Consider the following 57,671-nt stretch of genomic DNA (forward strand, 5'->3'; position numbering starts at 1 on the left):
CCCACCGGCGGCAGCTGCGCCACGGGGGCGTGGAACAGCGGCGCCGTCTACACCGGCGGCGACACCGTCTCGTACGGCGGCCACACCTGGAAGGCCAAGTGGTGGACTCAGAACGAGACGCCCGGCAGCACGGGTGAGTGGGGGGTCTGGCAGGACCTCGGAGCCTGCTGAACGCCGTCCTGGGCGGGCGGGGCCGGTGCGCGGGTGCGCGCCGGCCCCGCCCGGCACATCTCCCGGCGCCTGACCGGGATGTCACCCGCTTTGCTCTGCCGGACCGGCCTGCGGCTAGTTTGTGTCCAGGACAGATACGCAGGCCCGTGGCGGCAGAGGTGCCCGGGGGACGAGAGGTCGGGAAGAGTGTCGCTGCGCGCAGGCGATCCGGCGGAGATCGGTGGTTATCCGCTTGAGGCGCGGCTCGGGTCGGGAGGCATGGGCACCGTCTTCCTGGCCCGTACGAGTTCGGGGCGGCCCGTCGCGATCAAGCTGATCCACCAGCAGTTCGCCGGCGACAGCGAATTCCGCATCCGCTTCCGCCAGGAGGTCGCGGCGGCGAGGCGGGTGAGCGGGGCGTTCACCGCCGCCGTGGTCGACGCCGCCCCCGAGGCCGAGCAGCCGTGGATGGCGACGACCTACATCGAGGGACCGACGCTCGCGCAGCGCATCGCCGACGACGGCCCGCTGGGCGGAGCCGGGCTGCGGAACCTCGCCATCGGTCTCGCGGAGGCGCTGCGCGACATCCACCGGGTGGGCGTCGTCCACCGTGACCTCAAGCCCTCGAACGTCGTGCTGTCGGCCGAGGGGCCGCGCGTCATCGACTTCGGCATCTCGCGCGCCGCCGACCAGCAGACACTCACGATGACCGGACGCGTCATCGGCACCCCGCCCTTCATGTCGCCGGAGCAGTTGCAGGCGCCCAGGGGCGTCGGGCCGCGGTCCGACGTCTTCTCGCTGGCGACGCTGCTGGTCTACGCGGCGACGGGGCGCGGGCCCTTCGACGCCGACAGCCCGTACTTGACCGCGTACCAGGTGGTGCACGAGAAACCGTCGCTGGACGCCGTGCCGGCCGCGCTGCGTACCGTCGTCGAGCCGTGCCTGGGCAAGGAGCCCGAGGGCCGCCCCTCGGCGGACGAACTCCTCGAACTGCTGCGGGACCTGCCGGCCGAGCTGGGCGGGAGCGCGGCGGACGGGCCGGGGGCGGCTGTGAGCCGCACCCGCGACGTCCTCACCGAGCACCACCTCGCGACGCGCGACACTCCCGCACCGAACGGCCCCGCCACGGACGCGGCCGGTACCGGCAGCGCCGATGACGGCTCCGGAAGCTCCCGCACCGCGATCGGCCGGCGGCTGCGGGGCCGCTGGCGGCCCGTGCTCGCCGCCGCCGTCGCCGTGGCGGCGATCGGCGCGGGCGTCACCGCGCTGCAGGCGGGCGCCTTCGGCGGGAACGACACCGAGGACGGCGCCGCCGCCGCGGCGCCGGGGGCCGCGCTGCCGGACGGCTTCAAGCCCTGGAGCGAGACCGTGGCGGGCGGCCGCCCGGACATCCCCGACGAGCTGCGGTGCGTCACGCACGGCGACGCGGTGTTCTGCGGGGGCGGCGGGGTCGTCGCGGCCCGGATCAGCGCCGTGGACGGCTCCCGGGCGTGGACGGCTCTGAGCCCCGGCATCCCCGTCCAGGGCATGCACCTGGTGGGCGCCACCGACGACACGGTGCTCGGCTACCGCTTCGCCGCCCAGGACGCCCCGCAGGACCCGACCACCGAGGTGGTCGCCGTCGACGCGGACAGCGGGCGGGAGCTGTGGTCCGTGCCGGTCGGCGGCCAGTCGACCGCCATCACGGGCCGCACGCGGGACGCCGTGCTGCTGGGCAACGACGTGGTGTCCGTCGACCCCTCCGACTCCGCCCTCGAGTTCCGGGACGCGCACAGCGGCGACCTCGCCTGGACGACGTCCTTCCCCGCCGGCGAACAGTGTGCACCCGTCCCGGTGGGCGCGCGGCTCTACGCGATGTGCGTGACGGACGCGGAGCTGGCCGCCTCGTCCGTACGCCACCCCGCCCTGTACCCGGTCGACCGCACCACGGGAGCCTGGGGCGAGGCCATCGCGGTCGACGGCCCCGCCGTGCCGATGGGCGTCGCCGACGGCAGGCTCGTCCTCCTGCGGGAGCACTGGGAGGGTGCGGCACTGACCGGCTACGACGCGGTGGTGCGGGTCGACCCGGCCTCGGGGAAGGCCGCGTACTCCCGCCTGGCCACGACGTACGGCGGAACGCCCGGCATGGCGGACGGCACCGTGTACGTGAGCGGGCAGACCGGTCTCGTCACGGCGCTCGACCCCGCGACCGGCCGGAAGAAGTGGTCCCGGCAGACGAGCGTGGAGGGCGCGTCCGGCCCCGTGGCGGGAGAAGGGGTGCTGTACTTCAGCTCCGCCACCGGCCGGGTCGTCGCGCTGTCGCCGACCGACGGCACGTCCCTGTGGACGACCGGTCCGCAGGCCGACGGACTGACCGGCCAGCAGGGCGCGAGCCCGCGCGTCACCGTCGCGGGGCGTGCGGTGATCGTGGCGGCGGCTCGGAACACCGTCTTCGCCTTCGACGCGCAGAACCCGCCGAAGCCGGGCTGACGCGGGCGGGTACGTGACCGCGGGCGCCGGGCCCGATAATGAAGGCGTGATCAACAGGCGACTGCGCGTGGTCCTGGCCGAGGACTCCGTCGTCCTGCGCGACGGCATGGTCGAGCTGCTCGGCGCCCGTGGCTGCGAGGTTGCGGCCACCGCGGGGACCGCCCCCGAACTGCTCGCGGCGGTGGCCGAGCACCGGCCCGATGTGGCCGTGGTGGACATCCGGATGCCGCCCACACACACCGACGAGGGCATCCGCGCGGCCGTCGAGATCCGTGAGCGGACGCCCGGGACCGGCATCCTGGTCTTCTCCCAGCACATCGAGACCGCCCTGGCCGCCCGGCTGCTGGCCGGCGGCGCTGCGGGCATCGGATATCTGCTGAAGGAACGCGTCGCCCGGACCTCCGACCTCGTGGACGCCCTGCACCGGGTCGCCGGCGGAGGCACGGCCCTCGACTCGGAGGTGGTCACCGGGCTGATGCGAGGCGGGCAGCGCGACCGGGTGGACGCCCTCACAGCGCGCGAGCGCGACGTGCTGGAGCTGATGGCGCAAGGACACTCCAACCGCTCCATTGCCACCCGGCTCGTGGTGTCGGAACGCGCGGTGGAGAAGCACGTCGCCGCCGTCTTCACCAAGTTCGGACTGCGGGCCACGGCCACCGACAACCGGCGGGTGAAGGCCGTCCTGGCCTACCTGGGGCTGGGCGCGACCTGACCGCTGTCATACGCGCGTGGGCAGCTCGGCGGTGACCGTGGTGGGGCCGCCCGCCGGGCTGTCGGTCCGCAGCGTCCCGTCCACCGCCGAGAGCCGTTCGGCCAGCCCGGTCAGGCCGGTGCCCGCGCCGAGCGCCGCCCCGCCCCGGCCGTCGTCGCGTACGGTCAGCCGGATACGGCCGTTGGACGCGTGCGCCGTGAGTTCGGCCGAGCGGGCACCGCTGTGCTTGGCGACATTGGTCAACAGCTCGGCGGCGCAGAAGTAGACGGCCTGTTCGATCACCTGGTCCGGGCGCTCCCGCAGCTCCAGGCGGACGGTGACCGGCACCGACGAGGTGGCCGTGAGGGCGGGCAGCGCCTGGTCGAGACCCCCGTCCAGCGCCACGGGGTGGATGCCCCGGGTGAGCCGGCGCAGCTCGGTGATGGTCTCGTCGGTCTGGTCGCGGGCCCGGCGCAGCAGGGAGCGCAGCCGCCCGAGGTCCGGGCCGGTGGCGGGGGCGAGCGCGTCCTCCGTCAGGGAGAGCGTGATGGCCAGGGCGACCAGCCGGGCCTGGGTGCCGTCGTGCAGATCGCGCTCCAGACGGCGCAGCCGGTCACTGTTCCCCACCAGGAGGGTGGCGCGGGCGCTCTCCAGCTCCCTGACCCGCCGCTGGGCGCGGGCCGGGCCGAGCAACGACCGGGCGAGCCACCGGCTCGCCCCGCTCAGCGCCCGCAGCGCAGCGGGCACCGCGCACAGGAGCACCGGGCCCAGCACGGCCGCCACGGCATCCAGCCACACGGCGGGCCGCGCGCCCGGCTCCAGCAGGCGACCCCACAGCGGAAAACCGGTCAGCCAGACACAGCCCAACGGAAGCACCACGGCCACGACGAAGCCCGCCACACCCAGCGGCAGCCGCAGCACCAGATACAGCAGCGTCCGCCAGGCCACCGGGTCGGTCAGCACCGCGCGGCCCCGGGCGAGCGCCCCTTTCGGACGCGGCAAACGGCCTGGCGGCTCGACCGGCTCGTCGAGCAACCGCGCGGTCAGCCGCCTGTGCAGCGTGCCGATACCCCGCGCACCCACTAGCGCGGCGACCACGAACGGCAGGCCGAGCACCGTGAGCGAGAGCAGCACGCCCGCGTACAGCACGGCCAGCGCGTAGACACCGCCGATCAGGGCGAGCGGCAGCCCGGCGACGGCGAAGACCCACTCGCCGCCCCGGACGCGGAAGTACCGGCGCCGCTCAGCCATGCACGCCCCCGGGCGCCCCGGCCGCCGCGCCCTCGCCGCGCTCAGTCACGGGCACCGCCCGCCTGCTCCGCCGCGGGACCGTGCACCGCCCGCAGACCCGTGCCCAGGATCACCGGGGCGGTCAGTGCCGCCGCGCCCGCGACGAGCCACCCGGCACCACCCGGGACGGACGGCACCGCCGACCCGGTCACCGCGATGCTGAAGGCCGCCGACGCGGCGCCCGCGACCGCCGCGCCGAGCAGGACACCCACCGCGGCGGTCAGCACCGCTTCCACGGTCAGCATGCGCATCAGCTGCGACCAGGTGGCGCCGACCAGCCGCAGCAGGGCGAACTCGCGGCGCCGCTCGGCGGTCACGGCGACCAGGGTGTTGACCGTGGACACGGCCGCGAAACACACGAGCAGGGCGAGCTCGGCCTGCCGGAGCCAGACATCCGTGTCCGATGTGACGCTGCCGGTGGCCGCGCCCGTGGCGTGCTCGGCGGTGCTGGTCATGATCGTCATGGTGCCCGACAGGCCCACGAGCAGCGCGACCGGCACCACGGCCGACGAAAGACGCCGCGCGTATCCACGCAGGTTGGCGTCGGCCAGCCAGCCCGTACGGGGCGCCAGGGCCCGTACCGGCAGACCCAGCACGCCCGCCAGGACACGGCCCGCGAGCGGCCCCGCCAGGGCGGCCCCGATCAGCAGCACCAGCGAGCCCAGCAGCGCCGCCTGCCCCGCCTTGTCCAGCTCACCCGACGGCCGCGTCGCCGCCAGCCGCAGCAGGAACCCGCCGCCCACCAGCGCACCCGCTCCGGCGAGCAGCCGCACCACGCCCGTCCGCCCCTGCTCCGTCGAGTCCGCGGTGAGCGCGGCAGCTGGCGCGAGCCGGGTGACACGCCGCGCCGCGACGGCCGATGCCACCAGCGCGACGACGAACGCGGCGGCCGACGCGACCAGCATCGGCACAGGTGTCCACGGCACCCCGACACCCGGCGCCGCCATCCCGCGCCGTTGCAGCTCGGCGAGGAGGAGACGGGCCGCGACCGCGCCCCCGGCCCAGCCCGGCACCGTCACCAGCACGCAGACCACGACTACCTGGCCACGGACCAGCCGCCGCGCCTGCCGGGGCGTCGCCGCGACGGTACGCAGCAGCGCCAGCTCGCGGTGCTGCTGACGCAGCGCGGAGCCCAGCGCGTTGACCACTACGAAGAACGCGACGAGCACCGCGATCTCCCCGAAGGCACCGGCGATCACCATCAGACCGGGCCCGTGGACCGCGTTCCGGGCGGCCGTGGGCGTCGCGAGGCCGGTGGCGAACAGCGAACCGAACAGCGTCACCGTGGCGATGGCGAGGAGGAGCGCGACCGCTAGACCGGCAAAGGCCGCCGGCTGCCGTCGTATCCGCCCCAGAGCGAGCAGGACGATCACGGGCTCAGCCGTCCAGACGGCTCAGGCGCTCGCCGACCTGAGCGGCGGTCGGCCGTACCAGCTCGTCCACCAGCAGACCGTCGGCGAGCAGCAGCACCCGGTCCGCGTACGCGGCGGCCACCGGATCGTGGGTCACCATCACGCAGGTCTGCCCCTCCTGGTCCACCCCGGCGCGCAGCAGATCCAGGATCTCGCGCCCCGTGGCCCGGTCGAGCGCCCCGGTCGGCTCGTCCGCGAACAGCACCTCCGGGCGCGACACCAGCGCTCGGGCGACCGCCACCCGCTGCTGCTGTCCACCGGACAGCTGCCCCGGCCGGGACCGCTCGCGCCCGGCAAGCCCCACCCGGGCGAGCGCGTCCCGCACCCGGTCCCGTCCTGGCCGCTCACCGGCCAGCCGGCCGGGCAGCTCGACGTTCTGCTCGACCGTCATCGCCGGCATGAGGTTGAACGCCTGGAACACGAACCCGACGCGCCCGCGCCGCAACTCCGCCAGCCGCCGCTCGGGCAGCCGGGACACCTCCGTATCGCCCCACCGGACGGAGCCCCGCGTGGGCCGGTCCATCCCCGCCAGGCAGTGCAGCAAGGTGGTCTTGCCGGAGCCGGACGGCCCCATCACCGCGGTGAACGTACCCGGGGCGAGCTCCACCGATACTCCGCGCAGCGCCCGTACGGCGGCGGTGCCCCGCCCGTACTCGCGGTGCAGGTCCTGCGCCCGGACGGCGGCCTGGGTCCCGGTGTGTGTCGCTGTCTCAGCCATGTCCCCCATCCTGCGCGGGCGGGCCGCCCGGATCGATCATGCCTGCCCCCGGATCGGGGGTACGGGAAACCGAACCATGGCCGGGGCCGCGAGCCCCGCCCCCGCTCCGGGCAGCTCCCTGCCCCGTCTACAGTGGGCCACATGAACCGCTGGACCGAGCTGACCGGGGACACGTCGGGGGAGGACTACGCCGCCCGTTTCGCGGCCCTGGCCCGCAGCGGCAAGGACATGCACGGTGAGGCGCGGTTCTGCTCCGCACTCGTGCCCGCAGGAGCGCGCGTGCTGGACGCCGGCTGCGGCACCGGGCGGGTCACGATCCGGCTCGCCGAGCTCGGATACGACTGCGTCGGCGTGGACGTCGACCCGTCGATGCTGGCCGTGGCACGGAAGCAGGCACCGCAACTGCCCTGGTTCCGGGCCGATCTCGCCGCGTTCGACCCGGCCGCCCTCGGCATCGAGCCGGGCTTCGACCTCGTCGTCGCCGCGGGCAACGTCTTCGCGCTGCTCGCCCCCGGCAGCGAGGCCACCGTCGTCCGGCGCCTGTCGGCGGCCCTGCGCCCCGGCGGCCTGCTGGTCGCGGGGTTCGGCCTGGACGCCGCCCACCTGCCGGTGGAGCCCGGCCTCACGCTCGCGGAGTACGACGACTGCTGCGCCGCCTCCGGTCTCGTCCCGGCCGACCGCTTCGCGACGTGGGACGCCTCCCCGTACGACGGCGGCGGCTACGCCGTCAGCGTCCACCGCCGGCCGGACACTCCCTAGCGGGACAACGGCTCCAACGTCGCGCACAGCGCGGACGGGAAGGCGCGTTCCACCCGTTGTACGTCCCCGCAGCCGCCGGCCGTCGTCCGGGCGATCGGTTTCCAGCCCGACGTCTCCGCCCGGCAGAACCACCGGTCGCCCCGCCGGGACGAGCAGGCGGGGTCCGTCTGGCCGGCGCAGGCCGGTCCCATGCGCGACGACAGGTCCAGCACCAGCCACTTCCCGCCCCGCCCGATCGCATCGTGCTGATCCCCCGGTCGCACTGGCGTTCCTTCGCGGCAATATACGGCGGCGGTCGGACATCCGGAGCGGGCCGGGCACTGATCCATTCCAGGGTGTGTGCCGTATTGACTTGGACTAGGTCCATCGTAGGATCGGTTCCGGCCGAAGCCAGGGCAGGACGACACCAGGGCCGAGACGGGTCCGGCCGCTTCACCCTCCGCAGTCCCGGAGCGCCGTGATCCGCCCGTCCGGAAGGAAATCCATGACTGAGAACCACGACGCGATCGTCACCGACCCCAAGTCGGAGGAGGCCGGCGGCTGCCCCGTCGCGCACGGTCGCGCGCCGCACCCGACGCAGGGCGGCGGGAACCGCCAGTGGTGGCCGGAGCGGCTCAACGTGCGGATCCTCGCCAAGAACCCCGCCGTGGCCAACCCCCTCGGCGAGGACTTCGACTACGCCGAGTCCTTCAACGCCCTGGACCTGCCCGCCGTCAAGCGGGACATCGCCGAGGTGCTGACGACCTCGCAGGACTGGTGGCCCGCCGACTTCGGCAACTACGGCCCCTTCATGGTCCGGATGGCCTGGCACAGCGCCGGCACCTACCGCATCAGCGACGGCCGCGGCGGCGCCGGCTCCGGCCAGCAGCGCTTCGCCCCGCTCAACAGCTGGCCGGACAACGCGAGCCTGGACAAGGCCCGCCGCCTGCTGTGGCCGGTGAAGAAGAAGTACGGCAAGAACATCTCCTGGGCCGACCTCCTCGTCCTCACCGGCAACGTCGCCCTGGAGACCATGGGCTTCAAGACCTTCGGCTTCGGCGGCGGACGCGTGGACGCCTGGGAGCCCGACGAGGACGTGTACTGGGGCCCCGAGACCACCTGGCTCGGCGACGAGCGCTACACCGGCGACCGGGAGCTGGAGAACCCCCTCGGCGCGGTGCAGATGGGCCTCATCTACGTCAACCCCGAGGGCCCCAACGGCAATCCGGACCCGATCGCCGCGGCCCGCGACATCCGCGAGACGTTCCGCCGGATGGCGATGAACGACGAGGAGACCGTCGCCCTGATCGCCGGCGGCCACACCTTCGGCAAGACGCACGGCGCCGGTCCCGCCGACCACGTCGGCCCCGACCCCGAGGCCGCCCCGATGGAGCGCCAGGGCCTCGGCTGGGAGAGCACGTACGGCACCGGCAAGGGCGGCGACACCATCACCAGCGGCCTCGAAGGCATCTGGACGGACACCCCGACGACCTGGGACAACAGCTTCTTCAACATCCTGTTCGGCTACGAGTGGGAGCTGTTCAAGAGCCCTGCGGGCGCCCACCAGTGGCGGCCGAAGGACGGGGCCGGCGCCGGCACCGTGCCCGACGCGCACGACCCGTCGAAGAGCCACGCCCCGACCATGCTGACCACCGACCTCTCGCTCCGGTTCGACCCGGCGTACGAGCAGATCTCGCGGCGCTTCCACGAGAACCCGGACGCGTTCGCCGACGCCTTCGCCCGCGCCTGGTACAAGCTGACCCACCGCGACATGGGCCCGGTCGTCCGCTACCTCGGCCCCGAGGTCCCCGAGGAGACCCTGATCTGGCAGGACCCGCTGCCGGCCCGCACCCACGAGCTGATCGACGCCGCGGACATCGCGGCGCTCAAGGAGAAGGTCCTCGCCACGGACCTGTCGGTGTCCGAACTGGTCTCCACTGCCTGGGCCTCCGCCTCGTCCTTCCGGGGCAGCGACAAGCGCGGCGGCGCCAACGGCGCGCGCATCCGCCTCGAACCGCAGAACGGCTGGGAGGTCAACGACCCGGACCGCCTCGCCGGCGTCCTGCGCACTCTCCAGTCCGTCCAGGAGACCTTCAACTCCGAGCAGCGGGGCGGCAAGCAGGTCTCCCTCGCCGACCTGATCGTCCTCGCGGGCGCCGCCGGGATCGAGAAGGCGGCCGAGGCGGCCGGCACCGGCATCGAGGTCCCGTTCACCCCGGGCCGCGTCGACGCCTCGCAGGAGCAGACCGACGTGGAGTCCTTCGTCGAGCTGGAGCCGGTCGCGGACGGCTTCCGCAACTACCTCGGCAAGGGCAACCGGCTGCCCGCCGAGTACCTGCTGCTCGACCGGGCGAACCTGCTGAACCTGAGCGCGCCCGAGATGACGGTCCTCGTCGGCGGTCTGCGCGTCCTGGGCGCCAACCACCAGCAGACCTCGCACGGCGTGTTCACCGACGCCCCGGGGACCCTCACCAACGACTTCTTCGTCAACCTGCTCGACATGGGGACGACGTGGAAGTCGACCGCCGACGACCAGAGCGCCTTCGAGGGCCGCGACGCCACCGGTGAGGTCCGGTGGACCGGCACCCGCGCCGACCTGGTCTTCGGATCCAACTCCGAACTGCGCGCCGTCGCCGAGGTCTACGCGAGCGACGACGCGAAGGAGAAGTTCGTGAGCGACTTCGTCGCCGCCTGGGACAAGGTGATGAACCTGGACCGGTTCGACCTGGTCTGAGCACGGCGTACGGGCCGGCCCCACGCGGGGCCGGCCCGAACGGTTGCGGGGGGTGCGTCAGGCGGTGGCCACCGCGAAGACGTGGATGATCCCGCCCTCCGTGTTGCTCGGCAGCGTCACGCTCGCGAGCCGCTTGCCGGCCTGGAGCGTGATGGGCGCGGTGGCGAAGAGCTCGGTGCCCACCGGGTCCTTCCCGCCGCCCTGCACATCGCGGTATCCGGTGTGCACCGCGACCGTGTTGCCGAACGACGGCTGCTGCGTGCCGCCGCCCAGCGTCCAGTCGCTGAAGCCGATCTCCGCCTGCTGCGTGGTGCCGTCGGTGTACGTCAGCGTCACCGTCCCCGAAGCTTCGCCCTCGGCCGCGCTCCCCAGGAAGGCGATCTTCGTGTCGCCCTGCGCGGAGGGGACGTTCAGCACCTGCGGACCCGAGCCGACCACCTCGATGTTGTCCGGGTCACCGGCGTGCACCTGGGGCCAGGCGAAGTCGAAACCGCCCGATGAGACCGTGCCGCCCGGCTCCGCGCCCGCCGCGGCCAGTGCCTCGGCCGAGTAGCTCCAGCCCTCACCGTCGAAGTTAGCCTGCGGGTTCTCGTCGTCCGCCGAGATCCCGGTGCTGTTGCGGTTCCACAGCAGGCTGTCGCGCTCGGCGACCGTCACCGCAGCCGACGTCTTCGGCAGTTCCTGACCCGTCGATGACGTCAGCGTCACCGGGACCGTGTAGTAGCCCTCGGCGGTGTCCGCCCCGGCCGACACGGTGAGCTTCGCCTGCGCCGCACCGCGCGCCGGCACGGTGAAGTCGCCCTCGGACGGGGTGACGGTGACCCCGGCCGGCGGCTCGGCCGTCCAGTGCACGGTGGTCGCCTTCGTCTCCAGGCTCTGCACCTTGACGACCGTCCGCGTGCCCTCGGAACCCGGCTCGGCCTTCAGCTGGTCCGGGGAGGCACCCGTGAAGTACTTCAGCCCGCCGCCGGGGAAGGACGGCGGCGCGTCGGCCGGCGCGCCGCCCCAGGTGGTGTCGGCCGTCGTGCCGAGGGTGAAGTCCAGCCGGCCGCCCCGGGCGACGAGCGAGTCCGGGACCCACGGCTTCGTGGACGTACGGCCGTTGACCTTCAGGCCGTGGATGTACGTGTGGTCGGCCGAGGCGGCGGGCGCGTCGACCGTGATCGTCCTGCCGTGCCCGGTGTGGACCACCGCGTGCGGGAACAGCGGGGCGGTGAGCGTCAGATCGGCGCGGCTCGGGTTCTGCGGGTACATGCCCAGCGCCGAGAAGACGTACCAGGACGACATCGTCCCCGCGTCGTCGTTGCCCGGGATGCCGCCGGGACCGTCGGTCCACAGCTGGTCCAGCTCCGCCCGGACCGTCTCCTGCGTCTTGTACGGGGCCCCGAAGTAGTTGTACAGATAGGGCGCGTTGATGTCCGGCTCGTTCGTCGGGTCGTAGCGCGTGGCGTCCTTCGCCGAGAAGTCGAACTTTCCGCCCGGGGTGCGGAAGAACGCGTCGAGCCGCTCCGTCGCGCGTTCGTTGCCGCCCATCGCGCCCGCCAGACCGGCCACGTCCGAGTAGACCATCCAGGTGTACCGGGCGCTGGTGCCCTCGACGAAGCCGCTGCCGGTACCGGGTGTGAAGGTGCCCGCCCAACTGCCGTCGGACTTCCGGTCGCGTATGTAGCCGCCGTCCTCGGTGGCGTTGGCGTCGAAGACGTTGGTCCAGTTGCCCGACCGGTCCAGGAACTTCTTCGCGTCCGCCGTCCGGCCCAGCTGCCGGGACAGCTCCGACAGGCCGTAGTCGGCCGCCGCGTCCTCCAGCGTCTCGGCCGCGCCGCCCCAGCAGTGGCAGTTGTCCGCCGGTACGTAGCCCAGCTCAAGGTACTTGTCGAGGGCGGGACGCTGGCCCACGCACTCGACGTTGCAGCCCGCACTGTCCGAGTCGTTCGCGGTCGGCACGGTCGCCGCCCGGACCAGGGACTTCAGCGCGCCCCTGACGTCGAAGTCACGGCCCCCGAAGGCGTAGATCCCCGCGAGCGCCGCATCCGACGGGTCGCCGGACATCACGCTCGTCTTGCCGTTCTCCAGCAGCCAGCGGTCCCACTCGCCGTCGCGCTGGTTGGCGTAGTTGAAGAGGGACTGCGCGTAGTCGCTGCCCGCCTTCGGGTTGAGCAGCGCCATGAGCTGCACCTGCGCCCGGTACTGGTCCCAGCCGGAGAAGGTGCCGTACTGCGCCTTCTGCCCCTTGGCGAGCCGGTGGGGCTCGCGGTCGGCGCCGAGGTAGCGGCCGTCCACGTCACTGGTGAGGGTCGGCTCCAGCATGGAGTGGTAGAGCGCGGTGTAGAACGTGGTGCGTTGGGCTTCGGTGCCGCCGCCGATCTCGATCGACTTCAGCGCCTTGTTCCAGTTCGCGGTGGCCTGCCGCTTGACGGCGTCGAAGCTCCTGCCGGGCCCGTTCTCGGCGCGGAGGTTGGCCTCGGCGTTCTTCTGGCTGACGTAGGAGACGGCGACCTTGGCGCGGGCCTCGGTGGTCCCGTCCGCGAACGTGATGTACGCGCCGGAGCCCTTGCCCTCCACGGCGTTGCCGGAGGCGCTGTAGCCCGTACCGCCGGAGGCGGAGGTGGAGCCGGGGGAGAGCGTGCCGTCCTTCCAGGTGCCGACCTTCGCGAAGGGCTTGTCGAAGTGGGCGGTGAAGTACAGTGTGTAGAGGTCCTTGCGGTTGTTCGCGCTCTGCGGCCCGCAGAAGTTGCCCGCCGTGACCGAACCCGTCACGGTCCGCTCGGCCCGGTTGACGTGCACGGTGGCACCGGTGCTGCCGGTCTCCGAGTTGGAGGTGCGGAAGAGCATGCTGGCGGGCTTGCCGGCGGGGAAGCCGAACCGCCCCGACCCGGTCCGCGCGGTCGTGGTGAGCGCCGCCGACGCGCCACTGGCCAGGCCGACCTCGTAGTAGCCGGCCGATGCCGTCTCGTCGTCGTGCGAGAAGTCGCTCGCGTACTTCGCGTCGGCGGTGTCCGAGGTGGGGGAGGAGTCCACGTCGCCCACGTACGGCATGATCGGGATGTCGCCGTTGGCGCCGGAGCAGCCCACGCCGTTGAGGTGCGTGAGGCTGAAGCCGCGGATCTTCTTCGCGTCGTACTGGTAGCCGCCGGGAGCGGGCGTCGAGACCTGCTTGCCCTTCGAGTTCTGCGGACTCCACGCCAGCATGCCGAACGGCTGCACCGCGCCCGGGTAGGTGTTGCCGGCGTTGGACGTGCCGATGAGCGGATCGACGTACGCGACCGGGTTACGGACGGTGTTCTTGCCGGGTGACGCGGATGCGGGGGCGGCCGAGACCGCCAGCCCCAGTACGGCCATGGCGGCGGCCGTGACGGAGCCGACGGCCCGGACACCGGTGTGCGTTCGACGGTTGTGCGTCTGTGGCACCGTTCCTGCCCTTCGTATGTGACGGACGGTCAACGCGACGGGAGGCGTGCGCCGTGACCGCAGCGGAACGGCGTCGTCCCGACAACGTTGTCAACGACGTGAGGATGCTCCTCCTGCCGCTCCGGGGTGTCAAGGCTCCCCGGAATCCGTTCGTCCGGCCGGGCTGTCCCCATCCAACAGCCCGGCCCGCGGACATGGTTGCCCGCAAACGTCAGCGCAGCGACGCGGGCAGCGCCTCCCGGTGGACGATCCCCAGCCGTTGCGTGGCCCGCGTCAGCGCCACGTACAGGTCGCTGGTCCCGAACCGGCCGGGCTCCACGACCAGCACATGGTCGAATTCGAGGCCCTTGGCCTGCCGGGGGCCGAGCAGCACCACCGTGCGGGTCAGATCGGGCTCGGCACCGGCCGCGACCCCGTCCAGCGGGGCGGCGATCTCCTCGTGCAGCTCACGCGGCGCGATCACCGCGAGGCGCCCCTCCTCCGGTGTCAGCTCCGCGACCGCCCGCGCCACCGCACCCGCCAGGTCGTCCCCGGCGTCCCGGACCCAAGGCACCTCACCGGTGGACCGCACCGATCCGGGCGGCTCGAACGACGGGTCCTCGACCCGCAGCACCTTCGCCGCCAACTCCATGATCTCGGCGGGCGTACGGTAGTTGACCCCGAGCCGTACGTGCTCGAACCGGTCGCCCACGTACGGCTCCAGGATCTCCTTCCAGGAGCCGACCCCCGCCTCCTCCGAGGTCTGCGCCGGGTCGCCCACCAGCGTCATCGACCGGGTCGGGGAACGGCGCATCAGCAGCCGCCACGCCATCGGCGACAGCTCCTGCGCCTCGTCCACGATGATGTGCCCGAACGCCCACGTCCGGTCGGCGGCGGCACGCTCGGCCGCGCTGCGGTGGTCGGCCTCCTCCTGCCGCTCCGCCATCCTTTCGGCGTCGATGATGTCGTGGGCGGCGAGCAGCTCCGACTCCTCGTCCTCGAACTCGAAGGACTCCGAGCCCCTGGACAGTTCCAGCACCCCCTGGGCGTACGCGATCCGCTCCTGCCGCTCGGCCTCGGCGGCCGCCCGCTCGGCGCTGTCGTCCACGCCGAGGAGTTCAGCCGCCTCGTCCAGCAGCGGCACGTCCGCCGGTGTCCAGCCGCCCTCGCCGGGCGCGCGCCGGATGGCCTCGGCGTCCGCCTCCGGTACGTAGACCGGCTCGGCGAGGTAGTCGGCGAGGAAGCCCTCCGGGGTGAGGGGCGGCCACAGCTCGTCGATGGCGGCGTGCACCTCCCGGCTGACGGCGACGCCCTTGCCGAGCTGGGCGATGTCGTCGGGGCCGAGGAAGTTGGGACCGCCGTACGGGTCGGCGCCGATGCGTTCGGTGAGCTGCGCGGTCAGGGCGTCGATGATCCGGAAGGCGAAGTGCGGCCGGGCGAGGTTGTGCGGCAGCCGGGTGTCGCGCGCGGCCTGCCGGGCCTCGTAGGCGATCTCCCAGTCCAGGATCAGGTCGCCGTCGTCGTGCGGGACGATCACCGGCGCACCGGGCTCGGGCAGCTGCTGCCGGTCGCGCACGGCCAGGGCCAGCGCCTCGGCCATCGCCGCGCCGCCCTTCACCGCGGCGGCGCGGGGGGCGTCGGTGCCGCGGGCGTGGACCCCGGGGAAGAGCTCGGCCTGCGTGGCGAGCAACACGCCGGTCTCGCCGAGCGCGGGCAGCACCTCGCCGATGTAGCTGAGGAACGCCGGGTTGGGGCCCACGATCAGGACGGCGCGCTTGGCCAGCAGCTCACGGTGCTCGTACAGCAGGAACGCCGCCCGGTGCAGCGCCACCGCGGTCTTCCCGGTGCCGGGGCCGCCCTCGACCACGAGGACACCGCGGTGCGGGGCGCGGATGATGCGGTCCTGCTCCGCCTGGATGGTCCGCACGATGTCGGCCATGCGGCCGGTGCGCGCGGAGTTCACGGCGGCGAGCAGGACGGTGTCCCCGCTCGGGTCCTCGAAGCCGGTGCGCTCCCGGTCCCCCACATCGAGGATCTCGTCGTGCAACTCGGTGACCGCGCGGCCCTCGGTGGTGATGTGCCGGCGCCTGCGCAGACCCATCGGGGTGTGATTGGTGGCGAGGTAGAAGGGCCGGGCGACCGGGGCGCGCCAGTCGATCAGCATGGGCGTGTGCGCGGTGTCGTCCTCGCGGATTCCGATGCGGCCGATATGGTGCGCGACGCCGTCCGAGAGGTCGATGCGGCCGAAACACAGCGAACCGTCGACCGCGTTCAGAGCGGCGAGCAGACCTGAGCGCTCGGAGACGAGCACATCGCGTTCGAGCCGGGCCTGCTGCCCTGTGCCCACGGGCGTCAGGGCGTCCTGGACCCGCTGAGCGGCGACGCCGCGCAGCACGTCGACACGGTCGTAGAGCCGGTCGATGAATTCCTGCTCCTTCTGCAATTCGGCACTTTCCCGAGTTGACAAAATTGCTCCCTGACGGCTAAGGTGTTTTTTAGTGGCCCCTGGTGTGGGGCCTTTTCTGTGTGCGCACAGAATCCCTCAATATACTCGCGAGAATCCCCGGTCCGCAATTGCGGACCGGGGATTCTTCTTATGCGGGAGGACGCCTCGCAGCCGTGGTGGCGCGGGGCCCGCCTGACCGGAGCCGGGCGTGGAGGCGGCCGGTCAGGCGGAGGCGACGTCCGCCGCGTCGATCCGGGCGGCGAGGGCCGCCGGGGTGGACGCCTCGAACAGCGCGCCGACCGTCAGCTCAGCGCCGAACTCCTCCCGCACCCGCGCCACCAGCCGTACCGCGAGCAGCGAGGTCCCGCCCAGGTCGAAGAACGCGTCGTCCGGGCCGACCGCCGTCACCCCGAGCACGTCCGCGAACAGCGCGGTCAGCGCCTCCTCACGGAAGCCCGTCGCCGGCCGCGCACCGGCATCGGCGCGCCCGAGGTGTTCGAGCTCGCCCTCCTCGGTCCAGCGCGCCAGGTCGCCCGTGCGGTACATGCGTGCGCCGGGCGGGCCGAAGGGGTCGGCGACGAAGCGGGCGGCGGTGAGTTCCGGGCGGTTCAGGTAGCCGTCGGCCAGCTGCCGGCCGGCCAGGCACAGCTCTCCCGGCACCCCCGGCGGGCAGGGCCGCAGCGCGTCGTCCAGCACATACGGCCGGGTGTTCCACGCGGGCCGTCCGATCGGCACCGGACCGGCGCCGTCCGGGGCGCAGGTGTGGAAGGTGACACCGCAGGCGGCCTCCGCCGGCCCGTACACCTGGTGCAGGGCGGCGTGCGGCAGCGTGCGCCCGAAGGCGTGCGCCGTCTCCCGGGGCAGTGCCCCGCCGCCGCACAACACGTGACGCAGCCCCGCGCACCGGCCGGCATCCGCGTCGGCCAGGAAGGCCCGGAGCGCCGACGGCGTGACGTGGCAGGCGGTCACGGACTGCTCGCGGATCAGCCGGGCCAGGCGGCCGGGGTCCTCGTGCTCTCCGGGCCCGGCGACGACGAGCGCCGCGCCCGCGCGCAGCGGCCAGAAGAACTCCCACACGGACGCGTCGGACGAGGACGGCGTCTGCTGCAGCACCCGGTCGCCGGGGCCCAGGGGGCAGGCGTCCTGCATCCAGCGCAGCCGGTTGTCGATCGCCCGGTGAGCGACGACCACGCCCTCGGGGCGGCCCGTGGAGCCCGAGGGGTAGCGGACGCAGGCCGGGTGACCGGGCGTCAGCGGGCGCGGCGGATCGGTCCACAGGTGTCCGGAGACGTCCAGCCCCGCCAGAACCACCCGGGGCGTCCCCGTGCCCTCGGGCAGGCGGTCCGGGCGGTCGGTGACGGCACAGACCGGGGCCGCCTCCCGCAGCACGTATGCGATCCGCTCCGCCGGGTCCTGCGGGTCCAGCGGCAGATGGGCGGCCCCGGCCTTCAGCAAGGCGAGCAGCGAGACGACCAGCTCCACCGAGGGGGGCACCGCCACCGCCACCGTCGCCCCGGGCCGGGCGCCCAGGGTCCGCAGATGGCGGGCCAGCCGGTTGGCCCGGGTGTTCAGCTCCGCGTAGGTGAGACAGGCGTCCCCGCACACCAGCGCGGTCGCGTCCGGGGTGCGGTCGGCCTGCGCCTCGAACGGGCCGATCAGGGTCGTCGGCGGCAGCTCGCGGTCCGTGCGGACGAACCGGTCGGTGACCAGCTCCAGTTCGGCGGGCGTGGCGATGCCGTGCGCGGCGAGCGGGGTGCGGGGGCCCGCCTCGGCCAGCCGCTCCACGAGGTGCAGGAAGCGTTCCTGGTGCGCGGCGAGCGCGTCCTCGTCGTACAGGGCCGGATTGGCGTCGTGGTCGAAGGTCAGGCCGCGGCCGTCGGCGCGGTCGTGGATGTGGACCGTCAGGTCCTCGACCGGGCCGGCCGACAGGTTGCGGGCCCGGGCCGGCGCACCGGCGAAGTCCACGTCGTGGTCGAACGGCATCGCGTTGACGAGCGGGCCGACCAGAGCCCTGCTCCCGCCGGACAGCCCCAGAGCCCTGCTCCCGCCGGACAGCCGCAGATCGCGGCGGATGTCCTCGTAGCGGTAGCGCTGGTGGCGGCGGACCGTGCGGACCCCGAGCACCACCTCGCGCACCAGCTCACCGAAGGTCGCCTCCGGCTCGACGGCCACCCGCAGCGGCAGCACGTTCGCCACCATGCCCGGCACCCGCAGCGCCGCAGCCCCGACCCGTCCCGTCACCGCCAGCCCGAGGACCACGTCGCGGCGGCCCGTCGCCCGGGACACGTACAGCGCCTGCGCGGCGATCAGCACCTCGGACCGGCTGGCGCGCAACGCCGTCGCGAGGTCCCGCACCCGCCCGGTGGCCTCCGGGCCCAGACGGGCGGTGCGCCGCAGGAACGTACGGGAGGGCAGCGCGCCCCGGCCCGCGAGCCTCGGCACCTCGGGCCGGTCGGCGAAGGCGGCCGACCAGTGGGCCCGGTCCGCCTCGAACGCGTCCGATTCCCGGTGGGCGGTGTCCTGCGCGACGAGACCGGCGAGCGTGCCGAAGGGGCGTCGGGCTGGGTCGGTGCCCTTGGCGAGCGCCGAGTAGACCTCGGCGGTGCGCCGCACGAGGAGCGCGTGGCCGAAGGCGTCCATGACGAGGTGGTGGACGCGCTGGTACCAGAGCCAGCGCTCGTCCCCGACCCGGAACAGCGCGTGCCCGAACAGCGGGCCCGCCGCCAGGTCGCACGGCTTCGCGAGATCCGCCCGCATCCACGCCAGCGCCTGCCCCCGCGCGTCCGGCACCTCCCGCAGATCGCGCACGGTCAACGGCAGTCCGACCGAGGCGGCGACGTGCTGGAGCGGCCCGCCGGGCCCGTCCTCCACGCGCACGCGCAGCGCGTCCGTCTCGGCGACGACCCGGCGCAGCGCGGCGGCGAAGACCTCGGGATCGAGCGGCCCGTCGATCTCCAGGCACTCCGCGGTGTTCTGCGCCGGGCTCAGCGGGTCGAGCGCCTGCGCGAACCACACGCCGGCCTGGGCCGCCGTCAACGGGAGCACGGCCTGCGGCGCCCCCGGCGCGGCCGCCTGGCCGGCGAGCAGGACCGTCATGAGGCACCCACCCCCGGCAGCGGGCACCGTTCGGCGCGGTGCCGTGCGGCGACGTCCGCGCGGATTTGCTCCGGTGCGAGGGCCACGGCGCTCAGACCTCCTTCAGCAGCAGGTCGGTGGTGGTCACGACCGCGCAGCGGCCCGCCGCCCAGCGCAGTGCCATGTCGTGGTCCTCGCGCGAGAAGTCCGCGACGGCGTCGGCCACCACGAACGCCTGGATGTCCCGCATCCATGCGTCGGCCGCGCTCATCATCACCCCGATGTGCGCGTACACACCGGTGATCACCAGCTGGTCGCGGCCCCCCTCGCGGATCAGCGCCTCCAGATCGGTGCGGGCGAACGCGCTGTACTTCCACTTGGTCAGGACCGTGTCGCCGGGTGCGGGCGCGACTGCCTCCGGTGTCGCCAGGGCCTCGGGGTCGTCGGCCAGGCCGGGGCCCCAGAAGTCGAGCTGGAGCCCGCGTTCCTCGGCGGTCTGGCCGCCGCGCTGCGTCGAGTAGACGACCGGGATCCCGGCGCGGCGGTACGCCCCGAGGATGCGGGCCGTGTTCTCCAGCATGCCGGTCAGCGGCTGCACGCCGGGGCGGTAGGCGCTCAGGAAGTGGTTCTGCAGGTCGTGTACGAGCAGCACGGCGCGTGCCGGGTCGACGGTCCAGCCGACACGGTTCACGGGCAGTTCGTCCGCGCACGGCAGGGCGTAGGGAGCGATGGCGGGGAGTGCCATGGGAATGCCTTTCGGTCCGCTCGGGGCGGGCTCAGTGCTGTTCGGCGGAGGCGGAGGCGGCGGCGGACGCGGGGGCGGATTCGGAGCGGAGGCTTTTCTTGCTGACCTTGCCGATTCCGGTCTGCGGGAAGACGTCGACGAACTCGACCAGGTCGGGGACCTTGTACGCGGCGACCCCGCGCTCGCGCACATGCCGCTTCACGGCCGGCGCCCCGAGCGGTCCGGAGTCCTCGCGCAGGATCACGTAGGCGAGGGTGCGTTCGCCGAGATACGCGTCGGCCACCCCGACCACCGACACGTCGTGCACGGACGGGTGGGCGAGGATGATGTTCTCGATCTCCTCCGGCGCGACCTTCTCGCCGCCCCGGTTGATCTGGTCCTTCGCCCGTCCCTCGACCACGAGGTGGCCGCTGGGGGTGCGGCGCACGATGTCGCCCGTACGGTAGAAGCCGTCCTCGGTGAACGCCGACCTGTTGTGCTCGGGGGCACGCCAGTAGCCGCGGATCGTGTACGGACCCCGGGTCAGCAGGTGCCCGAAGCCGCCTTCGGCGACCTCCTGTCCGGCGTCGTCCACGATGAGGATCTCGTCGTCGTCGGAGATCGGCCGGCCCTGGGTGGTGACCACGGTCTCCTGGTCGTCGTCCAGCCGCGTGTAGTTGACCAGACCCTCGGCCATGCCGAAGACCTGCATCAGCCGGCAGCCGAGCGCCGGTTCCAGGCGGCGGGCCGCCGTCTCGCTGTACTTGGCGCCGCCGACCAGTATCAGCTCCAGGCTGGAGAGGTCCTGCTCCGCGCCGGGGGCGGCCTCGGTCCACAGCAGGGCGAGCGGCGGCACCATGCCGGTCATCGTGACGCGCTCTTGCTCGACGATCGGGAAGGCCGTCGCGGGGTCGGGGCGCGGGCACAGGACGACCGTGCCACCGGCGTACAGCGTGCCGAGCCAGCCGGGCGAGCTCATCGGGAAGTTGTGCGCGGCGGGCAGCACGACGAGGTAGCGGGTGTCCGCGTCGACGCCGCAGATCTCGTTGGAGCCGCGCAGCGAGTAGATGTAGTCGTCGTGCGTACGGGGGATGAGCTTGGGAACCCCGGTGGTGCCGCCGGACAGCTGGAGGAAGGCCAGGTCGTGCGGCTCCGGGCCGTCGTCCGGCGCCGAGGTCTCCTCGCACGGCACGTCGGACAGGGCGGTGTGCTCGCCCGGGTCGCCGACGACGAACACGTGTTTCAGGGTGGGCGTCCGCTCCCGCACGGCGGTCGCCAGCACGCGGTGGTCGAAGCCGGCGTGCCGGTCCGGGATCACGTAGGCGACGGCCTCGGCGAAGGAGCAGAAGTAGCCGATCTCCGTCTCCCGGTGGGCGGGCAGCGCGTAGACGGGCAGCGCGCCGATCCGGAAGAGGGCGAAGACGACCTCGGCGAACTCGGCGATGTTGGGCAGCTGGACGACGACCCGCTCGCCCTTGGCTATCCCGCGCGCCCGGAAGCCGGCCGCCAGCCGGGCCGCCCGCTCGTCCAGCTCGCGGTACGTCCAGGCGCGGCGCACGGGCGCCGGGTCCACCAGCGCCACGCGGTCGCCGTGGGCCTCGGCCCGCTCGCGCAGCATGCTCGTGAACGTCTCGCCGCGCCAGTGCCCGGCCGCCCGGTAGCGGGCGGCGAACTCGGCGGGCCAGGCCGGTGCGTCTTCGTGCGGTGCGGTGCTCACAGGGCGGCTCCCACGGCGTTGAGGAAGGTACGGAATTTGGCGCCGGTCTCGGCGGTCTCGGCCTCGGGGGAGGAGGCGGCGACCACACCGGCGCCGGCGAACAGCCGCAGGGAGCGGCCCTCCGCCTCGGCGCAGCGGATCGTCACCACCCACTCGCCGTCGCCGTCCGCATCCTGCCAGCCGACCATGCCGGTGTACGCGCCCCGCTCGAAGGGCTCCGACTCCGCGATGACGGCCCGCGCCACATCGGTGGGCGTGCCGCAGACCGCGGGCGTGGGGTGCAGCGCGGAGGCGAGGACGAGGGAGGAGGTGTCGGGGTCCGCCAGCGTGCCGGTGACGGTCGTGGACAGGTGCCACATGGCCTCCGTCCGTACCAGCGTGGGCTGTTCGGGCACGTCCAGGCCGGTGCAGAACGGGGCGAGGGTCTCGCGTACGGCGTCGACGACGACGGCGTGTTCGTGGAGGTCCTTGGGCGACTCCAGCAGTGCGGCCGCCCGCCGCACGTCCTCGGCGAGGTCGCTGCTGCGGGGCGCGGACCCGGCCAGCGGGTTGGCGGTGAGCCGGCCGCCGGTGCGGGCGACGAGGAGTTCGGGGCTGGCGCCGATGAGGGTGCGGCCGGGGCCGCTGGGGACCGCGAAGGTGTAGCCGCCCGGGTCGTGCCGGGCCAGCCGGCGCAGCATGGCGGGCAGATCGAGGTCGCGCGAGGAGGTCAGCTCCAGGGTGCGGGCGAGGACGACCTTGTCGAACTCCCCGGCACGCATCCGCCCGACCGCCGCCGCCACCGCCGCGGCGTAACCGGCGGCCGCGGGGACCTCCCGGGTCTGCCAGGTGCCGGGCTCGGCGGCCGGCACGGGCAGGGCGACGAGCGGGTCGTCGCGCAGGGCGGGGGCCCGGCGCACGGTTTGCGGCACGGCCAGCGAGGCCGTCGCCCGCGGGTCGAAGGGCAGCGAGCCCATGACGACCGGCGCCGCGTTCCCGGCCCGCCGCGCGGCGTCCAGGGCTTCCTGTACGCGGACGGCGGGCGGTCTGTCGTCGTGCGGGACCTCGGCGGCGGTGCCGGTGCCGAGCAGGGTGCGGCCGGGCGAGGCGAGGAAGCGGTCCGCGCCCGGCCGGTAGGCGTCCAGGAGCGCGGTGGCCGGGCCGGGGGACGGGGCGCGGGGTGGGGCGGCCTGGGGCGGGGCGGTGGGTACGCGCAGTGAGGCAGACATCGTGGTGGTCTCCAGTGGGGGAGGGCTGCGGGCCGCTGTCAATGACGCCGTGCGTGCCGGTCAGGCCCGCAGCGTGGCGCCGCCGTCGACGTAGAGGTCGTGCAGGGTGATGTGGCGGGCGCGGTCGGACACCAGGAAGGCGACCGCCTCGGCGATGTCCGACGGCTCGGCGATCCGGCCGAGCGGGATGCCCGTGCGGTAGCTCGCCAGGTCCCCCGCTATGACGCGCCGGGCGGCGGGCCCGTCGTCCCGCTCCTCACCGGCCGGCCACATTCCGCGCTGCATGTCGGTGAGGGTGGAGCCGGGCGAGACAGTGTTGCAGCGCACGCCCCTCGGCGCCAGCTCCAGGCCGAGGCACTTGGTGAACATCACGGAGGCGGCCTTCGACGCCGCGTACGCCGCCATGGTCGTCCGGGGTATGCCCGCCGCGTTGGAGGCGACGGTGACGATGCTGCCCGCCCCGCGCTCGGCCATCCGGCGTGAGACGGCCCGCGAGACGTGGAAGACCCCGTTGGTGTTGACGGCGAACGTCGCCGCCCAGTCCTCGTCCGTCAGCTCGGAGACGGGTGAACAGCGCAGTATCCCGGCGACGTTGACCGCGATGCCGAGCGCGCCGACCGACTCCTCGGCCTCGGCGACGAGCGCGTCGACGGCCGCCGCGTCCGTGACGTCGAGGGCCCGCGCGACGACGTTCTCGCCGAGCTCCCGGGCCAGGGCGTCGACCCCTTCGCGGTCCACGTCGGTCGCCAGGACCCGGCAGCCGCGCTCGGCGAGGGCCCGCACGACCGCCTCGCCTATGCCGCGGCCCGCTCCCGTCACCAGGGCGAGCCGGCCGGTGAGTTCCTGCTCGGTGGTCACTTGACCGTCGCCTTCCGGATGTCGTCGAGCACCGAGACGGCCGCCTGCGCGCCGCCCGGGCTCGTCCACTTGGCGCCGTCGACCACGGTCGCCTGTCCGGCGCGCACGGCCTTGAGCCGCTGGTACGCGGGCTCCTTAGCCGGCTCGCCGACGAGGGCCTTGCCGGTGAGCGTGAGCGACTTCGTCCAGTCCTCGCCGCTGTCGATCGTGACGACCGGGGGCGCGCTCTTCCGCACCTGCTGGAGGACCTGTTCGTCAGCGAGCCGGCCTGCCAGGATCACGTCCGGGTCCGCCTGGACGGCCTTCTCGATGTCCGGGCCGGCGACGGCGCCCACGACCGGGACGCCCTTCGCCCGGACGGCGAGGTGGCCGGGAGCACCCTTCTGGCCGCGGCCCGCCGTGAGACCCACCGGCTGCCCGCCCAGGGTGAGCGCCGCGTGCAGGTCCATCTGACTGAGGGCGACGACGCGCTCGGGCGCCGAGGGGACCTTCACCGCGGTTCCGGTCGCATCCGTCACCCGCGTCGTCGTCGCCGCGCCCGCGTGGGCGGACGCGTCCGGTTCGCCGGACGCTCCGCAGGCGCTCATGGCGAGAGCGCAGACGCCGGCCGGCGGTGCCGCCACGGCGGGGCGGAGGGTGCGACGGGGTGACGAGGTGGGATGCGGCGCCATGGCCTGGGATCTCCGTTTGTATGCGAGGGGCGAGTAGGTCCGGGCGGGCGTTCCGTAGCAACCGACGGGGCGAGCAGTACAGAGCGCTTGACGGCTTCTCAGGGCAGGGGTGCGCCCCGGGGACCGCCGCGATCCGCACAGAACACTTAGGTTAGGCTAACCATATGTCGATCCTGCAAGGGGGACGGCCCGAAACAAGGTCCTTCTCCAGCGAAATGCTGGCGGGGAAAGGGCGTTGCGTCCGCTGGACGGCCACCGGGCTCGCACTCCTGCCGCCGGCCCGCGTCCTGCTCGCCCTCGTCATCGGCACCGGCACCGGCTCCGCCGGCGGAGCCTGGCACTACCTCACCGGCGACCCTGCCGCCCGCGCGGACGCCCAACTGCACCTCGCTGTCCTGGACGTACGCCTCCCACGGACCCTCGCCGCCGTCCTCGTCGGTGCCTGCCCCGGCACCGCCGGATGCCTCCTCCAGGCCGCCACCCGCAACCCGCTCGCCGAAACAGCACTCCTCGGCGTCCATTCGGGGGCCGCCTTCGCCGTGGTCCTCGGGCTCACCTACTTCGGCGCGAAATCGCCCACCGCACCGCTGGGATGGGCGCCGGCGGGCGGCATGACCGCGAGCGTGGTGGTCCTGCTCTTCGCCGCCTCCGGGCGGCGCGGCTGATCGCCACTGCGGCTCGTCCTGGCCGGCTCGGCACTCGGCGCCGCCTTCCACGGGCTCACCTCGTACGTCCTGCTGGGCACCCAGTCCGCCTCCGGGCCCTACCGCTACTGGGCGATGGGCTCCCTCGCGGCTCGTCGTCGCCGCGGCCGTCTCGCCGCTCGCCGGGTGCGCGGTCGCCGTGGCGGGCTCCATCGCCTTCCTCGCACGCCGGATACCTCCATCGCCCCGTCGTGCGGACGCCGACCTCGCCGTGCCCGCCGGACAGGTCGTCGCCGTCGTGGGCCCCAACGGCTGCGGCAAGTCGACCCTGTTGCGCACCGTCGCCCGGCTCCACCGCCCCGTCTCCGGCGCGGTCCTGGTGGACGGCGCGGACATCTGGGAGAGGGGCCAACGCCGCGCCGAGCACCGGGTCGCCCTGCTGCCCCAGTCGCCGCGCGCCCCCGAGGCCATCACCGTGGCGGGGCTCGTACGGTACGGCGGCAGCCCGCACCGGGGGCTCCTGCGGCAGTGGTCGCGCGAGGAGGAGCGGGCCGTACGCGACGCGCTCGACGCCACCGGCACCACCGCCCCTGGCCGGGGAGCGCGTCGGCCGGCTCTCCGGCGGGCAGCGCCAGCGCTGCCGGCTCGCGATGGTCCTCGCCCGGCAGACCCCGCTCATCCTGCTCGACGAGCCCACCAGCGCCCTCGGCCACGCCGTGGAGGCCCTGGAACTCGTCCGCGAGGTCGCCGCCACCGGCCACACCCCGTGATGTCCCAATTGCACGCCTATGCCTGAAATACGAAGAAAGGAGCTTTGAGGGGCCTTTGGGGGCACTCAAAGGCGTCAACACTTGCTAAATCGCCCCTTTCGGGCGCAGTGGTCAGCATCACGTTTCCCATCCCTGACGCATGATCCGATGCCTCGGTTCCCAGACGTGCCAAGAAAGTTGACTTCCTTCGCGACGGCCGATCATGAGCATTTCCTTTGATTGATCTTGCAAAACAATTGTGATCACGAATTCCGGGCTTGTTCCGGCCGTCGTTTCTCGCTTACGGTCACCGTCAATCAATCCGGATGGAACGCCGAATCCTGCCGCCGTCCGGGGACCCGACCACATCACGTACGGCAGGAGCGGGGGACCCAGGTTTGCCGCCGGTCCGGTATCCGGAGCGGCTAGGGGTGAAGTCGCCATGTGCGGCCGGACATCTCCAGTCCCAACCCGACAGCTCACCTCGCAGGCGGCGGAGAGGAAATGCGCCATGCCCATCCCGGGTAAGCACCGTCGTGCCAAGTCCACGTCCCTGACCCGCGGTTTCATCGCCGTGAGCGCGGGCGGAGCCGTTCTCGCGCTCCCCCTGATGACCGCCGGATCGGCTTCCGCGGCGCCCGCGAAGAGCGTCGTCGCCGAAAAGGCCGCCGCCCCGACTTCCGTCGCCGGCAAGGAAATTGCCGTGCGCAAGGCCACGCCCACCACCTATTCCGTGGTCTCCGGCGATTCGCTTTACAAGATCGCCCGTGGTCATTCCCTCAGCGGTGGCTGGGAGCGTCTGTACAAGGACAACCGAAACGTCGTCGGCGGCAACCCCGACCTCATTCACCCGGGTCTGAAGCTGACCATCGGCGCCCAGTCGGAGGCCGCCGCCCCGAAGGCCGCCAAGAAGAGCGAATTCAAGGCGGAGAACGCCGAGAAGACGGCCGGTACCACCGTCCGGACCGAGAGCGCCGACCGCGCCGACCGCTCCGAGCGCACGACCGTGCCGGTCGCCGAGAAGACCGCCGCGGCCACCGAGACGCAGACGGCCACCACGTACACCGACGACCTCGACGGCTGGATCAAGGAATCCCTCGCCGTCATGGCCCAGAACGGCATCCCCGGCAGCTACGACGGCATCTACCGCAACATCATCCGCGAGTCCTCCGGCAACCCGCTCGCCGTCAACGACTGGGACTCCAACGCTGTCGCCGGCACGCCCTCCAAGGGCCTGCTCCAGGTGATCCAGCCCACCTTCGACGCCTACCACGTGCCCGGCACCTCGATGGACATCTTCGACCCGGTCGCCAACATCACGGCCGCGTGCAACTACGCAGCCGCCACCTACGGCTCGATGGACAACGTCTTCGGCGCCTACTGATCCCCGCGGCTCCGCGCTCGGGGCGGAGCCGTGAGCAGGGGTGGAAGGAAGCGGACCCGCTTCCTTCCACCCCTTTTCGCGTGGCCGGCGCCGGTGGCGCCCCGGGGTGCGACACCCGGGCAACGCGTGGATGCTGGGATGGTCAGCGTTCCAAGGAGGACAGTCATGAGCATGCTCGACAAGATCAAGGGCATGATCAAGGGCCACCCGGACCAGGCCCGCCAGGGAGTCGAGAAGGGCGGCGACTTCGTCGACAAGAGGACCGGCGGCAAGTACGGCAAGCAGGTCGATTCCGCCCAGCAGAAGCTCAATGACCAGTTCGGTGACCGCCGCCCGCCCGGCGACGACCGGTAGGCGCTCGCGCCTGCGGTGAGCGGAGCGGTGGACGCCATGCCCGTGGCGCCCACCGCTCCGGCACGCCCCGGCCCCGCGGCCAGGCCCGGCCGGACCCCCAGGCGGCCGGCTCCGGCGGCCCCGTCGTACGCCGGATGCGGCTGTGCGGCCCGGACGGGCGCTCCCACCTGCTGGAGGTCTCCGGGCGCCGGGACGGCACCGGTCCCGGCGGGCACCTGACCGGCTTCCTGGTGGACCTGGGCATCGGCCCGGTCGTCCCCGAGGCCGCCGACCGGCTGCCGAGCGGCATCTTCTCGCTCGACCGCTTCGGCCGGATCACCTACGTCAACCGGCCGGCCGAGGATGGACGCCGACGTCGGCGCCCGCGCCTTCCTGCCGCTGATCGCCTCCGGACGGCACGTCGGCTCCTGCATCCTCGGCTTCGACCAGCCGCGCGGCTTCAGCCCGGAGGAGCGTACGGCCTTGACCGCACTGGCCGGTCTGATCGCGCAGGCGCTCCAGCGGGCCCAGCGCTACGACGCCGAGGCCGCCCCCGCCCGCGGCCTCCAGGACGCCCTGCTGCCGCACAAGCTGCCCGTCGTGCCCGGCGTCGTCACCGAGGGCCGCTACCCGGCCGGCACCCAGGGCATGGACGTCGGAGGAGACGCCGTGCCCCCGGACGTCGCCGATGACCAGGTCGCGTCTGCCGCCGGTCTCGATCACGTCGTACCAGTCGCCGCCGCCACCATGGGACAGCTCCGCAGCGCCGTCCGTGCCTTCGCGCTCAGCGGCCACGACCCGCAGGAGGTCATGAGCGGCACCAACCGCCTGCTCATCGACCTCGACACCGGCCAGTTCGCGAGCTGCTGCTACATCGTGAAACTGCTCGGGGTGCCCGGGGCGGACCCGTACGACACCTGAAGCGGCGGCCCGGTCAGCGGCGCCGGGGGCTCGGGGCGGGGACGAGACGGACCGCCGTGTTCAGGACATGGTCGATCGCGTCGCGCGAGGGGTGCTGCGTGAGGTTGGTGAGGAGCCGGGCCAGGGTGTTGAGCAGCGCCGGTGACCCCATCACATAGCGGTTGAGCACCGGCTGGAAGCCCGACCGGCTGAAGATCAGGTCGGCGGCGGTGTTGCCGAGCCGGTAGTAGCGGCCCCAGCGGCGGTTCATCTCGGCCGGGTAGTGGCGCAGCGCCCGCTCCCGCCGCGGGCCCGGCGGCAGCGCGAGCCCGAGCGCCGTCGTCTCGGCGGCGACCTCACCGGCCTCCAGGGCCTGCCCGATGCCCTCGCCGTTCCACGGGCTGACCATGCCCCCTGAGTCGCCGACCAGGAGGAGCCCCCGGGTGTAGAGGGGGTGGCGGTTGAAGCCCAGCGGGAGGGCGGCGCTGCGCACGGGCCCCTCGGCGTTCTCCTCCCGCAGCCCCCACTCGGCGGGCGTACGGGCCAGCCACCCATCCAGTGTGGCCCGCAGATCGGCGCTGCCGTGACGGCGGTGGGGGAGTGCGCCGAGGCCGACGTTGACCCGGCCGTCGCCCATCGGGAAGATCCAGCCGTACCCCGGCAGATAGTGGTCGCTACGGGGGAAGCGGAGGTCGGCCCAGAGCTCCAGGAACTCTTCCTGGGAACGCTCGGGGCTGCGGTAGTACCGGCGCGCGGCGGTGGCGATCTGCCGCTTGGCGTCCCGTTGCAGCCCCATGGCCAGGGCGATCCGGGCCGAGGCTCCGTCGGCGGCGATCACGACCGGCGCCCGGTGCACCACCGGCCCGGCGTCGGACACGGCCGTCACCCCGGTGATCCGGCCCGCCCGGTCGGTCACCGGCTCCTTCACCTTCACACCGGTGCGCAGCCGGGCACCGGCGGCGACGGCGTGACGGGCCAGGATGTCGTCGAAGTCGTGCCGGCTGCGGGTGAGCCCGAAGTCCGGGTAGCCGCCCAGCGCGGGCCAGTCGATCTGCACCTGCCGGTCGCCGGCCACCCAGCGCATGCCCCGCGACCTGGTCCAGCCCGGGGCCTTGATGTCGACGCCCATCCGGATCAGCTGGTGCACCGCGCGCGGGGTCAGGCCGTCCCCGCACACCTTCTCGCGGGGGAAGCGGGACTTTTCGAGCAGCAGCACGTCGACACCGGCCCTGGCGAGGTGATAGGCGGCGGACGAGCCGGCCGGCCCGGCCCCCACCACGATCACCTGGGCCTCCTCGGCCGCGCCCTGGGCGGTCTCCTCGTCCGACGGCGACTGCTCTGCACGCGTCTCCCGCATGGGGCTCCCTTCCTCGGTCGGTACCGCCGTCCGAGGACGACGGCCCTGTACACCGACATCCTGCCGGGTTCCCCCGCTCACCGGGAGGGTGATCGACAAGGTCCCGGAGAACACCGCCCACGGGCCGCCGGGAACCGGGAGGGCATACGAAAACCGCCCGTCTGCTCGCACGTGCGGCGGACGCGCACGGCGCACCCGCGCGGCGGCGCAGGGGCGGTGGTGCGCGGACGCGGTCAGTAGGGCAGCGGGCGCCCGGACGGCGTGCGCAGATCGAGGGGCGGCGGCCGTTGCGGAAGCTGAGGACGCCGGACGACTCTGATGCGGCCCACTGCCACCACCTCCTGTCGGTAACCGGTCCTATGCCCGGCACCACGCCGTTCACACGTCGCCGGGCCGCTCGACGTGTGTCCGGCGACCGTGTGCGGCCACCGCACCGCTCACTGCGGCGGCCTGCGGCCCGCCTCCGCGAGCAGCCGTTCGATGCGGTCGAACCGCTCGTGCAGCAACTGCTCGGTCTCGTCGCGCATCGCGCGCGCGGCGTGCTCGGCCTCGCGTGCGAGCCGGTGGCGGCGCCGCTGCTCGTGCCCCACGAACCAGGTCGCGAGGGCCGCCGTGACCATCCCGTACGTCGTGATGCCGACGCCCATCACGGCGACGGCGACGATCCGCCCCCACAGCGTCACCGGGGAGAAATCGCCGTACCCGACGGTCGTCGCGGTCTCCGCCGACCACCACAGCGCCCGGGGGTAGGAGGTGATGGTGGCGTGCGGGGCATGCCGCTCGGCCACCAGCTCCACCCAGGAGCCCACCAGTACGGTCAGGGCGAGCAGCACCGTCGCCCAGCCCGCCGCCTTGAGGTGCAGCGAACGGCTCTCCCGGCCGAGCAGCAGCTCGACCGCCTTGGTCAGGAACACAGGCACCATTTCCGGATCATGGGGCGCGGGCGGCACTCCCGGCGGCCGGGCACGCGCCCGGCCGCCCCGCGTCACCCGATCGCACCGGACGGGCCCGCCCGGGCCCGGGGGCGGGTCACGCACACCGATCGCACTCCGGCAATCCGTGTTAAACCTGAAGATGTGGGTGGTACAGGTCGATTCCGGGCGTGGTCTCACCGCTCCGCCCGACGGCCGCATCGACACGATGGCGGCCGCCCCGGCGGTGACGAACCCGCGCCCTCCGGGCCGCCCCGCGAGCGGACCTCACCAGGGCGCCGGCTGCGCGCCCTCTTCAGTGTCCGCACGGTGGCAGGCCAGTTCTTCGTCCTCATGCTGAGCATCGTCGTCCTGCTCGTCGCCGCCGCGGTCGTCGCGCTCGTCGTCCAGGGCCGGCGCGACAGCATGAGCGCGGCGCGCGCCCAGTCGCTGAGCGTCGCCCAGACCTTCGCGCACGCCCCCGGTGTCGCCGCCGCCCTCGACAGCAAGGACCCCACGGCCGTCCTCCAGCCGCGCGCCGAGGAGATCCGGCAGAGCACCGGCGTGGAAGTCGTCGTCGTGGCCGGCACCAACGGCGTCCTCTACACCCACCGCGACATCGCGCTCATCGGCAAGAAGGTCCCCGTCCCCTACAAGGAGGCCCTCGACGGCAGGTCCGTCACCCGCACGGTCTCGGCCAGCCGAGGCAGGGCGGTCGCCTCGGCCGTGCCCGTCCTGCGCCGGGACGGGTCGGTGGCCGGACTCGTGGCCGTGGGCATCAAAGTCGAGGCCGTGAACCGGCTGGCGTACCCGAGCGTCCCGCTCACCATCGGCGCCGGAATCGCCGCGCTGGCCCTCACCACGGCCGGCGCCGCCCTGGTGAGCCGCCGCCTGAGACGTCAGACGCGCGGCCTGGGCCCGGCCGAGATGACCCGGATGTACGAACACCACGACGCGGTGCTGCACGCCGTGCGCGAAGGCGTCCTCATCATCGGCGCCGACCACCGGCTGCTGCTGGCCAACGACGAGGCGCGGCGGCTGCTCGACCTGCCCCCGGACGCCGAGGGGCGCGCGGTCACCGACCTCGGACTGGACCCCGGCACCGGCGAACTGCTCGCCTCCGGACAGGTCGCCACCGACGAGCTGAAGCCCGCGGGGGACCGGCTGCTCGCCGTCAACCTCCGCCCCACCGAGGAGCGCGGCGGCCAGCCCGGCATGGTGGCGACCCTGCGCGACACCACGGAACTGCGGGCCGTCACCGGACGGGCGGAGACCGTACGCGAACGCCTGACGCTGCTCTACCAGGCCGGCGCCCGGATCGGCACCACCCTCGACGTCACCACCACCGCCCAGGAACTCGCGGACGTCGCGGCCCCCGGGTTCGCCGACTGCGTGACCGTCGACCTCGCCGACTCCGTCCTGCGCGGCGGAGAACCCCGGCCGCCCACGGGCGACGTCATGAGCCTGCGCCGCACCGCCGTCCGCTGCGTGGACGAGGACCACCCGCTCCACCCGGCCGGGCGCGTCATCGGCTTCGTACCGACCACCCCCGAGCGCCTCGGCACCAGCGTCGGGCACACCTGGATCGTCTCCGATCTGACCACCTCCCAGCGGTGGCGCGAACCCGACCCCGAACAGGCCGCCCGCATCCTGGAGCACGGGTTCCACTCGCTGCTCTCCGTCCCGCTGCGGGCCCGCGGTGTCATCCTCGGCGTGGCCAACTTCTGGCGGGCGCAGAACGAGGCGTCCTTCGACCTGGACGACCTCTCCTTCGCGGAGGAACTGGTGGCCCGGGCAGCGGTCAGCGTCGACAACGCCCGCCGCTACACCCGCGAGCACGAGATGGCCGTGACCCTCCAGCGCAGCCTCCTGCCGCGCGGCCTGCCCGAGCAGAACGCCCTGGACGTCGCCTACCGCTACCTGCCGGCCCAGGCCGGTGTGGGCGGCGACTGGTTCGACGTGATCCCGCTGTCCGGCGCACGGGTCGCCCTCGTCGTCGGCGATGTCGTCGGACACGGTCTGCACGCGGCGGCCACCATGGGCCGGCTGCGCACCACGGTCCTCAACTTCTCGACGCTCGACCTGGCGCCCGACGAACTCCTCGGCCACCTCGACGAGCTGGTCGTCAGGATGGACCAGGACGAGGAGGTGGGCGGCGGCGCGATCACCGGCGCCACCTGCCTGTACGCGATCTACGACGCCGTCTCGGGACGCTGCACGATCGCCCGGGCCGGCCACCCGGGACCCGCGCTCGTCCTGCCCGACGGCACGGTCAGCTTCCCCGACATCCCGCCCGGGCTGCCCCTCGGGATCGGCGGCATGCCCTTCGAGATGACCGATTTGCAGGTGCCCGAGGGCAGCCGTCTGGTCCTGTACACGGACGGCCTGGTGGAGCGCCGGGACCGGGACATCGACGACGGCCTCGAACTCCTGCGCCGCTCGCTCGCCGACCGCGACCGCACCCCGGAGGAGACCTGCGACGACGTGCTCGACGCCATGCTGCCCAGCCGCCCCGGCGACGACGTCGCCCTGCTGGTGGCCAGGACCCGCACCCTGGACCCGTCCCGGCGCATCCAGTGGGACGTCCCCCCGGACCCCGCGGCCGTCGCGGGCGTCCGCAGGCAGGCCATCCGCTGGCTGTCCGACCAGGGTCTCGACGAGGAGGGTTTCGTCACCGAACTCATCCTGAGCGAGCTCGTCACCAACGCCATCCGCTACGGCTCCGAGCCCATCAAGGTCCGGCTGCTTCACGACCGGTCCCTGATCTGCGAGGTGTCGGACTGCAGCAGCACCTCCCCGCACCTGCGCTACGCCGCCACGACGGACGAGGGCGGCCGGGGCCTCTTCCTGGTCGCCCAGTTCGCGGAGCGCTGGGGCGCCAGGTACACCGACCGGGGCAAGGTCATCTGGTCCGAGCAGACGCTCGGCGGCCCGCCCCCGACCCAATGGCCCCTGTGACGGCGGCGCGGGGCCCGGCACACCGCCGGGCCCCGCGCCTTTCACTCACCTCGGGTATCGGGTGTCATGCGCCTCCCGTCACGGGAAGGACACCACGTTCGACGGAACGGTCGAGGTCCCGGATGTGGGCGATCCGGTGTTGTTGATGACGTGGTTGTACTGGCCCTGGCCGCCGAGGGAGACGACGAGCAGGTCGTGGAACTTCACGCCGGGCTTGACCGGGGCCTCGAAGCCGTGGTCCTGGTGGATGGTGGGGTCGGCGGTGAAGTTGCAGTAGCTGCCGAGTCCCCATGCCTCGTGCGTGTTGACGGAGTCGTCGACCTTGTAGGCCGCGAAGCCCTTGGTGCTGCCGTTCTGGATGGCTGCCTGGTTGGGGGCGTCGTACGCCTTCTCGTTCTGGTAGAAGATCGTCTTGCCGTTCTCGCCGGACCAGCGGACGTCGTACTTGTTGAAGTGCTCCACGAACAGGCCGGTGGCCAGGACGTTGTCGCCGTTGACCTGGAGGCCGTAGTCGGACCGGTTGGTCTCCCAGCCGACGCCCTCGCCGTGGTCGGCGCGCCACAGCCAGGTGTGGTCGATAATCGTGTCGTTGCTGTTGATCACCATGCCCGTGGTGGCCTTGCCGGCGCCCGCGCCGCCGACCCGGACGAAGACGTCCTGGACGCTGGTCGGGTTCGCCGCGTGGCCGGCCGAGGCCCCGTCGGGGCCGACCTGGAGCAGCACCTGCGAGTTCTGCGGGCCGGCGTCGATCAGCAGCCCGGCGAGCTTCACGCCGTCCACGTCACCGACCTTGAGGGCGGTGACCCCGTTGTCCGGGATGATCGTGGCGAGGCCGAGCCCGAGGACGACCGTGTTGGCCCGGTCGATGTTGATCGTCTGGTTGACGTGGTAGATGCCCGGCGTGAACAGCAGGTGCAGGCCCTGCTGGACGGCCGCGTTGATGGTGGCGGCGGAGGCACCCGGCTTGACCACGTAGAACTGGCTCAGCGGGATGGACTCGCCCTGCGGGGTGCCGTTCCAGGAGACGCCGCGTGCGTTGGTGCGCTTGGCCGGGACGAAGACCTTGTAGGCGTTGCCGTCCAGGTAGAGGAAGGGCTTCTCCCGGGAGACCGGGGTGTTGTTGAGCGTGGTGTACGGCGGCTCGGGGAAGCTCTGCGCGGGCGCGCCCTCGACGCCGGAGAACGTCATGTTCCAGACGCCGTTGCCCCAGCTGCCGATGGAGCTGTCGCGGGTGTACCACTGCTGCTGCGAGTACGGTCCGACCTGGCCGTCGATCTTGCTGTCGGCGATGTACCCGCCGCTCGCCCAGCCGTAGCCGTTCGGGGCGAGGTTGAGGCCGCCCTTGACGTGCATCCGGCGGAAGGGCGCCGCCTGCGAGACGGCCCAGCGGTCGGTGCCGTTGACCGGGTTGAGCGCCAGGTTCTCGGCCGAACGCCAGAAGTTCTGCGTGGCGTTGCCGTTGAACCAGCCCGCGTCGACGGTGACGTCACCGTTGAACGTGGTGTCGTCCGGCTTGAGCCCGAGTCCGGCGATCGAGGTGTAGAAGCCGATCTGGGCGTTGATGTTGTTGTACGTGCCCGGCTTGAACATCAGCGCGTAGCGGCCGGTGCCGAACTGCGCCGACTCCTGCTGGTGGAAGATCTCGTCGACCTTGGCCTGGATGTTGGGCGTCGACGGGTCGAAGACCAGGACGTTGGGGCCGAGGTCGCCGCCACCGGGGATCTGCGGACCGCCGCCGCCACCGGTGGTGCCGAACACCTGGAACTCCCAGAGGGAGTACCCGTACTGGGTGGCACGGGCGGTGCCGGTCAGCCGGACGTAGCGGGCGGTGCCGGAGACGTTCAGCGTCTCGTTGCCGCCGGGGCCCGTGGTGGTCGAGTAGGCGGTGCTCCACGTGGAGTCGTCCGTGGAGAACTCGATGCGGTAGCTCTTGGCGTAGGCGGCCTCCCACTTCAGTGCGATCTGGCTGACCGAGGCGGAGGCGCCCAGGTCGACCTTGATCCACTGCGGGTCGGAGAAGGCACTCGACCAGCGGGTGCCGTTGTCGCCGTCCACGGCGGCGGTGGCGGGGGTACCGGCGCCTTCCTGGCTGGACGTGGTCACCGTCTTGCCCTGCGAGAGCAGGGAAGGGGCCGCGCTGGCGGAGGTCGAGGGAACGAAGGCCAGGAGCGAGACGACGAGACCGGCGACGGCGGCCAGCACGCCGGTACGTCTTCTTCCGGACGAAGGTGCGGGTCTGTGGAGCAAGGGGGGTCCATACATGGGGGAATGTCTCCTGAGTCGCGGAACGGGTGCACGACACGAAGCCGGAGAGCGCTCTCTCCGGCCGATGGGGATACTTCTCCCTCGCTCCCCTTGCGTCAATAGGTGTGCAACAACCGCTTCTCCAGACGCCCTTGAGGACAACAGTTGACGACGGATACCTCACGAGTGTCCGCATTGAAGGCGGCTTGAGGGCAACCGCGCAAGGGAACTGACAGGCCATCGATTCAGGTGATGACAGGGCGCGTACGGGGAGTGACTGCGGCGGAACGGGTCGTTGCCACCGCAACCAAGCGGCGCGCGAGACCGGCCGCCCGCACCGGGCACCGCGAACTCCCGCGCCTGTTACCGGACATGTGGCCGCAGCCCCGGGGACAGCGGGCCCGGGTGCTCGCTATCCTCCGGGCATGAGCCGTAGACGTGGCGCACAGCGCGCCGCTGACCAGGCACGACGGGGTCCCGGATGACCGGCACGACGGCCCCTGTCGCCGCGGGGCCCCGGGGCGCCCGGGCATGGCGGGCGTTCGGCACCCGGCTGCGTCACTGGCGCCGGCGGGCCGGACTCACCCAGGCCCAGGTGGGCCTCCGGGTCGGCTACGACCACACCGCCATCAGCAAACTCGAACACGGCACCCGCAGGACCCCGCTCCCGCTGGCCCGCCGCCTGGACCACCTGCTGGCGGCCGGCGGCGACCTGCTGGCCGCCTGCGAGGAGGCCGAGGCGCGGGAGCGGGCGGAAGCCGTATCCGACGTGCGGGGCCCGGTTCCGGAGCCGGCCGGGCAGGGGCCGCTGCCCGGCGAACCCGCGGGCGGAACGCTCGCGGCGATGCTCCCGCCCGGGACCGTCCTGCCCGCGCGGCTGCCCGCCTACGGCCTGGCCTGCCCGGTGCACGGCCGGGACGGCTGCGCGGTCCCGGCGCTGCCCGATGTGGTGGCCCTGCACGCCCGGTTCTGCTCGCTCGGCCCGGACACCTCGTCCCACCCGGCCCTGGACACCGACACCGTGCACGCCCTGACCGCGCTGCTCGCCGTCTGCCTGCGCGCGGACGAGGAGCGCGCCTGGCCGGAGGCGACCGCCGTCGTCGAGCGCACCCTGCACGCGATGCTCCGCTGGATGGCCCTCCCGGCCGCCCCCTATCAGGGTCAACTCGCGCCGCTGGCAGCCGAGTACGCCCAGTCGGCGGGCTGTCTGCGGCTGCTGCGGGGGCGCAACGGCACGGCGATGGCCTGGCTCGACCGCTCCCTGCTGTGGGCGGCGACGGCCGGGCATGTCGGGGCCCAGGTGGCGGCCCTGAGCGATATGAGCACCCTCGCCCGGCTGGAGGGCGACGGCCCCTCCGCGGTCGCGTACGGCGAAGCCGTCCACCGGGCCGCCGCGGGCCGGCCCTGGGCGGGTGCCATGAGCGATCTGTACCAGGCGCGCGGCCACGCGGTCCGCGGCGACGCCGACCGCACCCTGCACCACATCGGCCGCGCCTGGTCGCAGATGGACCGGGCCGGCGAGCGGGACGAGGCGGAGGCGCCCTGGCTCTCCGTCGCCTCCGTGCGGCTGCGGGTCGAATCCGGCGCCGCCGGAGCCCTGCGCGATCTCGCCGCCGCGACCGGGGAGCGCCGCTACGCCCTCCGCGCCCTGGACGCGGCCGGCACCGCGATCCGGCTGCTGCCGCCCGGCATGCACTCGGCCCGTATGCTGTTCCTGGCCCGGACGGCCGACGCCTACGTCTGCGCGGGGGAGCCGGCCGCGGCGTCGGCCGTCGCCGGGCCCCTCCTGGACAGCACCGAGGTGCACCCCTCCACGCTGCTCGGGCAGGAACTGCGCGGGCTGCACGGCAGACTGGCCGGCCGCACCGGCGGCCGGCCCGAGATCGACGACTTCGTGCGCAGACTGGCCGCCGCGGTCCGCTGAGGCCCACGGCGGCGGAAGCGGGGCGTGTCCTCCACGCCCCGCCCCCTCGAACACGCCCCCGTCGCCGGATCAGCTCACATCGAGGGCCACATCGTCCACGACGAAGCTGGTCTGCAGGTAGGCGTCCTCCTTACTGGTGAACCCGAGCGTCACCGTCTGCCCGGCGGCCGACGCCACGTCGAAGGTCTGCTGGACATAGCCGTTGCTCGCGTCGAGGTTCGAGTACGTGGCCAGTGTCCGGGACCCCAGCTTGACGGTGAAGGTGTCGTACGCCTGCCCCCACGCCGACTCGGCGGAGTCGGTGCGCAGGTAGAACGACAGCCGGTAGGCCGAGCAGCCCGCCGGCACGGTCAGCGACTGCGTCGCGGTGTCGCTGTGGGTACTGCCCCAGCCGCCGAACCACGCCTGGTACGAGCCGCTGTGCGCGGGCTTCTCGGAGGTCCGGTTGTTGATGACGCCGTCCGTCTGCGTCCAGGGTGCCGTCCCGTTCTCGAAGCCGCCGTTGGCGACCACCTGCCGCGGCTGGCAGCTGCCCCCGCCACCGACCACGAGCGAGTACGTGGTGGTGTGGGTGGCGGTGCCGGTCCCGGTCACGGTGAGGGTGTACGTGCCCGCCGCGGTCTGCGCCCCGGCGGAGACGGTCATGGTGGCCGAGGACCCCGACTGCACCGAGGACGGCGCGAAGGAGACCGTGACACCGCTCGGCGCGCCCGAGGCCGTGAGCCGCACGCTCTGCGCGGCGCCGCCGGTGGTGGCCGTGGACACGGTCGCGGTGGCGGACCCGCCCGGCTGGACGTTCCCGGAGACCGGGTTCACCGAGACGGAGAAGTCGTCGGCCGGTGCGGTGGCGCCGACCGCGGTCTTCCACAGCGTGTAGGCGACCCCGTCGGCGCTGCGGTCGAGCGCGGTGGCGTTGATGTTGGAGGTGGTGTCGCACGACTGGTGGTAGCACGGGTCGTACGAACGGCCCGCGGTGCCGCCCCACTTGGCCGCCTGGGCCGAGGTCTTGGTGGCACTGGCACCGGTCGCGTAGCCGGAGGTGGCGATGCCGCCCTGCTGGAAGGAGTAGTCGTCCGACCGTCCCTGGCCCTCGACGTTCTCCTCCGGGGCGAGCCCGAGGGAGGTCCAGTACTCCTTCATCGGGACCGAGGCGGCGGAGTTGAGGTTGTTGATGAAGTAGCCGCCGTTGGCCGAGGCGACCATGTCGAAGTTGTAGTAGGTCTTGATGGCGCTGCGCTGGGCCGACGTCAGCTGATTCACGTAGTGCTTGGAGCCCTGGAGGCCCTGCTCCTCGCCGTTCCACCAGGCGAAGCGGACGTGCTTGGTCATGGCCGGGTTCTGCTGGGCCAGCACGAGGGCGTTCTCCAGCAGGGTCGCGGAGCCGGAGCCGTTGTCGTTGATGCCGGGCCCGGCGGACACGCTGTCCAGGTGGGCGCCGAACATCACGGTGCTGTCGGAGGGGCCGCCCGGCCAGTCCGCGATCAGGTTGTTGCCGGGATAGGTGCAGGTGGTGCAGGTCTGCTCGCTGACGGTGTATCCGGCCGCCTGGAGCTTGCCCTTCACATAGGCGAGCGAGGCGGTGTAGCCGCTGCTGCCGGCCCGCCGGTTGCCGCCGTTCTGCGAGGCGATGGTCTGGAACTGGGCGAGGTGGGCCTGCACGTTGGCGACGCCGATGTCGGGCGGCGTGCCGCCCGGGCTGCCGCCGCCGTCGGTGACGGTCAGTGTGTACTGCGCGGTGTGCTCCTGGGCGCCCGCGCCCTTCACGGTGAAGGTGTAGGACCCGGGCGCGGCGGCCGGCGTCGTCGAGACCGTCATGGCCGAGGTCGAGCCGGACTGCACGGAGGAGGGGCTGAAGGAGACGCTGACGCCGCCGGGCAGGCCGCTCGCGGACAGGTTCACCGTCTGGGCGCTGCCGGAGGATACGGTGGTGCGCACGGTGGCCGTGACCGTGTTGCCCGCCTTCACCGAGCCGGAGGCCGGGTCGAGGGAGAGCGAGAAGTCATTGTCGGCGCTCGGCGTGCAGGTGGGGTCACCGCTCTGGGCGGGGACGCTGATCGCGTCCCACGCCGCCTTCGTACGGCTGTGCAGCACGCAGGTGGCGTCGAGGTTCTTGGCCGCGGTGAGGGTGGCCGTGCGGTAGCGCTTGTAGGTCATGCCGCTGGTCTTGAGGAGCATGCCGCCGTAGAAGACCTTGCCGGCGCTCTGGATGCCCACGCCGGTGACCGCGGAGTTGTTGCAGGTGGGGCTGGAGGGCTTGCCGCCGCCCGGGTTCGAGCCCTCGGCCAGCAGGTAGAACCAGTGGTTCAGCGGACCGGCCGCCGCGTGCTCCTCGGTGTTGGGTATGGAGGAGCTGTAGCAGTTCGGGTCGCCGATCTGGCCGGGGTTGTACATGATCCGGATCGGCCCGTTGCCGACGAGGTTGATCTTCTCGCCGACGGTGTAGTCCGGGTCGTCGTACGGGGCCGGCTCGTTGGTGTACGCCTCGGTCAGCGCCCCCATGATGTCGCCGGTGGCCTCGCCGAGCCCGGACTCGTTGTTGGCGCCGCCCGGTGTGTACTGGTCGATGCCGTGGCCGAACTCGTGGCCCACGACGTCCATGGCGCCGATCCACTGGTTGGCCTGGTTGTGGCCGATGGAGACCGTTGACCCGTCCCAGTACGCGTTGACGTCGTTCAGGCCGACCTTGACGGGCCAGCTGCGGCCGTTGCCGTCGTGGCCGTTGCGCCCGAGCCAGTCGCGCAGCATGTCCCACTCGTGCTGGGCCGCCCACATGACGTCGACGCAGCCGGTCTCCTTGCTGGAGGCGCTGCCGGTGCCCCAGGAGTCGGTCGACTTGGTGAAGACGCCGCCGGTGCTGTAGTCGGCGCAGCTCAGTCCGGGGCGGCTCGGGTCGCGCAGCGAGTAACTGCCGCCGGAAGCCGCCGTGTTGATGGAGAGCGGGGAGGGCCCGTTCCACTGGCTGTTGCCCGTGCCGGCCTTGACGTCGTCGTAGCTGTCGAGTACCGCCCCGGTGCCCGCGTCGACGAAGACGTGCAGCCGGCTCGGCGCCTTCTCGCTCCGGCCGGTGAGCACGGTCTCCCAGGCGAGCCGGGAGCGCTCGCCGGTGGCCCGTACGACGAGCCGGTGGCTCTCGACCCGCTCCACCGAACGCAGCTGTTTGCGGGAGGCGGCTTCGGCCGACTTCGCCGAAACCGTCGCGGTCGTGGGCACGTTGATGCGCCGGGAGACCGCCGACTGCGAGCCGCGGACCCGCCCCTTCGAGTCGGCCACCACGACGGCGTCGCCGCCGACGACCGGCAGGCCGCGGTAGGTGCGTTCGTACGCGACGGAGTAGAGGCCGTTGACCCACGGGGTCACCATCTGGCGCTCGTAGCGCTCGTCCGGGCCCTTGGCCAGGGAGTCGAGCCCGCTGGCGGCCGCCCGGTCGGCGGCCGACACGGCGGCGGTGAGTGCCGTGGGGCCGGGGGTCGGTGACGGTTCTGCGGCTGCTGGTGGACCGCTGATGGCGACCAGCATTCCGGCGAGGACGGCCAGGGTTGTCCCGGCCGTCATCGGTCTGCGTTTCATCGAGGCTCCTCGTTTCGTGGGGACCTCGGTCACGGGCACCGGCGTGGGGAGACGCACCCGCCCGTGCGGCAGCCGCGCGCCGTCCGTCCGGGTGGTGTCCGTGATCGAGCGACCGAACACTCACACGTCGTCATGACCCCGTCAACGAACTGCGGGCGCGCGAAAGGGGGTTGGCAAGTCTGGTCAAGTCGCCCCGCGACGGCGCGCGGCGGCGCACGCGCGTGCGGGAAGGGGTGGGGCGGGGATGGACAGGCGGCGAGGCGGAAGCTATCCTGCACTCTCACCAGAAACGGCGATCGGCACGCAACTGTCAAAGTTACCGTATCACTCAATCGGCAATTCCGCAAGCTCTCTGGCGCCCCCTCATACGGCGGCCTCCCCAACGGCACCCACACGGAAGGCAACAGCCTTGATCTCGCACTCCCTCGGCGCAGCGGCCGCAGGCACCTGGCGGCTCGGCGACCTCACCGTCAACCGCATCGGCTTCGGCGCCATGCGGCTGACCCAGAACGGCGCGGCGTTCAGCAGTGAGCGCACCCCGCACGACCGGGACCGGGCCGTCGCCGTGCTGCGCCGCGCCGTCGAACTCGGCGTGAACCACATCGACACGGCGGCCTTCTACTTCTCACCCCTGCGCTCCGCCAACGAGCTGATCAACCGGGCGCTCGGCCCCTACCCGGACGACCTGGTCATCACCACCAAGGTCGGTCCCGGGCGCGGCCCCTGCGGCGACTGGCTGGACTGGGCCCGGCCCGAGCAGCTGCGCGGCCAGGTCCAGGAGAACATCCGCCAGCTCGGCCGCGACCACCTCGACGTGGTGAACCTGCGGGTGAACCGGCCCGACCCGATCGGCGACTGGTTCGGCGCCCTGGCCGAACTGCGCGAGGAAGGACTCATCCGCCACTTGGGCCTGTCCAACGTCTGGCCCGAGCAGATAGCCGAGGCCCGGGCCATCGCACCGGTCGTCTGCGTGCAGAACCGCTACGGCATCGGCGAGCGGCGCCCCGACTCCCAGGAGGTGCTGCGCATGTGCGGCGAGCTGGGCATCGCCTTCGTCCCCTTCTACGCGATCGCCGGTGCCGGCCGTGAGTCCGGGGCCACCGACGCCGCCGAGCACGAGGCGCTGGTCGACGTCGCCCGCGCCCATGACGCCTCGCCGGCCCAGGTCCGGCTGGCGTGGACGCTCCAGCAGGGCCCGCACGTCCTGGCCATCCCGGGCACCGGCGACCCCGCCCACCTGGAGGCCAACGTGGCGGCGGGCGCCCTGCGGCTCGCCGACGACGAGATGCTGCGGCTCACCGCGCTCGGCCAGTCCGCCGGGACGGCCGTAGCATGATCCCCATGGAGCAGCGCGAACTGGGCAGGACCGGACGGAACGTATCGGTCGTCGGACAAGGCACATGGCAACTCGGCGGGGACTGGGGGGAGGTCCGCGAGGCGGACGCCCTCGGGGTGCTCGACGCGGCCGTCGAAGCGGGCGTCACCTTCTTCGACACGGCGGACGTGTACGGGGACGGGCGGAGCGAACAGCTCATCGGCCGCTATCTCAAGGAGCGGCCCGACGCCGGGGTCTTCGTCGCGACGAAGATGGGCCGCCGCGCCGACCAGCTGCCGGAGAACTACACCCTGGACAACTTCCGTACGTGGAACGACCGGTCCCGCGCCAACCTCGGCGTCGACACCCTCGACCTCGTACAGCTGCACTGCCCGCCCACCGCCGTCTACGCCTCCGACGAGGTGTACGACGCGCTCGACACGTTGGTCGCCGAGCAGCGGATCGCGGCCTACGCGGTGAGCGTGGAGACGTGCGCCGAGGCGTTGACGGCCATCGCCCGTCCGGGCGTCGCGAGCGTGCAGATCATCCTCAACCCCTTCCGCCTCAAGCCGTTGGACGAGGTCCTGCCGGCGGCGCAAGCGGCCGGAGTCGGCATCATCGCCCGGGTGCCGCTCGCCTCCGGGCTGCTGTCGGGCAAGTACACCGCGGACACCGTCTTCGCCCCCGGGGACCACCGCACGTACAACCGGCACGGCGAGGCGTTCGACCAGGGCGAGACCTTCTCCGGCATCGACTTCGAGACCGGTGTGGCCGCCGCCGCGGAGTTCGCCGCGCTCGCCCCCGAGGGCGCGACCCCGGCGCAGACGGCGCTGCGCTGGATCATCCAGCAGCCGGGTGTCACCAGCGTCATCCCCGGAGCGCGCTCGACGGAGCAGGCGCGGGCCAACGCGGCCGCCGCCGCGCTCGACCCGCTGCCGCAGAGCACGCTCGACGCGGTGCGGGACCTCTACGACCGCCGGATTCGCGCGGCGGTCCACGACCGCTGGTAGCAGGCGCCGGTCACCGGCCGGCCCCCGGCGTCTGCGGCGCGTTCGTCGACGTACCGCCGTCCGGGGTGCTGGCCGAGCCGGTGTCGGGGGCGAACAGGCTCATACCCAGGTACACGGCGGCCAGGAAGGCGATCACGCCCGCGATGGCGCTGGCCACCCGGGGCCGTCGCCGGATCGCCTCGCCGGCGGTGCGGCGCCGGGCGTTGCCGCTGCGGGTGTTCCCGCTCCGGGACGCCGCGCGCCGGCCGTGCCCGGAGGTCTGCGGCAGCCGGTAGGTGGTCGGAGCGCCGGACTCCGCTCCGGGGGCCGGCGCACCCGGGGCGGGGCGCGGGGCGGGCGGTGCCTGGTAGGCGGCTGCCGGGGGCGGCGTCAGCGCCGGGGCGGGCTGGTGCGGCGGCAGGGCCTCGGCCCGGCCCCGCCAGGCGTCGCTGTGGAACCAGTCGGCGACCTGCTGGGCGGTGGGCCGGTCCTCCGGCTGCTTGGCGAGCAGGCTCAGCAGGTAGGCGTCGAACGCGGCGGACACGTCCACGCCCCGCTGCCGCAGGGGCACGGGCGGCGTGTCCACGTGCTGGTAGAGGGTGGCGGTGGCGGTGTCCGAGCGGAACGGCGGCTGCCCGAGCAGCAGTTGGTAGATCACGCAGCCGAGCGAGTACATGTCGGAGGCGGCGTCCGCCGTGCGGCCGAGCGCCCGCTCAGGGGCGAGGTAGAGGCTCGTACCGACGATGTGGCCCGTCGTGGTCAGCGCGGCGGAGGGGTCGTCCACGAACTGGGCGATGCCGAAGTCGCCGATCTTGACGGTGCCCTCGCCGTCCAGCATCAGGTTCCCGGGCTTGATGTCGCGGTGGACGATGCCCTGCCGGTGCGCGGCGGCCAGTCCGGCGGCGGCCTGTCCGGCGATGCGGGCGGCCTGCTCGGGGCCCAGCCGCTCCTGGGCCAGGAGCAGGTCGGCCAGGCTTCTGCCCTCGACGAGCTCCATCACGAGGAAGAGCCGGTCCTCCCAGGCCCCGAAGTCGAAGACCGCCACCAGATGGGGATGGCTCAGCCGGGCGGCGGTCTGTGCCTCCAGCCGGAACCGGGCGGTGGCCGACTCGTCGGCGTGTTCACCCAGGAGCAGCTTCACGGCGACCGCGCGGCCGAGGACTTCGTCGGTGGCCCGCCAGACCTCGCCCATGCCACCCCGGCCGATGGCGGATATCAGCCGGTACCGACCAGCAACCAGCACCTGTGCACACCTGTCTCGAATAGTTCGGGCCTCGCGCGCGGCCCGGACCGAGGGCCGCTTCGACTGCCGCGGCGGCGGCCTCGTCGGGGACGAGGGCGGGGTGGGGGAGCGCGGCAAGATCAGGATATCCGGCGCGCGGAGCGCGGACGACCGGCGGTCACCGGCCGGGTTCCGGGGGCGCGGTGACGGGCTGCCAGGGCCCGGGCGGCGCGGCGGGGGAGCCCGGTGACGGGCGCTCGTCACCGGCCGCCGGCCGCGGCCCGGCCCACCGACTCGACCAGGGGCAGCACCCGGTGCGGCACGCGTTCGCGCAGCGCCACCTCGGTCCGGGTCCTGACCACGCCGGGCAGCCGGATGAGCCGCTGGATGACGTCCTCCAGGTGCCCGTTGTCCCGTGCCACGACCCGGGTCAGCAGGTCGCCGCCGCCCGTGGTCGAGAATGCCTCCACGATCTCCGGCACGGCGGCGAGGGCCTCACCGACGTCGTCGAGGTGTCCCTGTGTGACCTCCAGGTGCACGAACGCCAGGACCGGGTGGCCGAGCGCGGCGGGGGAGAGGAAAGGGCCGCTCCCGGTGATCACACCGTCCCGTTCCAGCCGGTCGATCCGGGCCTGGAGGGTGCCCCGGGCGATGGACAGGATGCGCGCGTACTCGCGCACGCTCGTCTGCGGCTGTTCGATGAGCAGTCGCAGGATACGGGTGTCGAGTGCGTCCACCGCCATACGTCGCCGGCCTCTTTCGGTCTCGTTCGGGCCAGCGACTGTACCAACGGCTCAGGTGTGTTTCGGGCCGTCCTGCCACTGTCACGGCCGGATGTGCCCCGCGCACGGGCGGGTGGCGCGGGGCACGGACCGGACGTCAGAACTGGACGTCGGAGCAGGCGTAGAAGGCGTTGCCGGTGTCGGCGATCGTCCAGACGCCGAGGATCAGGTGCTTGCCGGACTTCTGCGGCAGCACGCCGGAATGGCTCACCGTCGAGCCCGGCAGCTTCCCGCCGAAGGGCACGGTCAGGAACGGCTGCGGCTCCAGGTCGGCCCGGGTGAGCGGCTTCGTGGGGTCGTAGCCGTCCTTGGTGATGTAGTAGCGGAAGTCGGTCGTGGCGTGGCGGGCCTCGATCCGCCAGTTGAACGTGTAGTTCTGACCGGCGGTGACGTGGGTGGCGGGCCAGGCGCCGCCGCGCGGGTCGTCCAGTTCGGAGAAGCGGCCGATGCCGCCCGAGCAGATGTGGCCGTCGGCCGGTCCGCGGGTGGGGAAGCCCTTGGGGCCCTCGACGCTCGGCGGCTCCCACTGGATCTGCCCGCAGTGCTTGACGGTGCCGATCCCGCAGAGCTGCTGACGGCTGATGGGGGAGTCCGTGTAGCCGTGGCTCTGGGCGGTGCCCGAGGTGGCCAGCAGGGCCGCGCCGGCCAGCCCCAGGCCGGCCAGTAAGGAAGTGATCTTTTTGCGCATACGTCGCTCCTGGAGATGTGGGGTGATGTCCGGAGAGTGCTGCGGTCTAGACCAAGGGTGAGCGTAGCGATGGCAACTTGACATGTCTAGACCAGGGAACGCCGTCCTGGTGAGGGCCCTGGCCGGCCTGGGCGGGTCGATTGCGCCGCTTGTGCCGCACGGTGGTCCGTTGGTAACCCGCTGGCGGCTCGCCGTCCTCATCGATTGGGCCAATGGCGCAGTGAATCGCGTTCAATTTGAGCCAGGATGCACTGGGGTGCTCTCATGTACCTGTCGATGGCGCTGCGGAACCCCGCGGCGCCTTTTTCATGCCGGGACACGGAGACCGGCGGACCGGAGCGGGGGAGCAGCAGTGCTGAAGAGAGCGTTCGTGGCCCGGGACCCGGGACGGCTGCGGCTGCGCGCCGCCTGCCGCGCCGTGCTCGGCATCGGGCTCGCCGTGGTGGTGTGCGGGCTCGCCGGCCACTCGCTCGTCGCGGCCATCACCGGCGGCCTCGCCGCACTGCTCGCCCTGTTCACCGTGCTGGACCCCACCGTCCGGGGGCAGGCCGTCACCACCGCGCTTCTCCCCGCCGCCGGCTTCCCGGTGCTCGCCCTCGCCGCCGTGCTCCACGACCATCCGCTCGCCCGCGACGCCGCCTTCCTCGCGGTCATGGGCGCGGGCGTCTACGCACGGCGGTGGGGACCGCGCGGGCACTCCCTCGGGGTCTTCGCGTTCATGGCGTTCTTCACCACGCAGTTCCTGCACACGCTGCCCCGGCAGCTCCCCGAGCTCTACTCGGCCGTCGCCCTGTCCCTGCTCTCCGCGTCGGCCGTCCGCTTCGGCCTGTGGTGCTACGAGCGCCGGCTGACCGCGCCCGCCGTGCCCGCCCCGCCCGGCGGCACCGGTCTGGCCAGGGTCACCACCCGCCAGGCCCTCCAGGCCACGGCGGGCGGAGCCGTCGCGCTCATGGCCGGACAACTCATGTCCGACCAGCGCTGGTACTGGGCCGTCGGCGCCACCTGGTGGGTCTTCGTCAACACCGCCTCGCGCGGCGAGACGCTGGTACGCGGCTTCCGCCGGGTCCTGGGCACGCTCATCGGCATCCCGGTCGGACTCGCCGTCGTCGTCCCCCTGCACGGGGCACCCGTCCCCACCGCCCTGCTCGTCGCCGCCGCAGTGTTCGGCATCTTCTACACGGCCGCGGTCTCCTACACCTGGATGATGCTCTCCGTGACGGTCATGGCCGGGGCGCTCTACGGCTCCCTCGGCGTGCTCGACCCCGGGCTGCTGGCCCTGCGGCTCGGCGAGACGGCCGTCGGCGCGCTCGGCGCGATGCTCGCCGTGCTGTTCGTCCTGCCGGTCACCACCCACGCCACCACCGACGCCTGGATCCAGCGGGCCCTGCGCTGCGTGCACGCCTGCACGGAGGAGGCCGCGGCCCGGCTCTCCGGCTCGCCCACCGCCGACCCGGCGCCGCGCGTCGCGGAGCTGGAGGCGCTTCTCGGCCGCGTCCGGCTCTCGCTCGCCCCGCTGGTCCACCCCCTGAGCCCGCTGCGCGCCCGCCGGGCCCGGGCCGGACACGTGCTGGCCCTGCTGGACGAGTGCGCGCGCGAGGTACGGGGCCTGGCCTCGGTGGCCGCCGACCCGGAGGCATCCCACGACGCCCGGCTCGCCGCCGCCTGCTGGCGTGTCGAGAGCGCCGTGGAGGCGCTGACGGCCCCCGAGCGGCCCGCCCGTACAGCGGTCGCCGCCGCCCTCCCGGCGCACCCCGCCGTGACCGAGCCCGCGCTCGCCCACCTGCACAGCCTGGAGCGCGCACTCGCCGAACTCGCCGCGCCCCTGCACAGCCCGCCGGGCGCACCCCCGGCCGCCACCGCCTGATCCAACCCTTGGTCCGGACCGCACCCGGGCACTGCTACCGTCGCGGCGGAAGATCACGACGGCCGCGGCCGCCGCGATCAGTCGGCGGAGAGGAGCAGTGCGGTGGACAGCAGCAATGGTGCGGGCCGGGCATTCATCGGGTCGTTCACCTCGGCGGGCGGGCGGGGCGTCACCGTCGCCGCCGTCGACCAGGAGACCGGAGCGCTCACGGTCCTCGGCGCGACGGACGCCGTACCGGACCCGTCCTACCTGGCGCTCGGCCGGGGCAGGGGCCCCGGCGGTACGGTCCTCTACGCCGTCAGCGAGAGGGAACCGGGCGCGGCCGCGGCCCTCGACATCACCGAGGACATCCCGCGCCCGCTCGGCGAGACGCGGCCGGTGGACGGCGACGGCCCCACCCACCTCGCCCTCGCGGCGGGCCACCTGGTCACCGCGAACTACGGCTCGGGCAGTGTCAGCGTGCTGCCCGTCACCGACGACGGCTCGCTCGGCCCCGTCGCGGCCGTCCTCGCCCACGAGGGCGGCGGGCCGGTCGCGGACCGCCAGGAGGGCCCGCACGCCCACCAGGTGCTGCCCGACCCGTCCGGGGACTGGGTGCTCAGCGTCGACCTCGGCACCGACTCGGTACGCGTCTGCGCGCTCGACCCGGCCACCGGGGAGCTGCGCCCGCACGGGGAGACGGCACTGCGCCCCGGCACCGGCCCCCGCCACCTGGCCTTCCACCCCGCGGGTGGCCACGCCTACGTGCTGAACGAGCTGGAGCCCACCCTCACCGTGTGCCGCTGGGACGCCGTCGCCGGCGTCCTGGAACCGGTCGGCGAGACGCCCGTCCTCCCCGACGGCGTGACCGGCGAGAGCTACCCGTCCGAGGTCGTCGTCGCCCACGACGGCCGGTTCCTGTGGGCGGCCAACCGCGGCCACGACAGCATCTCCGTACTCGCGCTCGACGCGACCGGCGAGCAGGCGTCCCTCGTCACGACCGTGGGCTGCGGCGGGCACTGGCCGCGCGACCTCGCGCTCGACCCCACCGGGCGCCGGCTGTACGCGGCCAACGAGCGCAGCGGGAACGTCGCCTGGTTCACCGTGGACCCGCAGACCGGCATCCCTTCCCACGAAGGCTCCCTGGACGCCCCGGCGGCCTCCTGCGTGGTCTTCGCCTGACCGGCGGGGCGCGCCCATGCGCGAGGCCCCGGTGCCGGACTGCCGTCCGGTACCGGGGCCTCGTACGCTCGGAGGTTCAGCGGGCCTGCGCCCCCTGGGCCACCGGGGGAGCGATCCCCAGGGTTGAGGTGTACAGCGACAGCACCAGCTTGCCGATCGCCGGGTACGCGCCCAGCGGCTCGGCGCTCGCGCAGCCGGCCTCCTTCGCCGCCGCGTCCAGCAGGCCCTCCGCCAGCTCCGGGCCCACCAGGTACGGCGCCACGGCCAGTTGCAGCGAGCCGGAGCCCTTCAACTGCTCCGCGATCGAGGCGACCGAACCCTCCACGTCGAGCGCGGCGGCCATCACCGGCACCGCGAGCCGCGCCGCCAGCAGCATGCCCGTGATCCCCGCGGCCCGCACGGCCTCCTCGCCGCCCACCGTGGCGAGCACGATCCCGTCGGCGGCCGTCGCCACCGTGAAGAGCCTCGCCCGGTCCGCACGGGCGAGCCCCGCCTCGGACAGGCGCACGTGCAGCGCCTCGGCCAGCAGGGGGTGCGGACCGAGCACGTCGGTCAGCTCCGCCGGGGCCTCGCTGTCGGTGATCGCCTGACGTATCCGCTGCACCAGGGTGCTGTCCGGACCCGCGAGCAGCGGGACCACCACGGCGGCCGGGCCCTCGGGCTCGGCGACCTCGCGGCCCACGGCCAGCGCCTGCTCGTAGCGCGCGGTGCGCTCGGCGGCGGAGTGCGCGATCACGGAGGCGAGTGCCGGGTACTCGGCGTCGTCGCCGTCGATGTAGCCGATCAGGGCGTTGAGGCCGGGCAGCTCGGAACGGGCGATGCTGATGACCTCTTCGGCCAGTCTGCGGCTGTCCGAAGAAGGCACACCGGGAACGGCGAGAACGAGCGCGGCAGCGCCCTCGGGTGCGACCACGGGCTCCGGGCGGCGGTGCCGTCCGGACTGGCGAGGTCGCGGCATTCGTACAGGCAGGCCGGAAGCGGGCCCAGTGGGGGTGCTCATGGCGCCGCATGCTACTGGTTTTGGATACGCCCCTGCTCGGGGAGGGTCCGGTCGAGCGGCCTCTGTCCGCATTTATCCGATCGGCGGCTTACCGGGCTACTGCCCTGATCTGTCGTCAGCGTCCGCGTCGCCGTTTCCCGAGGTCACCGGCGCGGGCCCCGGCAGGCAGAGCAGTGTCGGATGATGCGGCAGCCTCAGACCGCCGGTGGCCAGGGCCCGGGCGATGCGCAGCGCGCCGATCAGGGGATCACCCGAACCGGGGACCGCCCGTGCCCCCGGCAGCAGCCGCGCCAATTCCTCGCGCAGGGGTACGAGCAACGGCTCGCCCATCCGGAACAGCCCGCCCGTCAGCGCGACTTCGTACCCCTCCTCGTCCGCTCCGGCCTTGGGGCACACCGCAGCGGCCGCCTCCGCGATGTGCGCCCCGGCGGCCCGCAGGATGCCCTCGGCGACCGGGTCCTCGGCCGCGCACGCGGCCACCTCCGGGGCGAACGAGGCCAGCACGGCGGGTCGGTCGACGCGCGGGTAGAGCAGTCCGGGCAGTTCCTGCGGCGGGCCGAACACCGCCTCCAGCCGGGCCAGCAGCGCCGCCGAGCCGCCGCGCCGCCCGTCGTGGGCGCGCATCGCCGCGTCCAGACCGGCCCGCCCGATCCAGGCACCGCCTCCGCTGTCGCCCAGCAGATGCCCCCAGCCGTCGGCCCGCCGCCACCGCGTCAGATCCGTGCCGAGCGCGATCAGACCGGTCCCTGCGGCCACCACCGCGCCGGGCCGCTGCCCGACCGCTCCGGCGTACGCCGTCACCGCGTCGGCCGCGAGCGCGATCCGGTGCACCCCCAGCGCGTCCGCCAGGGCGGCCGGCAGTTCGGCGCGCAACTGGTCGCCGAGCGTGGCCATGCCCGCCGCCCCGACCGCCGCCGCGGTGATCCGGCCGCCGTCGCCGTGCCGGTCGAGCAGCGCACGGGCGGCGGGCAGCGCCTGCTCCAGCAGATGGGCGGCGTCGATGCCGTGGGCGCCGGTGCGCACCGGCCCGCCGCACACGACCGTGTCCAGTGGGGCGTCCGCACCCGGGGTGCCGAGCGCCACCCTGAGCCCGGAGCCGCCCGAGTCCACCCCGAGGACGTACGCACCGGGTTCGCCGGCCGCGTGCCCGTGTGACGTCATGGACCGGCTCCCGGGGGGACGAAGGGGAAGGACGGCAGCACCCTATCGCCGGGGCCCCGCGTTGCGCCGGTAGGGTGATCTTCCGTGACTGCACGACCGTTGAACGAAGTTGTCGAGCCCGGCTGGGCCGAGGCCCTGGCCCCTGTGGCGGGGCGCATCGCCGCGATGGGCGATTTCCTGCGCGCGGAGGTCGCTGCGGGCCGCACCTACCTCCCGTCCGGGGCGAACGTGCTGCGCGCGTTCCAGCAGCCCTTCGACGAGGTACGGGTGCTGATCGTCGGTCAGGACCCCTACCCCACACCGGGCATGGCCATCGGGCTGAGCTTCGCGGTGGCCCCCGAGGTGCGCAGGCTCCCCGGCAGCCTGGAGAACATCTACCGCGAGCTCAACACCGACCTGGGCCTGCCCCGCCCGTCCAACGGCGACCTGACGCCGTGGACGCGCCAGGGCGTGCTGCTGCTGAACAGGGCGCTGACCACCGCGCCCCGCTCGCCCGGCGCCCACCGCGGCAAGGGCTGGGAGGAAGTGACCGAGCAGGCCATCCGCGCCCTGGTCGCCCGGGGCAAGCCGCTGGTGTCGGTGCTGTGGGGCCGCGACGCCCGCAATCTGCGGCCGCTGCTCGGCGACCTGCCGGCCATCGAGTCCGCCCACCCGTCCCCGATGTCCGCCGACCGCGGGTTCTTCGGGTCCAGGCCGTTCAGCCGGGTCAACGAACTCCTGGTGGGCCAGGGCGCCCAGCCGGTGGACTGGCGCCTGCCCTGAGGCGGTTGCGGGGCGGCGGTCACACGTCGACGGCAGCCGCCCGTACGCATAGTACGTCCGGCAGGTGGGAGGCGAGCTGCCGCCAGCTGTCCCCGTCGTCGGCGCTCGCGTACAGCTCGCCGTTGCGGTTGCCGAAGTAGACCCCGGCCGGGTCCGCGTCGTCCGTGCAGAGCGCGTCGCGCAGCACCGTGCCGTAGTGCGCGCTCTCGGGCAGGCCCGCCGTCAGAGGTTCCCAGTGGGCGCCCGCGTCCGTCGTCCGGAAGACCCGGCAGCGGTGCTCGGCGGGCACCCGGTCGGCGTCGGCGTTGATGGGGAAGACGTACGCCGTGTCCGCGCGGTGCGGGTGGGCCGCCACGGCGAAGCCGAAGTCGGAGGGCAGGCCCGCGCCGATGTCCGTCCAGTGGCCGCCGGAGTCGTCGCTGCGGAAGACGCCCCAGTGGTTCTGGAGGTAGAGGCGGTCGGGGTCGGCCGCGTCCCGGCTCACCTTGTGCACGCACTGGCCGAACTCCGGGTCCGGGCCGGGCAGGAAGGCCGCCGAGACCCCCTTGTTGGCCGGGGCCCAGCTGTCACCGCCGTCGGTGGTCCTGAACACCCCGGCGGTGGAGACCGCGACGGTCACCGCCCGGGCGTCGCGCTCGTCGGTCAGGATCGTGTGCAGCCCTTCGCCCCCGCCGCCCGGAACCCAGCGCGAGCGGGTCGGGTGCTCCCACAGCGGGCGCACCAGCTCGAACGACTCGCCCCCGTCCCCGGACCGGAACAGGGCGGCCGGCTCCGTCCCCGCGTACACCACCTCCGGCGCCTCGGGCCCCGCCGGCTGCAACTGCCACACCCGCTCCAGCGAGGTGCCGGTGAACTCGGGGAACTTGACGGCCGGCTCCTTCGGCTCGACCCAGCTCGCGCCCAGATCGTCGGAGTGGAAGACGGACGGGCCCCAGTGGGCGCTGTCCCCGCCGACGAGCAGCCGGGGTGCCTCGCCCCGGGTGTCGATGGCGACCGAGTAGATCGCCTGCGCGTTGAAGTGAGGCCCGTCGAACTCCCAGGTGCCGCCGCGCCGGCGACCGATGAAGAGTCCCTTGCGGGTGCCCACGGTGAGCAGTACCCCAGTCATGACCGAACCTCCCGAAACGCCGTTGTGCCGGATATCCGCCAGTCTGCACCGGGGTACTGACAGCGGCGTGGACGACGGCCCGGGGTGTCCCCGCCCTGGGCGTCAGCGGCAGGGCGGGGCCGTGCTGCTGCGGACCACCAGGTTGGTGGCCAGGTCGACGCGTGTGGTCGCGGGCTGCCGGCCGCGGCCCAGGTCGAGCACCAGGCGGGCCGCGGTCTCGGCCATCTCGATCAGCGGCTGGCGCACCGTGGTCAGCGGCGGCCCGATCCACCGGGTGAGCGGCAGGTCGTCGAAACCGACCACGCTCAGGTCCTCCGGGATGCGCAGACCCAGCTCGCGCGCCGCCTCGTACACGCCGAGCGCCTGGAGGTCGTTGCCGGCGAAGATCGCGGTCGGCCGGTCCGCGGAGCGCAGCAGCTCCATGCCCGCCGCGTAGCCCGCCTCGTGCTGGAACTCGCCCTCGCGGATCAGCGCCGGGTCGATCGGCAGGCCCGCCGTCTCCAGGGCGGCGCGGTAGCCGTCCACCCGGGCCCGGCTGCACATCATCCGGGACGGGCCGCTGACGACGCCGATCCTGCGGTGCCCGAGCCCGGTCAGGTGGCGGGTGGCGGCGAGACCGCCCTGCCAGTTCGTCGTACCGACCGAAGGGATGTCGTCGCCGGGATCGCCGGCCGGGTCGACCACCGCGTACGGGATGCTGCGGCTGGTGAGCTGGGCGCGCTGGGCGGCGGTGAGGTCCGACAGGACCAGGATCGCCCCGACCGGCCGGCGGGCCAGCACCCCGTCCACCCAGGTCTGCCCGGGGCTGAGGCGGCCCGCGCTCTCCGAGAGGACCAGGCTCAGGCCCTCCTCGCGCGCGACGTTCTCGACGCCGCGCACGACCTCCATCGCCCAGGAGCTGTCCAGCTCGTGGAAGACCAGGTCGATCAGTCGCGACTGCGTGGTGGCGCCGCGTCTGCGGCGGTAGCCGTGCAGCAGCAACAACTCCTCCACCTTGGTGCGGGTACTGGGCGCGACATCGGCACGCCCGTTCAGCACCTTCGAAACTGTCGGAGCCGAGACTCCGGCCGCTCGGGCGATTTCCGCCAGCGTGGCAACGCCGTCCGACGACGCTCCGGCAGGCGCATTCTCCTGATGTGACTGGACGTTTGCGGGGCTCATGCAGCGAATCGTAACCGCCGGACGCCTGAAGAGAGGGGCGGGCCCCTCGGGAAAATTCGCTCCACCCGACCTCTTGACTGGCCCGAAACCCGACCGTACGGTTCCGGCAACATTCGCAAGCAACTCCGAAACATTCGACAGGGGTGCGGTCATGCGGTCGGGAATTTTCACTCAGGGCAGGCGCGCGGCGAGATGGACCGCGGCCGGTGCGGCCATGGTCATGGCAGGGGTCCTGGCGGGCTGCGGATCGGACGGCGACAGCGGCGGTGACGGCGGCACCCTCACCGCGTACGTCTACGGCGACGACGCCGTCAAGATCCAGGAAGCGGCCGTCAAGGAGTTCAACAAGACCTCGAAGGTCAAGGTCAAGCTGGTCCCGGTGCCGGGCACCGAGTACGTCAACAAGCTCCGCAGCGCCATGGGCTCGCCCAGCGCCCCGGACATCTTCTACAACTGGGGCGGCGGCTCCATCAAGCCGTACCTCGACGCGGGCCAGCTGGTCGACCTCACCTCGGCCGTCAAGAACGACGCCACCCTCAAGAACGGCTTCCTCCCGTCCATCGTCGAGGCGGGCAGCCTCGACGGAAAGATCTACGGGGTGCCGATGCGCGGCATGCAGCCCGTGATGCTCTTCTACAACAAGACCCTCTTCGCCGAGAACAACGTCGAGGTCCCCAAGACGTGGGAGGACCTGCAGAAAGCCATCACGACCTTCAAGAGCAAGGGCATCACCCCCTTCGCCCTCGGCGGCTCCGACAAGTGGCCCGAGCTGATGTGGATGGAGTACCTGCTCGACCGGATCGGCGGTCCCGACGTCTTCCGGAAGATCCAGAACGGTGACAGCTCGGCCTGGGGCGACCCGGCCGTCCTCAAGGCGGCCCAGACCGTCAAGCAGCTCGTGGACGACGGAGCCTTCGGCAAGAACTTCAACTCCGTCGACTACGGCAACGGCGGCGCCCCCACCCTGCTCAACAAGGGCAAGGCGGCCATGCACCTGATGGGTTCGTGGGAGTACTCGACCCAGCTCGGCAAGGCGCCGAAGTTCGCCAAGGAAAGCCTCGGCTGGGCCAACTTCCCGACCGTGGCCGGCGGCGTCGGCGACCCGGCCGACGTGGTGGGCAACCCCACCAACTACTGGTCGATCAACTCCCGCACCAAGCACAAGGACGCGGCCATAGCCTTCCTGAAGACCATGGCCTCCAAGTCCTACGCCCAGGCCCTGGTCGACAACGGCGACGTGCCCACCACGTCCAACGCCGCCTCCATGCTGAGCGGCTCGCCCAACCCGCAGTTCGCCACCGACCAGTACGAGATGGTCCAGAAGGCCCCGAGCTTCACCCTCTCGTGGGACCAGGCGCTGGAGTCCCAGTACGCCACCCCGCTGCTCACCGAGATCAGCAAGCTGTTCGCCGGCAAGTCCACGCCCGAGCAGTTCGTCGCCGCGATGAAGGCCGTCAAGTAACGATGCCCCACGTCTCTTCGTACACAAAGGTGCGCGGAGGAAGGAAGGCGGCCGCCGGCAACGTCGGCCGCCCCCCGGTCGCCTGGGCCCTGCCCGGCATCGTCTTCTTCGCCCTCTTCGCGATCGTCCCGCTGGGGATCGCCGTCTACCTCTCCTTCTGCCACTGGGACGGGCTGAACTCCCCGACCTCCGTCGGCACGGCCAACTGGACCCGGCTCTTCAAGGACCCGGAGTTCCGCCAGGCCGCCTGGCTCAGCCTGCTCCTCACCACGATCAGCTGGGCCTTCCAGACCCCGGTGGCCCTGCTCCTCGGCGTCTGGGCCGCCGGCCGGCAGCGCAGCCGCGCCGTGCTCTCGGCGATCTTCTTCATCCCGCTGCTGCTCTCCACCACGGCCATCGCGATGCTCTTCCACGCGCTGCTCGACCCCAACTTCGGGGTGATCAAGGAGATCGGGCCCTGGTTCGGCATCGATCCGAACATCATGGGCTCCTCCACCGGCGCCCTGCTCACCGTGGCGTTCGTCGGCGGCTGGCAGTTCATGCCCTTCCACACCCTGATCTACCAAGGCGGCACCCGGCAGATCCCGCAGGTCCTCTACCAGGCGGCGGAGATCGACGGCGCCGGCATGTTCCGGCAGTTCTTCCACATCACCCTGCCGCAGCTGCGCAACACCATCACCACCTCGTCGGTCCTCATGATCGTCGGCTCGCTGACCTACTTCGACACCGTCCTCATCATGACCAAGGGCGGCCCCGGCACCGACACCACCGTGCTGCCGTACCTGATGTACCGCACCGGTTTCCAGACCTACGACCTCGGGTACGCCGCCGCGATCGCGACCGCCCTGGTCGTCGTGGCCACCGCCCTCTCGCTGATCCTGGTCCGCTTCAGCGGCTTCGGGAACATGCGCTCCACCCGGGAAGGTATGTGACGAGATGTCGATCGACACCCGCCCCGAGGCGCGCCCCGCACAGCCCCTGGCCCGCACCCGCCCCGCCGCCACCCGGCGCCGCCGCAGGCGGGGCAACCCACTGGCCGGCCTCGGCTCCCTGGTCTGGCTCGTCCTCGTGCTGGTCCCGCTCTACACGCTCGTCTCCTCCTCGCTCATGCACCAGGACGAGGCGCTGAACGGCGACCCGCTGGCCGTCCCGACCCACCCCACGCTCGACAACTACCGCACGGTGCTGGACAGCGGCTTCTCCACGATGCTCACCAACACGGCGATCGTCGCCGTGGCGACGGTGGCGATCGTGCTGGTGCTCGCGGTGCCCGTCGCCTACGTCGCGGTACGCACCCGCAGCCGGCTCTCCGGGCTCGCCTTCCGCACCTTCCTGCTCGGCGTGGCCATCCCCGCACAGGCCGTGGTCGTGCCGCTCTACCTGCTCATCAGCAAGATGGGCCTGTACGACAGCCTGCCGGCGATCATCCTGCCGACCGCGGCGTTCGCGATGCCCGTGGCGGTGCTCATCCTCAGCGGCACCATGCGCGACGTCTCCGAGGAGATGTACGAGGCGATGGCGCTCGACGGCGCCTCGCCCCTGCGGATGCTGTGGCAGCTGGCGATCCCGATGTCCAAGGCGGGCATCAGCACGGTCGCCGTCTACACGGCCCTCCAGGCATGGAACGGCTTCCTGTTCCCGCTGATCCTGACCCAGTCGGAGGAGAACCGCGTGCTGACCCTCGGCCTCTTCAACTTCATGTCCCAGTTCGGGGTGAACATCCCGGCCGTGCTGGCC

The 57,671-nt window shown here is 73.0% G+C and carries 39 protein-coding genes, 4 pseudogenes and 1 riboswitch (1 of these 44 running past the window's edge); of the genes and pseudogenes, 20 read left to right on the forward strand and 23 right to left on the reverse strand.

The genetic code is table 11. The features are described 5' to 3' along the window. From E6R18_RS34955 to E6R18_RS20875, 3 genes are all read left to right on the forward strand, one after another. On the forward strand, nucleotides 1-171 hold a 171-nt coding region (locus tag E6R18_RS34955), incomplete at its 5' end, for a carbohydrate-binding protein (RefSeq protein ID WP_346764993.1). 186 nt (nucleotides 172-357) lie between these two features. Next, the gene (locus E6R18_RS20870; RefSeq protein WP_136318420.1) at nucleotides 358-2,619 is read left to right on the forward strand and encodes a serine/threonine-protein kinase; all 2,262 of its coding nucleotides are present in this window, start codon (nucleotides 358-360) and stop codon (nucleotides 2,617-2,619) included. Between the two features lie 46 nt (nucleotides 2,620-2,665). Beyond that, on the forward strand, nucleotides 2,666-3,331 hold the full coding sequence (locus E6R18_RS20875) for a response regulator transcription factor (protein WP_136318421.1): 666 nt from the start codon (nucleotides 2,666-2,668) through the stop codon (nucleotides 3,329-3,331). Between the two features lie 6 nt (nucleotides 3,332-3,337). Here E6R18_RS20875 and E6R18_RS20880 read toward each other — a convergent pair whose 3' ends face one another. The 3 genes from E6R18_RS20880 to E6R18_RS20890 are packed head-to-tail and all read right to left on the reverse strand — an operon-like array spanning nucleotide 3,338 to nucleotide 6,730. Beyond that, entirely contained in the window at nucleotides 3,338-4,561 is a 1,224-nt protein-coding gene (locus E6R18_RS20880; protein ID WP_136318422.1) for a sensor histidine kinase, read from the reverse strand. A 41-nt stretch (nucleotides 4,562-4,602) separates the two neighbouring features. After that, nucleotides 4,603-5,970 (reverse strand): FtsX-like permease family protein, encoded by a 1,368-nt coding sequence (locus E6R18_RS20885; protein ID WP_136318483.1) that lies wholly within the window; start codon nucleotides 5,968-5,970, stop codon nucleotides 4,603-4,605. 7 nt (nucleotides 5,971-5,977) lie between these two features. Then, nucleotides 5,978-6,730 (reverse strand): ABC transporter ATP-binding protein, encoded by a 753-nt coding sequence (locus tag E6R18_RS20890; protein ID WP_136318423.1) that lies wholly within the window; start codon nucleotides 6,728-6,730, stop codon nucleotides 5,978-5,980. Between the two features lie 141 nt (nucleotides 6,731-6,871). Between E6R18_RS20890 and E6R18_RS20895 the strand changes: the two genes are divergently transcribed. Next, a complete protein-coding gene (locus E6R18_RS20895) occupies nucleotides 6,872-7,489 on the forward strand; it encodes a class I SAM-dependent methyltransferase (protein WP_136318424.1) in 618 nt (205 codons plus the stop codon). Here E6R18_RS20895 and E6R18_RS20900 read toward each other — a convergent pair. Next, nucleotides 7,486-7,713, reverse strand: a pseudogene (locus E6R18_RS20900) (hypothetical protein); the annotation flags it as partial. The gene E6R18_RS20895 and the pseudogene E6R18_RS20900 overlap by 4 nt on opposite strands. A 260-nt stretch (nucleotides 7,714-7,973) precedes the next feature. Here E6R18_RS20900 and katG point away from each other — a divergent pair. Next, on the forward strand, nucleotides 7,974-10,202 hold the full coding sequence (gene katG, locus E6R18_RS20905) for a catalase/peroxidase HPI (protein ID WP_136318426.1): 2,229 nt from the start codon (nucleotides 7,974-7,976) through the stop codon (nucleotides 10,200-10,202). A gap of 57 nt (nucleotides 10,203-10,259) precedes the next feature. Here the strand turns inward: katG and E6R18_RS20910 are convergent, their stop codons facing one another. The 8 genes from E6R18_RS20910 to E6R18_RS20945 form a co-directional block, all read right to left on the reverse strand. Further along, nucleotides 10,260-13,541, reverse strand: coding sequence for a GH92 family glycosyl hydrolase (locus E6R18_RS20910; RefSeq protein ID WP_136318484.1), 3,282 nt, complete (start codon nucleotides 13,539-13,541; stop codon nucleotides 10,260-10,262). A 280-nt stretch (nucleotides 13,542-13,821) separates the two neighbouring features. Next, a complete protein-coding gene (locus E6R18_RS20915) occupies nucleotides 13,822-16,032 on the reverse strand; it encodes an AAA family ATPase (protein ID WP_136318427.1) in 2,211 nt (736 codons plus the stop codon). Nucleotides 16,033-16,257: 225 nt separating this feature from the next. Continuing rightward, complete coding sequence (locus E6R18_RS20920) at nucleotides 16,258-19,131, reverse strand: amino acid adenylation domain-containing protein (protein ID WP_240799800.1); 2,874 nt, start codon at nucleotides 19,129-19,131, stop codon at nucleotides 16,258-16,260. Between the two features lie 91 nt (nucleotides 19,132-19,222). After that, nucleotides 19,223-19,855, reverse strand: a complete 633-nt coding sequence (locus tag E6R18_RS20925; protein ID WP_136318428.1) for an isochorismatase family protein — start codon at nucleotides 19,853-19,855, stop codon at nucleotides 19,223-19,225. A gap of 31 nt (nucleotides 19,856-19,886) precedes the next feature. Beyond that, nucleotides 19,887-21,551, reverse strand: a complete 1,665-nt coding sequence (locus E6R18_RS20930) for a (2,3-dihydroxybenzoyl)adenylate synthase (protein ID WP_136318429.1) — start codon at nucleotides 21,549-21,551, stop codon at nucleotides 19,887-19,889. After that, nucleotides 21,548-22,759, reverse strand: coding sequence for an isochorismate synthase (locus E6R18_RS20935; RefSeq protein ID WP_136318430.1), 1,212 nt, complete (start codon nucleotides 22,757-22,759; stop codon nucleotides 21,548-21,550). Before E6R18_RS20935 ends, E6R18_RS20930 begins: the two co-directional genes overlap by 4 nt. A 60-nt stretch (nucleotides 22,760-22,819) precedes the next feature. Further along, nucleotides 22,820-23,617, reverse strand: coding sequence for a 2,3-dihydro-2,3-dihydroxybenzoate dehydrogenase (locus E6R18_RS20940; RefSeq protein ID WP_136318431.1), 798 nt, complete (start codon nucleotides 23,615-23,617; stop codon nucleotides 22,820-22,822). Then, nucleotides 23,614-24,288, reverse strand: a complete 675-nt coding sequence (locus E6R18_RS20945) for an ABC transporter substrate-binding protein (protein ID WP_136318432.1) — start codon at nucleotides 24,286-24,288, stop codon at nucleotides 23,614-23,616. The genes E6R18_RS20940 and E6R18_RS20945 overlap by 4 nt, the downstream gene beginning before the upstream one ends. 215 nt (nucleotides 24,289-24,503) lie before the next feature. Here E6R18_RS20945 and E6R18_RS20950 point away from each other — a divergent pair. From E6R18_RS20950 to E6R18_RS20970, 5 genes and pseudogenes are all read left to right on the forward strand, one after another. Continuing rightward, nucleotides 24,504-25,155: pseudogene (locus E6R18_RS20950) on the forward strand (iron chelate uptake ABC transporter family permease subunit); the annotation flags it as partial. Further along, a pseudogene (locus tag E6R18_RS20955) lies at nucleotides 25,144-25,696 on the forward strand (ABC transporter ATP-binding protein); the annotation flags it as partial. The pseudogenes E6R18_RS20950 and E6R18_RS20955, both read left to right, overlap by 12 nt. A gap of 307 nt (nucleotides 25,697-26,003) precedes the next feature. Beyond that, a riboswitch (cyclic di-AMP (ydaO/yuaA leader) is annotated at nucleotides 26,004-26,187 on the forward strand. Between the two features lie 5 nt (nucleotides 26,188-26,192). Continuing rightward, on the forward strand, nucleotides 26,193-27,065 hold the full coding sequence (locus tag E6R18_RS20960) for a LysM peptidoglycan-binding domain-containing protein (RefSeq protein WP_136318433.1): 873 nt from the start codon (nucleotides 26,193-26,195) through the stop codon (nucleotides 27,063-27,065). A gap of 165 nt (nucleotides 27,066-27,230) precedes the next feature. Continuing rightward, nucleotides 27,231-27,419: an antitoxin gene (locus E6R18_RS20965; RefSeq protein ID WP_136318434.1), complete on the forward strand. Its 189-nt coding sequence runs from the start codon at nucleotides 27,231-27,233 to the stop codon at nucleotides 27,417-27,419. A 119-nt stretch (nucleotides 27,420-27,538) separates the two neighbouring features. Next, nucleotides 27,539-28,277 (forward strand): annotated as a pseudogene (locus tag E6R18_RS20970) (SpoIIE family protein phosphatase); the annotation flags it as partial. 55 nt (nucleotides 28,278-28,332) lie between these two features. Here the strand turns inward: E6R18_RS20970 and E6R18_RS20975 are convergent. Both E6R18_RS20975 and E6R18_RS20980 read right to left on the reverse strand, forming a co-directional pair. After that, complete coding sequence (locus tag E6R18_RS20975; RefSeq protein ID WP_136318435.1) at nucleotides 28,333-29,655, reverse strand: geranylgeranyl reductase family protein; 1,323 nt, start codon at nucleotides 29,653-29,655, stop codon at nucleotides 28,333-28,335. Between the two features lie 437 nt (nucleotides 29,656-30,092). Further along, nucleotides 30,093-30,578, reverse strand: a complete 486-nt coding sequence (locus E6R18_RS20980) for a potassium channel family protein (RefSeq protein ID WP_136318436.1) — start codon at nucleotides 30,576-30,578, stop codon at nucleotides 30,093-30,095. A gap of 342 nt (nucleotides 30,579-30,920) precedes the next feature. On the opposite strand from E6R18_RS20980, the gene E6R18_RS20985 reads away from it, so the two are divergent. Then, nucleotides 30,921-33,524, forward strand: coding sequence for a SpoIIE family protein phosphatase (locus tag E6R18_RS20985; protein ID WP_240799803.1), 2,604 nt, complete (start codon nucleotides 30,921-30,923; stop codon nucleotides 33,522-33,524). A gap of 78 nt (nucleotides 33,525-33,602) precedes the next feature. Here the strand turns inward: E6R18_RS20985 and E6R18_RS20990 are convergent, their stop codons facing one another. Beyond that, a complete protein-coding gene (locus E6R18_RS20990) occupies nucleotides 33,603-35,786 on the reverse strand; it encodes a discoidin domain-containing protein (protein WP_136318437.1) in 2,184 nt (727 codons plus the stop codon). 463 nt (nucleotides 35,787-36,249) lie between these two features. Here E6R18_RS20990 and E6R18_RS20995 point away from each other — a divergent pair, with 463 nt between their 5' ends. Beyond that, entirely contained in the window at nucleotides 36,250-37,692 is a 1,443-nt protein-coding gene (locus tag E6R18_RS20995) for a helix-turn-helix transcriptional regulator (RefSeq protein WP_136318438.1), read from the forward strand. Between the two features lie 69 nt (nucleotides 37,693-37,761). On the opposite strand, the gene E6R18_RS21000 is transcribed toward E6R18_RS20995, so the two are convergent. Further along, on the reverse strand, nucleotides 37,762-41,244 hold the full coding sequence (locus E6R18_RS21000; RefSeq protein ID WP_136318486.1) for a M28 family peptidase: 3,483 nt from the start codon (nucleotides 41,242-41,244) through the stop codon (nucleotides 37,762-37,764). Nucleotides 41,245-41,668: 424 nt separating this feature from the next. Between E6R18_RS21000 and E6R18_RS21005 the strand changes: the two genes are divergently transcribed. Beyond that, nucleotides 41,669-42,595, forward strand: coding sequence for an aldo/keto reductase (locus E6R18_RS21005; protein ID WP_136318439.1), 927 nt, complete (start codon nucleotides 41,669-41,671; stop codon nucleotides 42,593-42,595). Next, nucleotides 42,592-43,584, forward strand: coding sequence for an aldo/keto reductase (locus tag E6R18_RS21010; RefSeq protein ID WP_136318440.1), 993 nt, complete (start codon nucleotides 42,592-42,594; stop codon nucleotides 43,582-43,584). The genes E6R18_RS21005 and E6R18_RS21010 overlap by 4 nt, the downstream gene beginning before the upstream one ends. Nucleotides 43,585-43,594: 10 nt before the next feature. Here E6R18_RS21010 and E6R18_RS21015 read toward each other — a convergent pair whose 3' ends face one another. The 3 genes from E6R18_RS21015 to E6R18_RS21025 form a co-directional block, all read right to left on the reverse strand. Continuing rightward, nucleotides 43,595-44,806 (reverse strand): serine/threonine-protein kinase, encoded by a 1,212-nt coding sequence (locus E6R18_RS21015; protein ID WP_206308339.1) that lies wholly within the window; start codon nucleotides 44,804-44,806, stop codon nucleotides 43,595-43,597. 239 nt (nucleotides 44,807-45,045) lie between these two features. Further along, nucleotides 45,046-45,528, reverse strand: coding sequence for an Lrp/AsnC family transcriptional regulator (locus tag E6R18_RS21020; protein WP_136318442.1), 483 nt, complete (start codon nucleotides 45,526-45,528; stop codon nucleotides 45,046-45,048). 136 nt (nucleotides 45,529-45,664) lie between these two features. Beyond that, entirely contained in the window at nucleotides 45,665-46,255 is a 591-nt protein-coding gene (locus E6R18_RS21025) for a lytic polysaccharide monooxygenase auxiliary activity family 9 protein (protein ID WP_136318443.1), read from the reverse strand. 352 nt (nucleotides 46,256-46,607) lie between these two features. On the opposite strand from E6R18_RS21025, the gene E6R18_RS21030 reads away from it, so the two are divergent. After that, nucleotides 46,608-48,119 (forward strand): FUSC family protein, encoded by a 1,512-nt coding sequence (locus E6R18_RS21030; RefSeq protein ID WP_136318444.1) that lies wholly within the window; start codon nucleotides 46,608-46,610, stop codon nucleotides 48,117-48,119. Nucleotides 48,120-48,221: 102 nt separating this feature from the next. After that, nucleotides 48,222-49,280 carry a lactonase family protein gene (locus E6R18_RS21035; protein WP_136318445.1) on the forward strand — a complete coding sequence of 353 codons (1,059 nt, stop codon included), beginning with the start codon at nucleotides 48,222-48,224 and terminating at the stop codon, nucleotides 49,278-49,280. Between the two features lie 76 nt (nucleotides 49,281-49,356). On the opposite strand, the gene E6R18_RS21040 is transcribed toward E6R18_RS21035, so the two are convergent. Further along, nucleotides 49,357-50,280 carry a hypothetical protein gene (locus tag E6R18_RS21040; RefSeq protein WP_206308340.1) on the reverse strand — a complete coding sequence of 308 codons (924 nt, stop codon included), beginning with the start codon at nucleotides 50,278-50,280 and terminating at the stop codon, nucleotides 49,357-49,359. Nucleotides 50,281-50,376: 96 nt separating this feature from the next. Further along, entirely contained in the window at nucleotides 50,377-51,441 is a 1,065-nt protein-coding gene (locus tag E6R18_RS21045) for a BadF/BadG/BcrA/BcrD ATPase family protein (RefSeq protein WP_136318447.1), read from the reverse strand. A gap of 84 nt (nucleotides 51,442-51,525) precedes the next feature. Between E6R18_RS21045 and E6R18_RS21050 the strand changes: the two genes are divergently transcribed. Further along, entirely contained in the window at nucleotides 51,526-52,203 is a 678-nt protein-coding gene (locus E6R18_RS21050; RefSeq protein WP_136318448.1) for a uracil-DNA glycosylase, read from the forward strand. Between the two features lie 19 nt (nucleotides 52,204-52,222). Here E6R18_RS21050 and E6R18_RS21055 read toward each other — a convergent pair whose 3' ends face one another. Together E6R18_RS21055 and E6R18_RS21060 are read right to left on the reverse strand one after the other, a co-directional pair. Beyond that, nucleotides 52,223-53,311, reverse strand: coding sequence for an exo-alpha-sialidase (locus tag E6R18_RS21055; protein WP_136318449.1), 1,089 nt, complete (start codon nucleotides 53,309-53,311; stop codon nucleotides 52,223-52,225). 102 nt (nucleotides 53,312-53,413) lie between these two features. Then, on the reverse strand, nucleotides 53,414-54,472 hold the full coding sequence (locus E6R18_RS21060) for a LacI family DNA-binding transcriptional regulator (RefSeq protein WP_240799801.1): 1,059 nt from the start codon (nucleotides 54,470-54,472) through the stop codon (nucleotides 53,414-53,416). Nucleotides 54,473-54,686: 214 nt separating this feature from the next. On the opposite strand from E6R18_RS21060, the gene E6R18_RS21065 reads away from it, so the two are divergent. The 3 genes in view from E6R18_RS21065 to E6R18_RS21075 are tightly spaced (at most 4 nt apart) and all read left to right on the forward strand, a layout consistent with a single transcriptional unit that may run on beyond the window. After that, nucleotides 54,687-55,934, forward strand: coding sequence for an extracellular solute-binding protein (locus E6R18_RS21065; RefSeq protein ID WP_136318450.1), 1,248 nt, complete (start codon nucleotides 54,687-54,689; stop codon nucleotides 55,932-55,934). Nucleotides 55,935-55,936: 2 nt separating this feature from the next. Continuing rightward, on the forward strand, nucleotides 55,937-56,866 hold the full coding sequence (locus E6R18_RS21070) for a sugar ABC transporter permease (RefSeq protein ID WP_136318451.1): 930 nt from the start codon (nucleotides 55,937-55,939) through the stop codon (nucleotides 56,864-56,866). 4 nt (nucleotides 56,867-56,870) lie between these two features. Next, nucleotides 56,871-57,671, forward strand: the 5' portion of a protein-coding gene (locus E6R18_RS21075; RefSeq protein ID WP_136318452.1) for a carbohydrate ABC transporter permease. It continues 93 nt past the right edge of the window; only the first 801 of its 894 coding nucleotides appear in the window; the start codon lies at nucleotides 56,871-56,873; its stop codon lies off the right edge, out of view.

This window comes from Streptomyces sp. A1277 (genome assembly GCF_004795015.1).
In the GTDB taxonomy this organism is placed as follows: domain Bacteria; phylum Actinomycetota; class Actinomycetes; order Streptomycetales; family Streptomycetaceae; genus Streptomyces.

Coding starts and splice junctions, on each gene's coding strand:
- E6R18_RS20880 (WP_136318422.1), bottom strand. CDS start 4,561: ATGGCTGAGCGGCGCCGGTACTTCCGCGTCCGGGGCGGCGAGTGGGTC.
- E6R18_RS20890 (WP_136318423.1), bottom strand. CDS start 6,730: ATGGCTGAGACAGCGACACACACCGGGACCCAGGCCGCCGTCCGGGCG.
- E6R18_RS20895 (WP_136318424.1), top strand. CDS start 6,872: ATGAACCGCTGGACCGAGCTGACCGGGGACACGTCGGGGGAGGACTAC.
- katG (WP_136318426.1), top strand. CDS start 7,974: ATGACTGAGAACCACGACGCGATCGTCACCGACCCCAAGTCGGAGGAG.
- E6R18_RS20910 (WP_136318484.1), bottom strand. CDS start 13,541: ATGGCCGTACTGGGGCTGGCGGTCTCGGCCGCCCCCGCATCCGCGTCA.
- E6R18_RS20920 (WP_240799800.1), bottom strand. CDS start 19,131: ATGACGGTCCTGCTCGCCGGCCAGGCGGCCGCGCCGGGGGCGCCGCAG.
- E6R18_RS20925 (WP_136318428.1), bottom strand. CDS start 19,855: ATGGCACTCCCCGCCATCGCTCCCTACGCCCTGCCGTGCGCGGACGAA.
- E6R18_RS20935 (WP_136318430.1), bottom strand. CDS start 22,759: ATGTCTGCCTCACTGCGCGTACCCACCGCCCCGCCCCAGGCCGCCCCA.
- E6R18_RS20945 (WP_136318432.1), bottom strand. CDS start 24,288: ATGGCGCCGCATCCCACCTCGTCACCCCGTCGCACCCTCCGCCCCGCC.
- E6R18_RS20960 (WP_136318433.1), top strand. CDS start 26,193: ATGCCCATCCCGGGTAAGCACCGTCGTGCCAAGTCCACGTCCCTGACC.
- E6R18_RS20965 (WP_136318434.1), top strand. CDS start 27,231: ATGAGCATGCTCGACAAGATCAAGGGCATGATCAAGGGCCACCCGGAC.
- E6R18_RS20975 (WP_136318435.1), bottom strand. CDS start 29,655: ATGCGGGAGACGCGTGCAGAGCAGTCGCCGTCGGACGAGGAGACCGCC.
- E6R18_RS20980 (WP_136318436.1), bottom strand. CDS start 30,578: ATGGTGCCTGTGTTCCTGACCAAGGCGGTCGAGCTGCTGCTCGGCCGG.
- E6R18_RS20985 (WP_240799803.1), top strand. CDS start 30,921: ATGCTGAGCATCGTCGTCCTGCTCGTCGCCGCCGCGGTCGTCGCGCTC.
- E6R18_RS20990 (WP_136318437.1), bottom strand. CDS start 35,786: ATGTATGGACCCCCCTTGCTCCACAGACCCGCACCTTCGTCCGGAAGA.
- E6R18_RS20995 (WP_136318438.1), top strand. CDS start 36,250: ATGACCGGCACGACGGCCCCTGTCGCCGCGGGGCCCCGGGGCGCCCGG.
- E6R18_RS21000 (WP_136318486.1), bottom strand. CDS start 41,244: ATGACGGCCGGGACAACCCTGGCCGTCCTCGCCGGAATGCTGGTCGCC.
- E6R18_RS21010 (WP_136318440.1), top strand. CDS start 42,592: ATGATCCCCATGGAGCAGCGCGAACTGGGCAGGACCGGACGGAACGTA.
- E6R18_RS21020 (WP_136318442.1), bottom strand. CDS start 45,528: ATGGCGGTGGACGCACTCGACACCCGTATCCTGCGACTGCTCATCGAA.
- E6R18_RS21025 (WP_136318443.1), bottom strand. CDS start 46,255: ATGCGCAAAAAGATCACTTCCTTACTGGCCGGCCTGGGGCTGGCCGGC.
- E6R18_RS21040 (WP_206308340.1), bottom strand. CDS start 50,280: ATGAGCACCCCCACTGGGCCCGCTTCCGGCCTGCCTGTACGAATGCCG.
- E6R18_RS21045 (WP_136318447.1), bottom strand. CDS start 51,441: ATGACGTCACACGGGCACGCGGCCGGCGAACCCGGTGCGTACGTCCTC.
- E6R18_RS21055 (WP_136318449.1), bottom strand. CDS start 53,311: ATGACTGGGGTACTGCTCACCGTGGGCACCCGCAAGGGACTCTTCATC.
- E6R18_RS21060 (WP_240799801.1), bottom strand. CDS start 54,472: ATGAGCCCCGCAAACGTCCAGTCACATCAGGAGAATGCGCCTGCCGGA.
- E6R18_RS21065 (WP_136318450.1), top strand. CDS start 54,687: ATGGTCATGGCAGGGGTCCTGGCGGGCTGCGGATCGGACGGCGACAGC.
- E6R18_RS21070 (WP_136318451.1), top strand. CDS start 55,937: ATGCCCCACGTCTCTTCGTACACAAAGGTGCGCGGAGGAAGGAAGGCG.